The sequence below is a fragment of the Verrucomicrobium sp. BvORR106 genome, assembly GCF_000739655.1.
Taxonomy (GTDB): Bacteria; Verrucomicrobiota; Verrucomicrobiia; order Verrucomicrobiales; family Verrucomicrobiaceae; genus Verrucomicrobium.
Window position 1 is genome coordinate 1 of record NZ_BATR01000055.1, and the last position, 49,860, is coordinate 49,860.

The following is a 49,860-nucleotide window of genomic DNA, read 5'->3' on the forward strand; positions in this document are numbered from 1 at the left end:
TTTTTTGTGACTGAGTTTCGGGAAAGTACTGCGTCGAGGACTACTTCTTCTTCACGGAGGAGAACACGCGGGCCACGGGGTCGAACACGCAGGTGAAGTCCTCTACCTCGAACCGCTTCCCATTGAGCGTGCCTTTGCCGCTCAGCGCCAGGAAGGCCTGGGGGCCGTCCTTGCTCCAGCCCACGCAGCGCAGGTAGCTGCGGTCCAGAATGGTGTCCTTGATCTCCTTGCCGCCCTCGATCTGGGCGGCCAGGCGCTGCACAGCGAAGTCGAAGTCGAACTCCTTCACTTCCTTGTAAGTGAGCCCGGTGGAGCGCTTGAAGAGACGCACGTTTGTCCCCAGGCTGCTGCCGCCATCGGTGACGAAGAGCCAGCGGTCGTCGGAGGAGAAATCCACCTTCAGCGCGCCAAGGCCGACGATGTCAGCCACCTTGGCACCAGTGCCGCCGTGAGCCCAGGAGACGAAGAGTTCGCCACCGTCGCTGGTGGATCGGGCCACCCACACCAGATCTTTGGTGGAGGACTTGCCGTCGACCGTGCCAGCCTGAGCCTGGACGGGCAGGAGGGCGGAAAAAACCGCAGCGGCGGCCATCGCGAGAAGGGAGAGTGTTTTCATGATGCAGTCAGAATGGAGGTGAAGAGGGGGGACAATCTCTGATTGTGCCTTTCAGGGCTTCTGTGACAAAAAACCTGCGCTGGTCTCCTCCTTGGTCACTTGGCCAGTTCCCGCAGGAGATGTTGGTTCAGGCGGATGCCCGCCTCGAAGTTTGCCACCGGGTAGTTTTCGTTCGGTGCATGAGCCTGGCAGTCAGGCAGCGCCAGACCCAGCAGGAGGGTGTCCACACCCAGCACATCACGGAAAGCCTGCACGATCGGGATGCTGCCGCCTTCGCGAATCAGGGCGGGTTTGCCTCCAAAGGTGGCTTCGAGGGCGTTCTGCGCCGCTTGGCCGAAGGGAGAGTAGGGATCCATCAGATAAGGCTGTCCAGTATGGCCCAGTTCGATCTCCACTTTCACTCCGGGTGCAACTTGCTTGCGGAGATGCGCTTCCACTTTGGCGAGGATGTCGTCCGGGTCCTGATCGGGGACGAGGCGGAAGCTGAACTTGGCAAATGCAGAGCGCGGAATCACCGTTTTGGAGCCCTCACCCTGATAGCCGCCGCCGATGCCGTTCACCTCGGCGGTGGGGCGGGCCCAGCGACGTTCCATGTCCGTGTATCCCGCTTCGCCAAAGAGCTGGGGCACTCCTGTGAGCCTTTGCGTCTCTGCCGCGGGATCGCCCAGCTTGGCCCACGCGTCGCGCTCCCAATCGGCTAGGGGGCGCACCGCGTCGTAGAAGCCGTCCACGGTCACTTTCCCCTCGGGATCGTGAAAGGTCGACAGCAGTCTCGCCAATGCCATGTTGGGATTGTTCACTGATCCGCCAAAGAGGCCGGAGTGGAGGTCGATGCCAGGACCGCGCACAGTCACTTCCACGCAGGCGATGCCGCGCAAGCCATAGGTGAAAGTGCCTTTGCCCTCACCCACCATACCGGTGTCGGAAATGGCCACCACGTCGCACTTGAGCAGCTCTTTGTTGGCCAGCAGGAAAGGCTTGAGATTGGGGCTGCCGATCTCTTCTTCACCTTCAATGAGGAACGTGAGGTTCACCGGCAGATCGCCGTGCTCCTTGAGAGCCTGTTCTACACCGCACACGTGGGCCATGAACTGCCCTTTGTTGTCAGCGGATCCGCGGCACATGATGCGGTCGCCTACCAAGGTGGGTTCGAAGGCGGGTGTGAGCCACTCGGCGAGCGGTTCCGCTGGCTGCACATCATAGTGTCCGTAGATGAGCACGGTACGCCGGTCTGGACGATGTTCGTTCTGGGCGATCACCACCGGATGCCCTGGGGTTTCATGGAGGTTGGTGGTCAGTCCGATCCGGCGGAGCTTTTCCACCAACCAGTTGGCGCAGGCGCGGGTGTCGTCACGCCGGGAGGAGTCAGTGGAGACGCTGGGGAACCGCAATACGGTGAAAAGATCTTCGAGGGGAGTGCTCATGGAAAGCTAATGGTGGAAGACGGAAGGGCGGGACGCGATCAGTTGGGGTAGAGCATGCCAGCAGTGCGGTCACCGCGATAGCGCTGGTAGTTTTCGTAGGCCATCATGCCAAGAAAGAGAGTGCTGAAGGTGCTGCCGCGGGAAAGCGCCCAAAGTGCCAACGCAGCGGCTCCGACGATGCCGACGATGTAGGTGACCTTTTCCAGGCGAGGTCCAAGGAAATGGAACAGCACCTTGCCACCGTCCATTGGGTAGATGGGGAAGAGATTGAAGATGCCCCAAATGATGCTGACCCACGCAAACGACCTGAGGAAATCGACGATAAATTGCGCGTCTCCGCTGCTCATTTTGAGGAGCTTCAACGCAAGCACTCCAATGATGATCTGGGGAATCGGGCCCGCCAGGCTGATCTTGATGTGCTGTTGCCTGGTGAATCCGCGATCCGAAATCGCAAGGCCGCCGAAGGCCACCAGCATGATCTGCACCCTGCCGCCGTAGCGGCGTTGCAGGAAGGCGTGCCCCAGTTCGTGAAGGATGATCGAGATCAAAGCCGCCAGCACAAAGGCGAGGAGATACCGGAAATCGCCGGGTGTACTGGCAAAAGGTTTGCCGCTCAAGAACACCGCCGTCACCCAAAACATCCAGTGAATGGCAATCGGGAAGCCAAATAGGGAAAATCGAATCATAGTTGAACCTCAAAAGGATGGCTACGAATGCAACCAGATTGCGGGCACGGGCAACATTCCTTGGGAATATTCCCCGTCTCGTTCGTCTTACAGGGGTAGGGCCGGGGTGCTGAGTGCGGTTTGTTTGAACCGCTGGCTTGCAATCCCGATCAGAACCAGTCCATCCTTTCGTATTCTACTCATGTCCACTGTTCGCCAATACCCCATCGCCGCCGTCCGGGGCAGTGTCCTCGCTCATGCTGCCCGCGCCCTGACCCTGGTTGCCGGCCTTTCCCTCGCCACCATGTCCCAAGCTGAACCTGAGAAAAAGGAAGAACCCAAGTCCGAGGCCGCTGCCAAATCCGACGCTGCCGGCCCCCGGGCCCCTCTTCCCACCAAGGAAGAGCTCAAGCAGAAGCTCACCGCCGTGCAGTACGCCGTCACCCAGCAGAGTGGCACGGAGCGTCCGTTCACGAACGAGTATGACCATCACTTCGAGGAGGGCATCTACGTGGACATCGTCTCCGGAGACCCGCTCTTCTCCTCCAAGGACAAGTTCGACTCCGGCTGCGGCTGGCCTGCATTCACGAAGCCGATCAATGACAAAGAGGTCAAGGAACTCGCAGACAACACCCACGGCATGGTCCGCACCGAGGTCCGTTCCAATCGCGCAGACTCGCACCTGGGCCATGTCTTCAATGACGGTCCCAAGGACAAGGGCGGTCTGCGTTATTGCATCAACTCCGCCTCCCTGCGCTTCATCCCCAAGGCCAAAATGCAGGAGGCCGGCTACGGCGGGCTGCTTCATCTGTTTAACGACGCCAAGCCGAAGACGGAAGCCACGGCGGCAGCTGCCAAGACCGAGGAAGAGAAGAAGAAGTAACGAGTTCTCTCGAGTTTTTTCCCACTGATCAAGGCCCTGTCGTGCTCTCAGCATGATGGGGCTTTTTGTTTATGCCGAAGGCATTTCAGCGCACCGCCAGGGGATGCCTTCGGTATGGTGACTCACCTGTTCGCGGATCCGCCAGGGGATGCCGAAGGCATTGCAGAAGGTAGCCAGGGGTCAGGCGAGTGAAGCGAGCTTGACCCCTGGTTGATCGCAAAATCATTGCATCCTGAAGGGATGCCAGAATGGGTGCAATTGCTGCCACGACAAGCGCATGCCACCACTCTGCCATCCCTTCAGGATGGAGTCCCGTTTTGCCTTTTCCAGGGGCAGGGCTCGTAACACTCGCCCGGCCCCTGGCTACCATCTGGGATGCCTTCGGCATGGAGGTCAGTCAGTGCCGACTTCCGACAATCGAACGGAGAAACTCATTGCCGTGTCACAAACACTGGCATTTTCCGATGCATGTCTTGTCGGGGGAGATCCCCGGCTGCCAACGCCGTGCTTCCATCCCGCTCAATTGACTCCTCTGCGCCGCTGCCTCTGGCAGAGGGCGACCGTATCACCATGCGCCCTGGCTGGCATGCCAGGTTTCACCGGGTGATTTCCTGGCTCTATTTCGATCGCGTCACTGTGACGGGGCGGGAACATCTGCCCGGATCTGAGGAAGGCCCTGTGTTGTTTCTGTGCCTGCACCGGAACGGGGCGGTGGATGCGTTTGTCTATCACGCCCTCCTGGCCCCCACCCGGTTCATGGTATCGGTGCAACTGTGCCGGAGCTGGTTTGGGCGGCTGTTCTTTTCCGGGATCGAAGTGGTGAGGGACAAGGATCGGGCCAAGACGCCGGACGCAGACCGGATCAACCAGCAGGCCATGCAGGAATGCCAGGACCTGCTCGCGCGAGGGGGGCGGCTCACAATTTTCCCAGAAGGCACCAGCACGCTCGGCCCCCGGCACCTTCCCTTCCGGGCGGGGGCTTCACACCTGATCCTGGAGCACCTAAAAGCTGGGCGCAGTGATCTGAAGATCATCCCCCTGGGCATCCACTATGAAGAGCCCAGCCTCTTCCAGCGCCGCGTTGAGGTGGTCATCGGCCCCCCGGTGCCGTTGGATTTCGAGGAGTCAACTTCAGACCGCCGCCGGCTTCTCGCCATCAAGGAACGTACCTCGGCCGCACTGGAGGCCGTTGGCATCAATGTCGCGACGGAGCAGGAACAGGAGGATGTGCAGCGCATTGCCTTCGCCCTCACCCTGGGGACGCAGCATGAGTACTTTGCCATGATGAAGCAGCTGGAGCGCGGCATCCCGACCCCGATGCTGGAAGCCTGGCGTGCCTTTCAGCAGGCAATCCGTGACCGGCAGGCTGCCATGCCCAGCCTTCCGCTGGTGCTGTATCAAGGCATTCCTCTATTCCCCATCAAGCCTGTTCCGGTGTATGTCGCCGCGTTCTTCCTCTTCGGCGCGCTTTGGTTCCCAGGGTTGTGGCTCAATCTTCCGCCATTGCTGGTGGGTTGGCTGGCCGCCCGGAAAATGGCGGACGATCTCAATGTGGTCAGTCTGTGGAAGATCATGGTGGGCGTGCCCGCCTTCCTGCTTTGGGGTGCCCTGGTGGTGCTGATCGCCCTGCTCAGCGGGCATCCTGGCGCAGCCGTGTTCTACCTGCTGGCCACGCTCGTTTCTCAGCAGCTCACGCATCGTTTTCAGAAGGTTGCCACCGCCGTCAACAATGCCCTCCGTCATCCAGAACTCCGACGCAAGGCCCTCGCGTTTCACCAACAATTGATCCAGGAGCTTGACCGCCCATGACCCGGCTGGATACCTGGAAGATTCTTCCGCATGAAATCGCCTTCGCGCTGTTCTGGATTTCTGGAACGGTGCGACTGGTGCTGGGGCACGGGTGGGGCGGTGATGCCGTGCTCTTCTCCAGTCTGTTGCTGGTCAGTGGAGCGCTGATCCTGCTGTCACTCCGGCTGCCGCACCGGCGGTGGACCATGTGCCTGCGGCTCCTTTACTTCCCCCTGGCGATCAATCTGACCTATGCGGCCATCCGCACGGCCGTGCCTGCCATGACAACCCGTCGCTGGGACCTGGCTTTGCAAAAGTGCGATGAAACACTCCTGGGTGGGCACCCCTCCCTCTGGCTCCAGTCCTGGGTGAACCCCTGGACTACGGAGATCCTCAGTTTTTGCTACCTCACTTTCTTCGCGGGACTGTTGCTGAGCTGGATCCATTATTATCGTCGGGATCTCGGTCTCGCCCGACTTTTCACGGCGGGTTTCTTCACCGTCTATGGGCTGGGATTTTTAGGTTATACCCTCGTTCCTGCTGCGGGGCCGCACCTGGATGCCGCTTTTGCCGCCCGCTACACCGTGCCCCTGGATGGCTGGGTATTCACCAAGTGGAACGCCGCCCTCGTGGAGGCGGGGAGCAACCGGGTGGATGTCTTTCCCAGCCTGCACACCGCGGTCACCGCCTTCCTCCTGGGGTTTGACCGCCGCTTTGCCCCCGGTCGATTCCGCCTCTGGCTGCTGCCCACCATCGGCCTGTGGCTCTCCACCATCTACCTGCGCTACCACTATGTGACGGATGTGGTGGCCGGGTTTGCCCTGGCTGGTTTCGCCCTCTGGCTGACCCGATACCTTCATGCCCCCCTCGCCCAACCGCCATCCCTACGCCGCCATGAGCCTGCTGCTTCCCTTTGATGACCCACGCGCCACCCGGGTGGACCTCTGCGGGGGTAAAGGAGCCAACCTTGCCCTGCTCACGCAGAACGGGTTCCCGGTGCCCGCAGGCATGGTGGTCACCACCAGTGCCTACCAGGAGTTCGTCTCCGGACTGGGGGATATCCTCGCTCTTGCCACGGACCTCTCTGCGGAAGATCCGGTGCGCCTCCAGCAGGGCAGCGCTCAGTTGAGAGAGGAGCTGGCCCGCGCGCCGTTGGCAGAGTCCGTCGTGGCGCAGGTGCGCGAGGCCCTGGCCGCCCGCCCGGAGGGTCAGGCTTACTCGGTGCGTTCTTCTTCCAATCTCGAGGATCTGGCCAGCGCCGCCTTCGCCGGCCAGCACGATACCTTCCTCAACGTGATCGGCCCAGACGAAGTGCTGACGAAGGTCAAGGCTTGTTTCCTCTCCCTCTGGCATGATCGAGCCATTGCCTACCGGCGGGAGCATGGCTTTGACCACACCCTCGCCAGCATGGCGGTCGTGATCCAGGAGATGGTGCCCTGCGATGTCGCCGGTGTGGCCTTCAGCATCAACCCCGTGAACGGGGATCTGGGCACCATGGTGGTGGATGCCAACTACGGCCTGGGGGAGTCGGTCGTGAGCGGGGAGGCGGAGGTGGACCATTTTGAACTCGACAAGGCCACGGGCGCAGTGAAATCCCGCACCGTGGCCACCAAGTCTCATATGGTGGTTTCCTCAGACCAGGGCACCGAAGACCGGCCCGTGGACGAGGCGGCGGCGTGCTGTGCCTGCTTGAGTGACGGGCAACTGGCGGAGCTGGCGACACTCCTGGGCCGTGTGGAGCGCCACTACCGTTTTCCGCAAGACATCGAGTGGGGGCTGGTGGGGGACACGTTGCATCTTCTGCAGTCCCGGCCCATCACCACCATCCCGCCCAAGTGGACCCGGGATGAATCGGCTGAACGCTTCCCCAAGGTGATCACGCCGCTGACCTGGGACTTTGTCGAGGCTGGTTTCCATGAATCGCTGCACTATTCCTTCCGGCTCATGGACTACCCAGCCTTTCGCGGGAAGTGGTTCGCCAGCTTTGGCCACTACATTTACGGCAACCAGAACGCCGTGCGCCTCTATGCGGGCCGGGCTCCGTTCCACTTCACCACTTTGGAGGATCTGCTGGGACAGATGCCCCGGCTCCGGGAGGAGTACCGCTGGGTGCAGGAGCTGCCCGTGACTTGGATGCGGGATCTGGATGGCTATCTCATCCGCCTGGGCGTGTTCTCCATGGTGCCGCTCCAAGAGATGAACGAGACTGCTTTGTGGGCGCATGTGAAGGAGGTGGTGGCGCATGGTGCGCAGTATTTCCGGCCTAACATCGCCATCTCCATCACCCAGTCGGTCCTCTGCCGTCTGCTGTTGAAGTTGCTGGCCTTTGTGGTGGGGGAGCAGGATGCTCGCCCCGTGTTCGATGCGCTGATGTCCTGGTGCGAGACCAAAACGGGTCAGATCAACCGGGAGCTTTTCGAGCTGGCGCATCGTGCCCAGCAGAAGCCGGCGCTGGCCATCCTGCTGAAGGAGGTTCCCTCACGTGAGATCGTTGAGGACCATCTGCTGGCACCGTTCGAGGAATTCGCCGCCCAGTTTGAGCGGTTTCTGGAGAACCACGGGCATCGAGAGATCGACTTCGATGCCTACCAGCCACCGTGGCGTGAGGCCCCCTGGGTGGTGTTGGACAACCTCAAGATCATCCTCGCCTCGCCGATGCACGCCGCACCGGTGAAAAAAGAGCGGGAGATCAAGATGGCGGCGCAGCAGGCGGAGTTTCGCCTGTTCAGCAAGCTGCCTGCGGAAGCGCACTACTTCTTTTCCGAGATCCTCCGGCTGGCACGGGCTTACACGAGCCTGGATGATCTGGAGCACTACCAGACCACCCGGCTCAACCAGCCATTGCGCATGGGCTTGAGAGCGCTGGGGGAGCGGCTTGTCGCCCGCGGCGTATTGGAAGAGCCCATGGACATTTTCTATGCCCACGAGGCGCAGATCGACACCGCCGTCAGCGCCAGCTGTGGAACCGCCTGGCGGCTCCTGGGTGAGCAGGTGCGCACCCAGAAGGCCGCCTGTCTGGCGGATGCCGCCCGGGAACCGGAGTGGAATTTGGGAGAATCAACCCCCGAGCCGGTGGAAGAATCTGGTGACATGACGGGATTGGCGGGCAGTCCGGGCGAGTCCGAAGGGGAGGTCTTCCGGGTGTTGTCGGCGGATGACTTTGCCAAGTTCCCCAAGGGGGCCGTGCTCGTGGCCCACACCACCAGCCCGACCTGGACCCCACTTTTTTATCTGGCCAGTGCGGTCATCACGTCCAGCGGCGGCCCGCTGTCTCACGGAGCGGTCACCGCCCGCGAAATGGGCATTCCCGCGGTGATGGCGGTGCGGGAATGTCTCTCGCGGCTTTCCAACGGGCAGCGGGTGCGGGTGGATGGCTCCCGAGGTCGCGTCAGACTGGTGCAGGAAACTTGATCATCAGGCACCCAAGTCTTGCAATCCCGGAAGGGGCGGGTCAGTATCCCTTCCGGCATGAACTGGTATTACTCAGTCGAGGGTCACGCGCTGGGGCCCGTAAACGAGGAGGCGCTTGAAAAGCTCGCCCGTGAAGGGGCGCTGGTGAAGGACACCCTGGTCTGGCAGCCGGAGCTCGAGGAATGGGCTCCACTGCAGAAGGTGCACCCTGACTTGCTTGAGCGGGTGCGCCTGGTGCAGGAAAAGCCGGCTCCGCTGACGAAGGCCACCGCTCCGCTCCCCTTGCCCCCGCCGCCTTCTCATGCGGCCTCCAACGGGGGCGCTCCAGGCGATTCTCACAAAGAAAAGCCGGGGCTCTTTGGGCGGCTTTTCGGTCGTGAGAGGAATTGAGGTTGAGGCAGGTTTTTTGCTTTTCTCCACGGCTTCTCTCAGCGAGGGTGCAGCCGCACGTCACGCTTTTCCCCAACCTAAGACAGACCCTCCCGACACATGAACTGGTTCTACTCTGAAAACGGACAACAAAAGGGCCCAATCTCCGACATGGAGCTGACCACGCTGGTTCGCGGCGGGACCATTCCGGTCAACACGCTGGTCTGGAGGGAAGGTCTGCCAGACTGGCAGCCGCTCTCCCAAGTGCGGCCTGACCTCACCCAGGTAAGCGCGACAACGCCGACTCTCGGTGGCGTGCCGGTGTATGACAAGGGGCTCCTCCTCCAGCAGATGCGTGAAGGGGTGGTCACGGAGGCCACCCATCCGGGTGCGATTCAGTATGTGGGATTCTGGTGGCGCTTCCTGGCCTTCTTCATTGATTACATCGTCCTCAGCGTGGCGGGGTGTCTGATCATCATGCCTTTTGCCTTCGGGTTGGGGCTCATGGCTGGTGCTAGCGGTGGAGACGCAGCTGGCGCTGCCATCGGGGTGCAACTCGTAGGTCAGCTCGTGTTGAATGCCATTCAGCTGGTCATCTGGGGTGGTTACTTTACGTGGATGAACGGCAAATACGGCGCCACGCTGGGCAAGCTGGCTCTGGGGTTCAAGGTAATCAATGCGGATGGCACCAAGACCTCCTATCTCCGTGCACTCGGTCGTTTTGCCGCAGAGTACATCTTGAACGGGATCATTCTGACAGTCGTCGCCCTGGTCCTGGTGGGACTGGTCATGGCCCTGGGCTTTGGCGGCTTCCGCTCGCTCATGGAAAGCAACCGGGACGCCTTCGCCGGAGGCATCGCATTTGGCATGCTGGGCTCCATGGTGGTGGGTTTCCTGCTGGGTTCCTTCCCTTGGTGGATGGCGGCATTTGATCCCGAGAAGCGTGCGCTGCATGACCGCATCAGCGCGACCCGCGTGGTGCGCAAGTAGGACCGCCGAATTCCCCGATCCCTAAAAAACCACCCGGCGAGATCATGGCCACCCTCCGCTGCACCAGTTGCGGCTACGCCATCCCTCAAGAAGCCTTCAAGGGGCGTGAGAGCGCCCCTTGCCCGCTCTGTGGGCGCGTGTCCCAGGCTTGGGTGCTTCCAGCTCTTGCCGTGGGTGCAGGGGATTCTTTGGCCGCCTCCCGGCCACCATCACTCCCGGACGATCCTCCTGGACCGGGCGACAACGTTTGTTTCTACAATCCTGAGCGGCGGGCCACGACGTCCTGCAGTCATTGCGGGGTCTTTATTTCTGATGCCTGGGCGGCTCAGTGGGGAGGGGAGACGGTCTGCTTCAAGTGTCTGGATAATCTCCGGCTCAAGCGGCAGGACTCCCGCTTCCAGTCACGGCGGGTGCTGTGGGACAACATTGCCCTCATGACGGCCCTCTCGCCCTTTCTCCTCTGCATCCCGCTCCTCTTGCTGGGGCCAGTCGGTGTGCCGTTCATTGTTCTGTGCGCCATGGCCAGCCTCATCACAGCCCCCACCGGGCTGGGGCTGTCCATCTTTGCCTGGGGCAAGCCTCGCAGCCTGGTGCCCCGGGGCCGGGGCCGGGTGGTGTGGGCCGCACTGTTGAGCCTCATCCAATGCGCGATCTGGGTCGCGCTATTCATCGGGGTGGTGTCCAAAAACTTTGGTTGAAGCGGCCGATGAAACAGTCATTCGACGATTACAAATATCTGGCTGGTGGCACCGGTGGCAAGGGCAGCCTCTGGCAAGGGCCTGACCATCTGCTCGTGGTCGAGGGACGAGGCTTCCTGCTTCCCTTCAGCGAGGTGTACCGCCGCGTGGACTATGACAAGATCCAGGCGCTCTCTCTGGTCGCTACCAAAACCTACATCTGGGCTTCCGTGGGGATGGGGCTCGCCGCGATCTTCTTCCTGGGGATGGCTTTTCTGGCCCGTGATGAAGAGCCCTTTTTGCCGATTTCACTGCTCATCCCGGGAGTGATGCTGACGGTCCTGCTGTTGATCAACCTGTTTCGGGGTTCTACCTGTCGCTGCTCACTGCAAACGGCCGTGCAGGTCCTGCGGTTGAAGTCCCTGGTCCGTGTGCATAAGGCGGAGCAGGTCATGGCTCTGCTGGATGATCTCTGCCGCCGGCAGCAGGCTGGCTTGGCGCATGCTCCGGCCGCCTCAACCCGTCCGGGAGTGGAAGGGGTGGGGGCGCTGCCTCTGGCACCCGAGCTTCCCGGTGCTGCCATACCCGGTGGCAAGCCGCCCTGGCAGGGTAGCAACTGGACTTTCTTCACCGGGCTCCTGATGCTCTTGTGGGGGGCGGCATTGGCGGCGGAGTTGTTTGTGTCCGGGGTGGCTCTCACCATTTCCAGTGTGGTCCTGGGGACTGCGGTTGTCGTTCTGGGGATCATTGCCCTCGTCCACGCCTCCCGCTACCGGACTCCTGTCACTTTGCTGGTGTGTCTCTGGGGGAATCTGGCGACGGATCTGCTGGCAGGATTGGGCATGTACATCCTGGCGGTGGCAGCGGTCATGCATCAGGGCATGAGCAATCCCGAGAAGTTGTTCGGCAACAAAGCCATGGGCAACGAGCACATCATCAGCTCCCTGGCCAACTACTCAATGGAGCAGTGTGAGCCCTGGGGCTGGGCCCTTGTCGTGTTGGGGGGCTTGATCCTGATTCTCGGCCTGAGTATTGTCGTTTACGGTGGGCGGGGTCGCCGCCTCGCTTCGGAAGAGGTCAAGGCCTCACCTCCTCTTCCTCCGCCACTGGACCCCGTTTCATAAGAGTCTGGCCGGTTTGCCGGGCTTATTTCCCAACCCCTCGTTTCCGTGTCCAACGCCATCTGTCTCAATCACCCTCTCCGGGAAGCAGCGGCCCGTTGCACCTCCTGTGGGAACACCTTCTGCCGTGAATGCATCACGGATCTGGACGGGCGCATGGTGTGTGTGGCCTGTCACCGGCAGAAGACCAGCGTCAAGGACAAGCCCAAGCGGGACTGGTTCCTGGTGACGGCAGGCCTGCAGGCGGTGGTGGGGATCGCGGTTCTCTGGTTCACCACCTGGGCTGTGGGGCGTATCCTGCTGAACATCCCTGCCGAGGTGCATGAGGGCACCATCTGGATGAAATTCTCCGGCATGTAGCCGGATAGCCACCGAACTTTCCCGAGCTTCCCATGGCCCACCGCCAGCCATCCCCCCTGCCCACTCTCATCACCCTGCTGGAGGAGGCCACCCACCTCTTGCGACGATCCACGTCGGGGGCGTGGCTCACCTACTACGCCTCCACCGTTCCCTTCGCGCTCTACCTGTTTTATTTCCTGAATGACATGTCCCGCTCTGCCAATGCGGGCACCCATGTCTTGGCGTCATCCCTGGTGCTGGCCCTGCTCTATGGCGTGATGAAGATCGGCCAGGCGCTGTACTGCGACCAGATGGAAGCGCTGGTCCAGGGCAGGCAACAGGCCGCGGCTCTGCCTTTCCGCGGGTGGTGCCGGCTCGTGGCCTCCCAGATGCTCGTTCACTCCACTGCCCCTTGGGTCCTGGTCATCGCATTGCTGGCCATGCTGCCTTTCCCGTGGACTTACGCCTTCTACCACAACGTCACCATTCTGGCGGTGGATCATTTCCGGCGGGGGGCACCACCCGGGAACTTATCCGGATCGCCGCCCGGCAGTCTCACTTGGAGTGGCTGCAGAACGCCACCACCATCGCCGTCATCAAGCTGGTGGCCTTCCTGATGTATCTCAATGTGTTCATCGGGTTTGCCATGGGTGCCATCCTCCTGAAGTCTTTCACGGGCATCGAAAACCCTTTCAGCATGAACTGGACGCTCTTTTTCAGCACTGGCATCCAGGGACTGTTGGTGCTGATTTGCTACCTGGGTCTCAACCCACTGGTGAAGAGCATTTACATCCTCCGGTGCTTCTACGGTGAGTCCCGGACCACGGGGGCTGATCTCTCGGTCATCCTGCGTCGCATCATCTCTCTGCGTGGGGCTACCGCAGGGGTGGCACTTCTGGTGGCGATCTGTTCCCTCTTCGCGGCGACTCCGGCTGTGGCCCAGTCCGCCGCGCCGGCCCAGGCGTCGGAGCGTGGTGGCGAGCTTTCGCAGAACATCGAGAGCGTGCTGCAAGGCTCCGAATACCAATGGCGCATGCCACGGGAGGGTGGGCCGAAAGTGGAGGAGGAGAGTTCCTGGCTCGCGAGCGGGTTCAAAGATCTGGGAGCCTGGATCAACAGCATGCTGGAGTGGATTGGCAATGCCATTGGTGACCTGATTGACTGGTTGTTTGGCGGGAAGGAGACACCTCTCGTTCCTTCCGAAGCTCCAGCGGATTCGGCCTGGATGGCCATGATGCCCAAGTTCCTGATGGTCCTGGCCGGCGTGCTCATCATCGGGGTGATCTGGCTCTTCATCCGCAACTGGCGTCAGTCCCGGCGCACCCAGCTGGTGGAGGCGGATGCGGCCCCAGCGGAGATTGACCTGGAAAGTGAGCACGTGGTGGCTACCCAGTTGCCGGAGAATGAATGGCTCCGTATGGCCCGCGAGAAGATGGAGGCCGGGGAGTTGAGGCTCGCCCTGCGGGCGCTCTTCCTCGCCACCCTGGCGCACTTGGGTGAGAAGCGCATGCTCCAGATCAACGGCACGAAATCCAACGGGGACTATGTGCGGGAGATCAACCGCAAAGCCCGCGGGCACGAGGATGTGCAGGCCAGCTTCCTGCGTCAGGTTCGCACCTTTGACCGCGTCTGGTATGGCTGGCATGAAGTCACGCACGAACTCATGACCAGCTTCCAGGAGGAACACGAGCGCATCACCCGCCATGCAGCGTAACAACGCAGTCCCTGTCGTCATCCTCGTCTTGCTGGGGTGCTTTGCCGTCTGGTGCCTTTCCAGCATCATCGGTCGGCGATTCTCGGCGGGGAATGCGTACCCGCCCTACTCGTCACTGCGCAGTGATCCCCTGGGGTCCCGGGTTCTGTTTGAATCTCTCGATCGTCTGGATGGCGTGCAAGCGCTGCGCAACTACCGCAGCCTCGACAAGCTCGAGGGTGGCCCTGGCCAGACGCTGATGCTGTTGCGCCTGACGCCGGCAGTCTTTGCTTCCAGGGAACTCAACGGCAAGGATGTCCAGGCCTTTGCCGCCCGGGGCGGCCGGGTGGTGATCACTCTGGACGGCCAGGTGGGCAACTGGCAGGAAATGGAGAATCGCGTGGACAAGCGTCGCGATGACAACGCTGATCGCCGCGAGCGCGAACAGTGGGAGAAGCGCAAGGCGGAGCTGGAGAAGATGCGTAAAGAGAAAGAGAAGGAGGATGAGAAGAAAAAATCGGCTGACGATTCCGCGGGCAAGAAAAGCGCAGACCAGCGCAAATCTGAAGAACGCGAGGAGCATATGGCCTGGCTCATGAAATCGCGGTCTCTGAAAGAGGTGCTCGGGCTCACCGTGAATCAACAGAACTTCGTCATGACCGCCAAGGGGGCGGTGAAACTCGAGAAATCTCCCGAACTGCCCCTGAAGGACGGCGAACTGCCCTCCTGGTACGGCCGGACATCCCTCAAGTTCGAGGAAACACCGGAAAAGAAACCGGTGACGGACGAGAAGAAGGCTGACGCGGCAGGGGACAAGGCGAAAGACGGGGCCAAGGAGGAAGAAGAGGAGGACGCCAAGCCAGTGTCCACGGCGGATCGCTGGACCGCTCTGGCGGCCGCAGACGGCGGGGTGATGCTCGCCGTGCAGCGCATCGGTCAGGGGAGTGTGGTGGTGGCCACGGACAGCTATTTCGCCAGCAATGAAGCGCTGCTGAAGGAGCGGGCTCCGCAGTTTCTCGCATGGCTGGTGGGGCCATCCCGGGAAGTGATCTTTGATGAGTTCCACATGGGCACGGTGGAGACGCCCGGGATCATGACGCTTTCCCGTCGTCTGCATCTCCAGGGGCTTTTCATCGGCGGTCTGGTCCTGTTTGGCCTGTTCATTTGGCAGAGCAGCTCCAGCCTGGTGCCTGCGGAGGATGTCTCGAGCAAGGAGTCAGAATCTGTGGTGTCCGGTCACGGAGCCACCGCGGGCTTGATCAGCCTGCTGCGGCGCGGCATTCCTCGCGGCCAGTTGCTGACCCGCTGCTTTGAGGTGTGGGAGAAGTCTGCGCGCCAGACGGGGGCGGCGGCGTCACGTGTGGCTGCGGCCGCGCAGGTCATGGCCCCGGTGAAGGGGATCAAGCTGCCGGCGCGTCAGGTCGCCAGCGTGTACCGCCAGCTTTGCGAGGTCCTGCACACCGGATCACGACGCAAGCAGGGCGGGGCGTGAGTTTCAGAGGCCTGCACCACCTACCAGCACATATCCTGCCGCCTGAGCGGAGAGGGTACCCATCCGCTCATAGATGGAGAGGATGTTGGTGCGCCCCTTGGTGCCGTGCAGCCGGCTGGAGAGAAAGATGTAGAAGCTGCCTGATGCCGGATCGATCCAGAGACAGGTGCCGGTGAACCCCGTGTGGCCGTAGGAGCCATCAGGAAACAACATGCCACGGGGCCGGCTGTAGCTGGAGTGGAGGTCCCAGCCCAGTCCCCGCTGGTCGGCCATGGCGGGTGGTGATTGCACGGAGGTCATCAGTTGCACCGTCTCCGGGCGCAAGACTCTGGCACCCTCCAGTTCGCCCTGTCGCAGCATCATGCGGGCGTATCGAGCCAGATCCCCGATGGTGCTGAACAGCCCGGCGTGACCGGTCACTCCGCCCATGCGACGGGAGGTGGGATCGTGCACAACGCCGCGGAGGAGTTGGCCGTTCTCATCATTCTCCGTGGGGGCGACGCGTGGCTTCAGCGCCTCGCCCGGCACATATGTCGTGTCCTTCATCCGCAGGGGATCGAAGACATGCTGCTTCGCAAACTGGTCCAGGGGTTGCTTCGCCACGCGGCTCACAAGCTCGCCCAAAAGGAGGAAATTGATATCGCTGTAGCGGAACTCGGCGTCCGGGAGGTGGAAGGGCTCGGTGGTGGTGATCAGCTGAAACCCGGCCGCCCAGCCTGTCCATGGCGGATTGAGCGGGATGCCCGGCCGGAGTCCCGAGGTGTGAGTCATCAGTTGTTTGATCGTGATGAACTCCCGTCCGCTTCCGGTGAACTCGGGTAGATGGCGGCAGACACGGTCGTGGATGTCCAGCTTGCCCTGCTCATACAGCAGCATCACTGAGGGAGTCGTGGCCACCACCTTGGTGAGCGAAGCGAGGTCGAAAATCGTGTCCGCCGTCAGCGGTTCCACCGCTGGCACGCGAGCTCTTGATCCGTGAAAGCCTGAAGCCACAACGCCCTGCTTCTCGATCCACCATTCGGCGCCAGGCAGCTGGCGGTTCTTGACGGCTTCTACCACCATCGCCCGGATCTCATCCAGACGGCTTCGCACCAGCGGCTGCGGGGCAGGGGACGCCGGAAGCGCCCACGTCCCGCTCAAAGGGGCCAGGGCGGCAGTCTGAAGCCAGCGGCGACGGCTGAACGGCATCGGCAAATTCTAACGGGAAATTCCGGGAAGGGAATCCTTGTCTGAAGTTTTCACAGGGCGTCCACCCGGAGGCTGCGGGCAGAACAGATGTTCTATGGTGGCCGACCCTGGCGTGAGCTAGCGTGACGGCCGCAGCTTTGCGGACACTGGTGAAAATAAAGTCGATGCCCCAGCCTTTGGTCTGGCTGGCCCTGGTGGCTGGTCTGTTCTGTCATGCCTTGCCTCTGAAAGCAGAAGACGCTGTGGTGTGGCAATGGTCTGCTCCGATAGAAGAAGGGATCGTTTCTCCAGAAACTCAAGCCGCTCCCCGCGCCTATCTGTGGATCCCGCCCACTTGCCAGAAGCTGCGAGGCGTGGTGCTGGGGCAGCACAACATGGAGGAGGAGCCCATCCTGGAGCATTCCAGATTTCGCAAGGCGCTGGCAGAGTTGAATTTCGCAGCCGTCTGGATCACTCCGCCGTTGGGCATGGACCTCCAGGCGGATACTGCGTTGGGCGGGAGGTTCGAGGGAATTCTCAGCGCCTTGGGCGCCGCGTCCGGGTACACGGAGCTGGGCACGGTGCCCGTGGTCCCCATCGGACACTCGGCTGCGGCCTCCTTCCCCTGGTCCTTCGCTGCGTGGAAGCCGGAGCGGACGTTGGCGGCCATTTCCATCAGTGGGCAGTGGCCTTATGCAAGGGATCCTGGCATTCCCAAACTGTCTGCGGATGCTCTCAACGGAGTGCCGGGTCTGGTGATTCTGGGGGAGTATGAATGGGCCTCAGATCGGGCGGGAGAAGGGCTTAAACAGCGTCGCGAACACCCTCGTCTGCCGCTGACCTTTCTGGCGGAGCCGGGAGGTGGGCACTTCGACGTCTCCGACGCCAAGGTGGACTTCCTGGCGTTCTATCTGCAAAGGGCCGTGCGATACCGCCTGCCGACTCAAGATGGGCAGCCGCTGGTGGCCCTTGATCCCAGTCGCGAAGGATGGCTGGTAGAGCGCTGGCGGCGTGATCAGCCCCGGAAGACTCCTATCGGGTCGGTGGCTCAGTACAGCGGAGATCCCGGTCAGGCGTTTTGGTGCTTCGACCAGGAAACGGCTCAGGGAATCGAGGGATTCGGGCACGAGCACGACAACAAGAAAGCCCAGTTGGTGGGCTACGAGCAGGCGGGCATCACGGTAGGGCAGGACAAGAACACTCATCAGCAGGTCACCTTGCCGTTCTTACCTGAACCGGACGGCATCACCTTCAAGTTGCGCGGCACCTTTCTGGACTCAGTGCCAGAGGGACGTCCCGAGAAATGGGCACAGCTTCCCGCTGGTGCGAAGATCGACCACGCCGCTGGAGAAGGGCCGGTTGTCATCCAAAAGATCTGCGGCCCGGTGACTCAACTCGGCCACGAGACCTTCCAGATCGCCTTTGGGCGACTTGGCTTCGACAACCCCCGGCGTTCCGGGGAGATCTGGCTGATGGCAAGCCATCCGGGAGATGGGGAGTACAAACGCGCCGTGCAGCAGGCGGTCCTGAAGATCCCGGTGCGCAACACTGCCGGCCCTGCCCAACGCATCACCTTTGCGCCCGTCCCCCATCAGAAGCCCGGAACGTCCACGGTGCCTTTAGTGGCCACCTCAAACTCCGGAGAGAAGGTGCGCTTCTATGTGCGTGAAGGCCCCGCCTGGGTGGATGGGGATACTCTTCATCTCACTCCGCTGCCACCTCGCACCCAGTTTCCTGTGAAAGTCACCGTGGTAGCCTGGCAGTGGGGCCGGTCCATCGAGCCGAAGCTGCAAAGCGCCGAGCCGGTGGAGCGAACCTTTGAAGTGGTGCGTTAGTTGCTGTTGGCTGTCAAATGAGGATTCCTCGACGGTCGCAGGTTGCGCGGGGCGGTGGGTGGGATAAAGAAATCTCTCCGCCGTATGAAGCCTGCCGCCCCCTCCAATTCCCCGGCCCCATCCGCCACAGACAAGGTGCGCAGCCTGTTGAACGCCAAGCAGTGGCGCAAAGCTCGTGATGAGGCGAAGCAGGGCTGCAAAGCGGACAAAGCGACATTCCTTCCTTTGTTGATTGAGGCCAACACCGGTTTGGCCTTGGAGATGATCTCCAAGAAGCAGATTTCTGAAGCGGAACAGGTGATTTCCTACCTCGCAACGATCGCCCCCAAGGAGATCGTCGATTTACTGAAGAAGGAAATTGTCGCGCAAAAGGAGAGCCTGGCGGGAGCGACTCCTGCCCCACCGCAGGCTTCCGCATCGGTTCGCCTTCCCACATTGGATGAGGTGACAGCACTGGCCTCAAAGCTCAGTTCAGGAGAGGAGATTGCTTCTTCTGATTGGGACCGTATTGATGCCTGGGTGGCAGAGTTGCTGTCGAGGAGCCTCCCGACCCTGAAGGAGGGTTCTTCCCAGGTTCTTCAGGATTTGATCGCGATTGGCAGCGCAGTGGAGGCCGTGGGCAATGGTGACTTTCCTGCAGCGCAGGACCTGCTGCGCCCCCTGTCGCTGAAATCTGCGTTGCAGCATTGGAAGTCGTTCCTGCGGGCAGTCGTCTTCACGCACCAGGGAGAGAAGGAAAAGGCCATCAAAGGATTCAGCACGCTGACGGCCTCTGCCTTCTTGACTCGGGCCTCCGTACCGTATCTCTCCCTTTTGAGGTTGCCGGCGGAGGCTGCGGCCAAGGCATCTGATGAACAGGTTGCATATGGCCTCCTCGCTCTGGTGGGAGGGGATCCCGGCTGGGCACCTGCCGTGGCAAAGGCCGAATCTCACTGGATCAAAGGCGAAGCCTCCCGGGCGTATCACGCACTGCGCAATGGCGCGAAAGGCAAGTTTCCCACGATTGCCCCGAATGCGGCTGGCTCGCTCACGGATCAAGTGTTTGCCACTGGGGAACTGAGTGATGACCGGCGCGATCAATTGCTGTCGGCAGTATTGGCCGACCTGCCGAAGGCGCTGGAACGCCACAAGGAGTCATTGGCCATGCTGCGGTGTGTCATGTTGAACCTGGACTTCCTGAAGGAAACGGACATCCCTACGGTATTCGAAACCTACCTTCGGGTTTGGAAAGCTGAGGCAGGGCTGTCCCCGGAAACGGAGGCTCTGGCCCGGGTGTGGTTGGCGGAAAAGTGGGCGGATGAGGCCACGGTGCCGTCGCGGATTCCCGGTCAGTTTGAAGTCCTGATGCGCAACCCCAAGGCTGCCCAAGCTGAGTTTGAGAAGGCCATTCGGCTCCGGCCAGATTGGGTGAAGCCCTATCTGGGGTTGTGCCGGGTGTTGGAGAGGATAGAGACAAATTCTTCCAAGCGGCAGCAGCTTCTTGACGGGATGTGCCAGCGGTTCGAGGAAGACAAGAATGTGCTGGTACTGGCCGCTGAGTCAGACCTGGAGTTGAGGAACTTTTCGAAGGCGCTTGCGATCCTGGAGAAAGCGCTGCGATTGGATCCTCTCGACACCCGTCTGCAGGAAGATGTAGTGTTTGCCAAGGCGGGTGAGATCATTGCGAAAGAGGAGAGAGCAGCCCCAGATGAATGGGCCGATGTGGAGCCTCTTTTGGTGAACGAGGCCAAGGTCCAGGCGCGATCTCGGTGGTGCATGCGGTTGATCCAAGGGGCGGGCCATCAACGTGGCAGCTTCGCAGCGGTCCGTGAAGAGGGCATGGCCCTGGCACCCCATCCTCTGGTGGCGGTCTATTTCGAGCGGATGTTCTGCATTTGCTTTATTTTGCCCGTGCCCAAGGACAGCGCGGCGCGCTGGAAGGCGGCGCTTCCCTCAGTAAGTACGGAAACAATCATCCAGTTGCTGGATGTCTTTGAGTATTGGGTTTTGCGACGCAAGTCTGACGGTGAGGACAAGCAGGCTCGAGGTCCTCTGGAGGCAGCCATGGCAGCGGTGAAATTCAAAACCGCTTCAGCAGAAGCCGTGCTGAAGCTGGCCGACGCCCTGGTGTCGCGCGTGACCAAAGGTGCGAAAGATGCTCAGTTCAGGGAGCTGTGCGACTACCTGATTTTTCTCCTGCACAAACGTTTCCTTTCGAAAGAGCACAAGCCAAAGTCAGACCCGCGCTTGAGACTTGCAGTAGCCGTGTTGGACGATTTGCGGTGTTTCCGCGAGACCGTTTATGAGCCGGAGTTCTATCTGAAGAATCTGGCGAAAGATGCCACCGCGGCAGGTCTGCCGGTGGTAGCTGAGAGGGCTCGCAAGCTGCTGCACAAGGTGAAGGAACTTCACTCCAAGAGAAGGGGGCACTTCGACGATCCGATTGTCGAGGTTATCCCAGCTGGGCCGGACGGCTACGCTGATGATGAATCAGGCCTCTCCAATGACGACATCCGTGGGTTTATGGATATCATCCTCCAGATCAAGGATACCCATCCACGCGATGTTGCCGCCTTCCGGAAGCGGGTGATCAAAGAGGGCGTGATACCGGTCGAGATGTTTGACCTGCTGGTTGACTTCGCCATGCATAGCTCAGACGAGGAGCTCGCCGAAATCATGATGGGTGAGGACGAAGATGACGATGAGCCGGATCCTCCGCCCAGCAAGCCGAAGGGGCGTGGAAAGACCGCCCATCCTGACCAGCTCGACTTGTTCTAAATCTTCCACCCCCCTGTTAACTCATGAATCCCTATCTTGAACTGGGTGTCACCGAAAACGCGGGTGACGAGGAAATACGCCTCGCGTATGTGAAAGGCATCCAGACACGCTCTCCAGAAAACGATCCGGCAGGTTTTCAGCTGCTGAACGCGGCTTATGAACGCATCCGCACGTCTGAGCTGAGGGACATGTGGCGGCTTTTCCGGGACGCTGCCCCGGGGGCTTCGCTCTTGGATGCCCTGGCCCGCTACCTTCAACAACCCGGGGTGGCCCGGCCCATGCCCGCCGCCCAGTTCAAGCAGTACCTCCGTCTTTGTGCCAAATGAATCCTTCTTTTCCCCTTCCTCACGGATCCGATGCTGATCCGGAAAGTTCCTCTGCTGGCCTCGAGTGGAAGTCGGCCCTGCGCGCGGAGTTCGAAACCTGGCTTGAGTCTGTCGATCAATTGGCTGAGCCGGAGGCGGATGAAATTGCAGCAGCTGAGGAAGCGCCTAGTCTGAGATCCTTCTACGAGCAACTCACCACTGCAACCACGGAGTGGCGTCGCTCGGGGCGCCGTACGGCTGATGTGCTCGCCCGGCTGGGCGACTCGCTCTCCGCCCTGGGTGAGGAGACTCGCCAGTTGCGTTTGCAACGATCTCAGGAGGAGCAGGGAGATGCTCTCCCCTCAGACTGGTATCTGGCGCTGATCGAGACGGCCGACAAGATCCGGCGCATCCAAACCGCTTTCGATAGCCCTCCTCAAGTGTCTCCCACCTGGTGGCCTTCCGCCCGTGCTGGCCTGCAGACCTGGCGCAATGCGTGGCAGGTTCAGGGCGAAGCCTTCGCGATTCTGTCCGGGCATGTGGACGGACAGTTGAGGAAGGCCGGGCTGGAAAGGATCGTCACTCAAGGCCGGATCCTTGACCCAGCCGTGATGACCGCTGTCAGTGTGACGGTGGACGGATCGGTGCCCGATCAGACGGTGATCGAGGAAATATTACCCGGCTACCAGAGGGGCGGTCAGCTTGTCCGCGCCGCCCAGGTCCGGGTCTCCCGCTCCGCATAGAACCCCTCAGAAATTTACATCATGTACGAAGTTATTGCAGGCATTGACCTTGGAACCACGAACTCCGCCGTTTGTGTGGTGGAAGACGGCGCGCCTCGAATCCTTCCCGTCCACGGCCAGCCCACGATGCCAAGTGCCGTGGGGCTGGATCCCACCGGGAGACTCATCGTGGGACAGGCTGCCAAGAATCAGCAGATCTCTGCACCAGAGCGCACCATCACCTCCATCAAGAGGCTCATGGGGGAGGACACGAAGGTCACGCTGGGTGACCGGGAGCTTTCTCCAGAGGAGGTCAGTGCGCTGATTCTTAAGGAGCTGAAGCTGGCCGCTGAGACAGAGCTGGGGGTACCGGTGAAAAAGGCGGTGATCACGGTGCCGGCGTTCTTTAACGAGCGCCAGCGCAAGGCCACCCAGGTGGCGGGGGAGCTGGCCGGTCTGGAAGTCGTCCGGATCATCAACGAACCCACTGCGGCAGCGCTCGCCTATGGGGCCGGCCGTCAGGAAGGGGAGACCATGCTGGTTTATGACCTGGGCGGCGGCACCTTCGATGTCTCTCTGGTGCGCGTGGAGTCCGGAGTGGTCGAGGTGAAGGCCAGCCATGGAGACACTCATCTGGGCGGCGATGACTTTGATGAGGAGCTTGTCCGGCTTGCCTCGGAGCGTTTTCGCTCGCGGCACCGCACGGAAGGCGAGCTCCCTGATCTGGTGCGGAGGCGTCTGAAAGGCACCATGGAGTCTGCCAAGATCCGCCTGTCTGAAGAAACCTTTGTTCAAGTGCAGGAGGAGTATTTGCAGGCCGGTCAGCACCTCGACACAGAGGTGTCACGCGCTGAGTACGAGGAAATGATCGAGCCCTGGCTGGAGAAGACGTTGACCTGCTTGCACAGCACGTTGCGGGACGCGGGCATGACCAGCGCGGAGGTGGGCAAGATCATGCTTGTGGGCGGAGCCACACGGACGCCGGCGGTGCAGGATTTGCTCAGAGAGCGGCTGGGACTTGAGGCTCATTTTGAGATCAACCCGGATCTCATCGTCGCCATGGGGGCGGCGGTACAGGGGGCCATCATCGCCGGGCAACCGCAGCGGGCCATTCTGGTGGACATTACTCCGCACACTTACAGTGTGGCAGTGGTGGATCAAAACGTGGCGCACAGTCTGGTCTGTGACCCGATCGTGAACCGGAACACGCCTCTTCCGGCCAAGCGGGCTAAGACTTTCTACACGCTATTTGCCGGCCAAAAAGAGGTGAATGTAGAGGTGTATCAGGGGGAGGGTGCATTGCCCGAAGACAATCTCCTCGTGGGCGATTTCGTTGTGTCCGGGCTTTCCATCAATGCTCCGGAAGACAGCCCCATCATCGTTGAATTTCACCTGGATCTCAATGGCATGCTCAAGGTGACTGCCACGGAGAAATGCACGCGGCTTGCCAAGACGGTGGTGCTGGACACGAGAGGGCAGCACCTGCTCGACCTGAAAGCGGCCCGGGCCAATCTGGAGAGCTACTATGACGCAATCGCTGGAGATTCCGCCGAAGAGGAGGGGGCCTTCGACGGTGCAGACGAGGAGGACGGGGATTTGAACCAGGAGTCCTTGCTTGCCACGGCGAAGTCTCTCCAGCAGCGAGCGGAATTGCTTCTGGACAAAGGTGTGTCCGATGATGACGCCGGGGAGATCCGCCGCCTGCTGGATCTCATTGGTACCGCGATCGCAAGCCAAGAGTGGAGCCAACTGTCCAAGCATTCCGATGCCTTGGGCGACGTCTTGTTTTACCTCGAAGATTGATTGCCCCATGCCTGTGCGCTCCATCACCTGCCCAGCCTGTGGGAAGTTCAATGAGATCGAGGATGCCAATCTCGCCTGCCGTCGTTGCAGTACGGACTTGGAGCCTCTCCTGAGCCTTGATGCCGCGGCCGCAGGGTTGCGACTTCTAGGGGCCCGGGCCCTCCGCCAGCAGCAGCCTGAAGAGGCGCTTGCTTTGGCGGGGCAGGCTTGGGGGTTGAGCCCCAGCCGCGCTACTGCCCAGGTGGCAATCCTCGCATCGGTGGGGTGCCGGGACTGGGAGGGGCTGATGTGCTGGAGACAGCGTCTCGCAGCACTGTCAGGTGCTTAGAGGCGGGGATCCTTTTTACAGCCGCACGGGGATGCCCTTGCTGGCCAGATGGCGCTTCACGTCACCCACAGTGAACTCGCCAAAGTGGAAGATGCTCGCGGCGAGCACGGCATCCGCCTTGCCTTCCTGGAGGACGTCCACCATGTGGTCGAGATTGCCCGCCCCGCCACTGGCGATCACGGGAATGGTGACGGCTTCGCTCACGGCGCGGTTCAGGGGCAGGTCATAGCCCGCTTTCGTACCGTCAGCGTCCATGCTGGTGAGGAGAATCTCACCCGCACCGCGGCGACAGGCCTCGGCGGCCCATTCCACGGCATCGATTTCCTTGCCATCCCGCAGGGCAAGTTTCCGTCCGCCGTGTGTGTACACCGACCAGGAACCCCGGTCGTTGCGCTTGGCATCGATGGCGACCACGAGTGCCTGGCAGCCAAAGGCGGCAGCGCCTTCGTCGATCACGCTGGGATTGAAGAGAGCGGCGGTATTCAGGCTGACCTTGTCGGCACCGGCCAGCAGCATCGTGCGCATGTCGGCCACCGTGCGGATGCCTCCGCCCACCGTGACTGGCATGAAGCAGCGCTCGGCGGTGCGTTCCACCACGTCCACGATGGTGCGGCGCTCTTCCACGGCAGCCGTGATGTCCAGGAAGACTAGCTCGTCCGCGCCCTGGTCGTTGTAGGCCACGGCGCATTCCACGGGATCGCCGGCATCACGCAGTTCCAGGAACTTGGTGCCTTTGACGACGCGGCCGTTGTTGACGTCCAGGCAGGGGATGATGCGCTTCGTGAGCATGAGAGACGGTGGGAAAAGGGGAAAGGTTGAATATCTTGGTTAGACCAGATTGGCAAAAAAGCGAATCCTGCGAGAAGATGAGGCCGTCATGGCCGCCGCTGCTCCCAGAAAGTCAGGCAAGAAAGAGGCTCCCTCCCGCCGGGAACCGGAGGGCATGGAGCGGTCGGAACTGGAGATGGACTTTCTGACGTTCATGGAGGTGGAGCGATCGGCTTCGCCCAAGACGCTGGAGAACTACCGGCATGCCATGAGTACGTTCCGGAAGAGCCAGCCGGCGAGCATGACCTGGGAGGCGCTGACGCCGGACGACTTTCGCCTCTATCTCTACGAACAGATGAAGGCGGAGCTGGGCCGTTCCACCATCCGCCTGCACTTCGCCGCCCTCCGGTCGTTCTTCAAGTTCCTGACGCGCCGCCGGGGCCTGGTCAACAACCCTCTCCTGGAGGTGCAGCTTCCCAAACCCGAGAAGAAGCTGCCGGTGGTGCTGACGCTGACTCAGGTGGAAACCCTCCTGAATCTGCCCTTGAACACACCTCGGGAAAAGCAGGCCCCAGCGTGGGCTCCCGAGCGGGATGCAGCCATCTTGGAGCTGTTCTACAGCACAGGTATTCGAATCAGCGAGCTGGCCTCTCTGAACGTGGAAGACGTGGATGTGTACTCGGAGACCTTGCGGGTGATCGGGAAGGGCCGGAAGGAGCGCATCTGCCCGGTGGGCGGTCCCGCCATCCGGGCGATGCAGCGGTATCAGAGCCGCTTGGGCGTGTACAACGGGCCGCTCTTTCGCAGCAAGGTAGGCAAGCGCATGACCACGCAGGCCATCAACAACGTGGTGGAGAAGTACTGGAAACTCTCCGGTGTGCCCGTGCAGGTGACCCCGCACAAGCTGCGGCACAGCTTTGCCACCCACCTGCTCAACAATGGCGCGGACTTGCGCAGCGTGCAGACCCTCCTGGGCCATGCCAGCCTGAGCACCACCCAGATCTACACGCACGTCACCACGGAGCGGATGAAGGAAGTGTACGAAGATGCTCATCCCCGGGCATAATGTGCTGCCCTCACAGCCTGAGGACATTTCCGGGCAAAAACGTCACGGACTTTTCCTGTCCAGCCCGGCCTGAAATGGGTGTTGTTAGGATGCCCATGCAGATTTACCCGGGGTCAGAATGCAAGTGTACACTTGCAACTGTTTGACCCCTTCGGACGTACAGCCAATACCCCGCTTTCGCTGGAGGGCGGGTGGCCCGAGCTGCAAGGCTGGCAAAATACCCCACGAATTTCACATGATCCAACGCGCTCCATTGTTCCTTCTCGCGGTTGCAGGCCTGTCCGGTCTGGCCATCACGTCATGCCAGAAAAAGGCCAGCGATACAGCTGCCGCAGCATCCACCCCCAAGGTCACCGTGGCGGCACCGGTCGTGAAGAAGATCATGGAGTGGGACGAGTTTGTAGGCCGTCTGGAATCACCCAAAATGGTGAACCTGCGGGCCCGCGTTGGCGGTTATCTGGAGAAGATCCATTTCAAGGAAGGTGCGGAGGTGAACGCCGGGGACCTGCTGGTGACGATCGACCCACGTCCCTACGAAGCCGCCGTAGAAGGGGCCAAAGCCGAGCTGGACCGCAATCGGACCCGTTCGGAACTGGCTCGCAATGAGTCCAAGCGGGCGGAAACGCTCATCAAGTCCCGCGCGATCGCCGCAGAGGACTATGATGCCCGCCTCAAGGCCGCCGCCGAAGCGGACGCCGCCGTGCGCGTGGCGGATGCGGCGCTCAAGACGGCCCAGCTGAATCTGGAGTTCACCAGCGTGCGCGCGCCCATCAGTGGCCGTATCAGCAATGCCCCTGTCACCGAGGGGAACCTCGTGACCGGCGGCGAAAAAGATTCCACGCTGCTGACGACGATTGTTTCCTTGGACCCGATCTACTGTTACATCGAGGTGGATGAACAGAGCGCGCTGAAGTACCGCCAGCTCTACCGTGAAGGCAAGCGTCGCAGTGCCATCTTTGAGACTGTGGAAGCCCAGATGGGGCTCTCCAACGAGGCCGGATTCCCTCGCAAGGGCATCATCGACTTCGTGGACAACCAACTCCGACCGGACACCGGCACCATCCGCGCTCGTGGCGTGTTTGCCAATGCCGACAAGCTCATGGCCCCCGGCTTCTTCGCCCGGGTCCGCATCCCTGGTTCAGGTGAATACGAAGGACTCCTGATTCGCGACAACGCCATCGGCAATGACCAGGGCCGCACCTATGTCTTCGTCATCAACGGCGAGAACAAGGCCGAGTACCGCCCTGTCGATGTGGGCCCCATGGAAGACGGCCTCCGCGTCGTCCGCTCCGGCCTGAAGGCGGGTGAGAAAGTCGTGATCAACGGCCTCATGAACATCCGCAATGGGGCCGCGGTCCAGGCGACGGAGGAAGCCATGTCGATACCTGCACCTGATGCGGACAAAGCCGGTGTAACGGCTTCGGCGGCGGCCCCAAAAAATTAGGAATTCTGAATTCTGAATTAGGAATGAGATCCGACACGCGCGGTGCCAACGCAGTGCTGGACAAAAGCTATGCTTTTGCCCTGGAGGTGGTTCAAGTTTACAAGGCCATGACCGAGAAAAAGGAGTATGTGCTCTCGAAGCAGTTGCTGAGAAGTGGCACGAGCATTGGAGCGAATGTTGAAGAAGCCCAGGCTGCGCAAAGCACAAAGGACTTCGTCAACAAGCTCTCGATTGCCTGCAAAGAGGCGAGGGAGACTCGCTACTGGCTGCGGCTTCTGGACCAAAGTCAGCTCTGTGCCCTGAACTTCGTGCCCCTGCTTGAGCGTGCGGAGGAACTCATCGGAATTCTGAATTCCATCATCAAAACCACCACGGAGCGGCAATCGGCCGCCCTGAAGCCCATTCCTAATTCCTAATTCAGAATTCCTAATTTCCCCCTATGAATTTGCCGAGGTTTTTCGTAGATCGCCCTGTCTTTGCTGCAGTGGTGAGCATTGTGATCACATTGCTAGGAGGTCTGGCATATTTCCAATTGCCGGTCTCTCAATATCCGGAAGTGATCCCGCCGACGGTGGTGGTGAGTGCGACGTATCCGGGCGCGAATGCGGAAGTTCTTGCGGATACCGTGGCGACGCCGCTGGAGCAGGAAATCAACGGGGTGGAGAACATGCTCTACCTGTCATCTTCATCGACCAGTGACGGTCGATTGTCGATCACCGTAACCTTCAAGCTGGGCACGGACTTGAACCAGGCGCAGGTGCTGGTGCAGAACCGTGTGAATGCCGCGCTGCCGCGTCTGCCGGAAGAGGTGCGACGACTCGGGGTGACGGCGCTCAAGCGGTCGCCGGACTTGACGATGGCCATTCAGTTCTATTCGCCCGATGACACACGCGATGTGTTGTACCTGGCGAACTATGTGAACCTGCAGGTGCAGAACCGCATTGCTCGTGTGCCCGGCGTTGCGGAGGCCTCCACCTTGGGCGGCTTGGATTTCACGATGCGCATCTGGCTTGATCCAGAGAAGCTGGCGGTTCGCAATCTGACGGCGGGTGATGTGGTCAGCGCCATCCGTGAGCAGAACGTGCAGGTGGCCGCAGGTCAGCTTGGGCAGCCACCCGCCCCGAGCGGACTTCAGTTCCAGTACACGCTTACCACTCAGGGACGTCTGCGCAGTGCAGAGCAGTTTGGCCGGATCGTGCTGCGCACGGGAACCAGTGGGGATGTGATCCGTCTGCAAGACGTGGCTCGCATTGAACTGGGTGGCAAAGACTATGCCGTGAAGAGCTATCGCGACGGCAAGAACTCAGTCTCGCTGCGTGTCTTCCAGCTTCCCGGCACCAATGCGCTCCAGACCTCGGACGCGGTGTATGCTGCCATGGATGACATCAGCAAGCGTTTCCCGCCGGGTGTGGATTACAGCATCAACTACGATCCGACCAAGTTCGTGCGTTCCTCCATGAAGGCGGTGCTTCACACCCTCGTGGAAGCCGTGCTGCTGGTGGTGCTGGTGGTGGTGGTCTTTTTACAGAGCTGGCGCGCCTCCGTTATTCCGCTTCTCGCCGTGCCCGTGTCGTTGGTGGGGACCCTGGCGGTGATGTCGGCTTTCGGGTTCTCGTTAAACAACCTCTCCCTTTTCGGCCTGGTACTGGCCATCGGGATTGTCGTGGATGATGCCATCGTAGTGGTGGAGAACGTGGAACGCTATCTTGCCAAGGGCTTCACACCCCGAGAGGCCACCTTGCGAGCCATGAAGGAAGTGACGGGACCGGTGGTGGCCATCGCCCTGGTGCTGTGCGCAGTGTTCGTGCCCACCGCCTTCCTGGGCGGCATCACAGGTGAGTTCTACCGCCAGTTCGCCCTCACCATCACGGCTTCCACGGTGATCTCCGCGATCAACTCGCTCACACTTTCCCCTGCACTTGCGGCCCTGCTTCTGCGTCACCACGAGGCCAAGCCAGACATCATGACCCGGATCATCGAAGGGCTGCTGGGCTGGTTCTTCCGTATTTTCAACCGGGTCTTCGGTGCCATGTCGGACATGTATGCGAAGAGCGTCGCCAAGATCATCCGCCAGGCCATCCTGTCGTTGCTGATCTATGGGGGGCTGATCGCCTTTGCCGTGCACGCCTTCAAGAAGGTGCCCAGCGGATTCATTCCGGCCCAGGACATGGGTTATTTCATGACGGTGATTCAGTTGCCAGACGGTGCCTCGTTCGAGCGATCGGATGAGATCGTGCGCCGGGTGGATGCCCTCGCTCGCGAAACCCCTGGCGTGGCCCACACGTTTGCCATCTCCGGCTACTCGAACGTGCTCCAGGCCAACCAGAGCAACCTGGGCGCGTGCTTCATCATCCCGGATGAGTTCGAGAATCGCACGGATCCCTCGCTCAGCGCCAATGCGTTGATGGCCACGCTACGCAAGAAGTTCGCGGACATCCAAGAAGCTCGCGTGCTCGTGCTGCCACCACCGCCTCTGCGCGGTCTCGGCAATGCCGGGGGCTTCAAGCTTCAGGTGGAGGACCTCAACAATGCCGGTCTGCCGGCTCTGGAAGCGGCTACGCGCAAGTTCCTGGACGCTCTCGCTGCCGAGCCTGGCTTCTCCTCCATGATCACCGGTTTCCGGGCGAACAATCCCCAGTTTAACCTGGTAATCGATCGCGAACGGGCGAAGACGATGAACGTCTCCATCTCCGCGATCAACGACACCCTCCAGACCTACCTGGGCTCGACGTATGTGAACGACTTCAACCTCTTCGGCCGCACTTGGCAGGTGATGGCCATGGCGGAGCCGGGAAACCGGATGAAGCCGGAGGACATCGGCCGCTTGCGCACCCGCAACATGAATGGCGAGATGGTGCCCCTCGGGGCTCTGGTGAAAGTGGAGCGCATCGGGGGTGCCGACCGCGTCCAGCGGTACAACATGTTTGTCTCCTCTGACATCAGCGGCAGCACCTCGGCCGAGATCAGCTCGGGTGAGATGATTCAACGCGTGGACGAGCTGGCCAAGCAGCACTTGCCGGAGGGCTTCGACTACGAGTGGACCGACCTCACCTACCAGCAGATCCTGGCGGGGAACTCCATCGTGTACATCTTCCCGCTGTGCGTGTTGTTCGTCTTCCTCGTGCTCTCTGCGCAGTATGAGAGCTGGGCCCTGCCGCTGGCGGTGATCCTGATCGTGCCGATGTGTCTCCTCAGCGCCATCGGTGGAGTGTGGATCTCCGGCATGGATAACAACATCTTCACCCAGATCGGTCTGGTGGTGCTGGTGGGCCTGGCGTCGAAGAACGCCATTCTCATCGTAGAGTTCGCCCGACAGCAGCAGGATCTGGGCATGTCCCGGTTCGACGCGGCCGTTGAGGCCTGCCGCCTGCGCCTTCGTCCCATCTTGATGACCAGTTTCGCCTTCATTCTGGGCGTGTTGCCGCTGGTGCTGGCCAAAGGGGCCGGTGCCGAAATGCGCAACGCGCTGGGCACCGCCGTCTTCTACGGCATGCTCGGGGTCACCTTCTTCGGCCTGATTTTCACCCCGGTCTTCTACGTGGTGATCGCCAAGTTCATGAAGGACCGCAAGGAGATCAAAGACACCCCAGATGCCCTGAAACTGCCTCACACGGTCCCTCATGCCACTCCTGAGGGGGCGTAAGGGACTTTCCGGGGATTGAAATTGTGCCGGTTGCTGGCAGCTTAGTTGCTGCCCGCAACCGCTTGGCAGGCCGAAAGAATGGGCTTTGGCGCACGTATCCTATATCCGTGGCCGCCCGTTTCTCACTCTGCTGCGGAATCCCCTCACGATGGCCTCAAAATTCTCCATTCACGCCCTTCTGGGTGGCTTGATCGCCGCCGCTCCTGGACTCTTGGCGGCGGAAGCCCAGCCCACGTTTCCCGGGGATCAGATCGAGTTCTTTGAGAAGAACGTCCGGCCCATACTGGTGGAAAGCTGCCAGGATTGCCATGGCGGACATCGGCACGAGAACGGCCTCCGGCTGGACTCCCGGGCCGCCATCCTGCGCGGCAGTGACTACGGCCAGATCGTGGTGGCTGGCAATCCGGAGGGCAGCAAGCTCCTCAAGGCGGTGAAACATGCTCCCGGTGTGGAGGCCATGCCCAAGAAAGGGGACAAACTGAGCGCCTCCCAAGTGGCCGCCCTGGAGAAGTGGGTCGCCATGGGCCTCCCTTGGCCGCAGGAAAAGGAGCAGGCGGTGGGTCACCACGACAAGCCCTCCTGGCAGGAACATTGGGCCTTTCAGAAAGTCGCCAAACCGGCGGAGCCCGCCCTCACCAAGCTCAAGGGCGAGGTGAAGAATGGCGTGGACAAGTACGTGGCGGCCAAGCTGGAGGAGGCCAAGCTGGCCTTCGCCCCGGCGGCTGACCGGGCGACGCTCGGTCGGCGTCTCTATCTGGACCTGACCGGCCTGCAGCCGACGTTTGAAGATCTGCAGAAGTTTGTGAACGATAAGTCACCCGACGCGGTGGCCAAGCTGGTGGATCAACTCCTGGACTCTCCCCGCTATGGCGAACGCTGGGCGCGGCACTGGCTGGACGTCGCTCGTTACTCGGACGTGGACGGCTATCGTGCCGGCGGCGTGGACAATCGGTTCCCGTATTCCTTCACCTACCGTGACTGGGTGGTGCAGGCCCTGAACAAAGATCTGCCTTACGACCAGTTCATCACGCAGCAGTTGGCGGCGGACAAGCTCCTGCCCCCTGCACAAGGGCAGGCCGACCCGTCTCTGGCGGCCCTCGGCTTCCTCACCATTGGGGATTATTTCCTCGGGGACCGATTGTTGCAGAATGACGACCGTATCGACGTGGTGAGCCGCGGCCTGCTGGGACTCACTGTCGCCTGCGCCCGCTGCCACGACCACAAGTACGACCCCATCCCGAGCAAGGACTACTATGCGCTGTACAGCGTCTTCAACTCCAGCGAGACGCCAGACAAGCTGCCCGTGATTGGGGAAGCTGCCGACAAGGCGGCTGCCGAGGACTTCAAAACCAAAGTCGCAGCGATCGAGAAGGACATGCAGACCTTCCGTCAGGAGGTCTATGGCGACATCCGCAACAGTGCGCGTCTGCGTGAGTATCTGGTGTTCGCCCGTAAGGCTCTGGATCTGCAGAGCGAACAGTTCCGCGGTGAGGCGGGCAAGGCCAAGCTGCGTGATCGCTATGCCGATGGACTGCGTGACATGGTGAAGCGCAATGCCTATGTGGCCAAACCACATCCCGTGATGCTGGCGTGGAAGAAGCTCTCCGATCTGCCGGATGGCGAGTTCGCTGCGAAAGCCCCGGCGCTGGTTCAGGAGCTAACCAAACCCGAGAGCCCGGTCAACGCCGTGGTGAAGAACGAGCTGGCCAAGCGGCCTGCCCCCAAGTCTTTCGACGAGGTGGCGGGGCTCTACAGCGATGTGTTTGTGACCTGCATCACCGGCAAGGAGCCGGACAACGCCGACTGGCAGGCGGTGCGCGCCATGCTGATGGATGGCAAGTCTCCCATGTCGGTGCCGGTGGATCAGATCGACCGTTTCTTCACGCGGAAAGACCGCGAGCACATGACCCAGCTGGAGAACAAGATCACCAAGCTGGAGCTGACCTCCGAAGGGGCGCCGCAACGTGCGATGGTGATGCTCGACAAGGAGAAGCCCGCAGATGTGAAAGTGATGATCCGCGGGAATCCGGGGCGTCAGGGCGAACCGGCCCCGCGTGGTTTCCTCACTGCCCTGGGTGGCCAGAAGTTCAGCGAGGGCAGTGGTCGCCTCGAGCTCGCCAAGCTGATCTCCAGCAAGGACAACCCCCTGACGGCGCGTGTCATCGTGAACCGCGTGTGGATGCATCACTTCGGGAAGCCGCTTGTCAGCCAGCCCAGTGACTTCGGCGTGCAGACGCCCAAGCCAGAACAGGCTGCCCTTCTGGACTACCTCGCCGCGAGCTTCATGGAGCAGGGCTGGTCGCTGAAGAAGCTGCATCGCCTGATCCTGACCTCCCGCACCTATCAGCAGAGCTCTGTCACCACACCGGAGAAAGAGACCAAGGACGCGGAGAACAATCTGCTCTCCCACTTCAACCGCCAGCGCTTGGACTACGAAAACATGCGTGACAGCCTGCTTCAGGTGAGTGGTGCCCTGAATGTTGCCAAGGTGGGCGGGCGCTCCACCCTCCCGGAGACCCCGGATGCCGACAGCCGGCGCAGTGTTTACATCTTCGTGAACCGATACGAGCAGGCCACGGTGCCCGCCACCTTCGACTTCGCGAACCCGGATACGCTGAGCCCGCAGCGCTTCGTCACCACCGTGCCGCAGCAGACGCTGTTCCTCATGAACAGCCCGTTCATGAAGTCCCGGGCGGACCAGGTCGCGCAGAAAGTGCCTGCGAACAACAGCGGCATCGATTCGGAGAGCCTCAAGGTGCTCTATCGCCAGGTGTTGCTCCGCGAACCCTCGCCTGACGAGGTGGAGATGGCGGGCCGTTTCGTCAACGACGCAGGCTCTCTCCAGAGCGGCAGTCCCTTCACTTGGGAGTTCGGGTACGGGAACGTGAAGCGCGACGCGCCGAATGGCCCCGTGAACGTGCAGTTCAACGGCTTCAAGAAGTTCTTCAACGACAAGAAGATGGGCATCGTCTGGCAGGGTGGCGACAAGGTGCCTGATCCGGTTTCCAACTACACCTTTGCCCGCCTGTCGGATGGCAAGATCACGAGTCATACCGGCGATGGCGACATGGCCAATATCATCCGCTGGGTGGCTCCTTCAGATGCGGTCATCCGCATCTCTGGCGTACTCCAGCATGGTAGTCCCAATGGCGACGGTGTGACCGGCTGGATCATCAGCAGCCGCACCGGTCTGGTGAAGGAGGCTCAAGTGGCCCCCAATACGGGCCGCAACATGGCCGTCGATCGCCTGGAAGTGAAAGCGGGCGAAACGCTCGATTTCTGCGCCACTCCCGGCCCGAAGCGAGACAACACCAACGACGGCTATCGCTGGACCCCACGCATTGAACGCCAGGACTCCGCCGCCACCGGTTTCACCATTTGGACCGATGCCGGTCGCGATTTCGTCGGCCCCGGCCACTGGCCGCTCAATCTCGCCCGGCCCCAGAGCCCCCTTTCTCAGCTCGCCCACGTATTGCTTATGAGCAACGAATTCCAGTTTGTCGAATAAGCACGCGAGCCATTCCGCATTCCGAACTCCCCATTCCGCATTCCTATGTCTCACCACGGTTTTAATCCAGAACACTCCTTCCTGACCCGCCGGCAGATGCTGAATCGCATTGGCATGGGCTTTGGGACGATGGCGCTGGGGCAGTTGTTTGGAGGCATGGCGTCTGCGGCGGTGAGCAATCCGCTGGCCCAGCGCAGTTCCCAGTACGCCCCCAAGGCCAAGCGGGTGGTGCATCTGTTCATGAACGGCGGCCCGTCCCATGTGGACACGTTCGACCCCAAGCCCATGCTGACCAAGTATGATGGCAAGGTGCTGCCGAACACGCTGCGCACGGAGCGGCCCACGGGGGCTGGCTTGAAGTCTCCGTTCGAGTTCAGGAAATACGGTCAGAGCGGACTGGAGGTGAGCGATCTGTTCTCCCACACCGCCCAGCATGCGGATGACATGTGCGTGATCCGCTCCATGCACGCCGATGTGCCGAACCATGAGCCTTCCCTTGGTCTCATGAACTGCGGCGAGTCGCGCCTGAACCGTCCGAGCCTCGGATCCTGGATCACCTACGGCCTGGGTTCAGAAAACCAGAATCTTCCTGGCTACATCGCCATGTGCCCCGGCGGCATGCCCATCCGCCGTACGAAGAACTGGCAGTCCGCCTTCCTTCCCAGCGCCTATCAAGGCACCTACATCAACACCAACAATGAAGAGGTGGAGAAGCTGGTGGAGTTCATCAAGAACCCCTCGCTGGATTTCAAGCAGCAGCGCCGCCAGCTCGACCTGTTGACCCAGCTTAACGAGCGGCACCTCGCCGAGCGCCAGAAGGATCAGCAGCTTGAGGCCCGGGTGCAGAGCTATGAACTGGCCTACCGCATGCAGATGGAGGCCAGTGATGCCTTTGACATCAGCAAAGAGCCTCAGTGGGTGATCGACATGTACGGCGCCAAGCCGGGCCGTGAGAACGCCTTTGCCCGCCAGTGCCTCATTGCCCGCCGCCTCCTGGAGCGTGGCGTGCGCTTCCTGCAGCTCTGGACCGGCGACGGTCAGCCATGGGACAACCACGATGAGATTCTCGAGCACAAAAAGCTCGCGGAACGCACGGACAAGCCCATCGGCGCACTCATGACCGATCTGAAGATGCGTGGGTTGTTTGATGAAACTCTCCTCTTCTGGGGTGGTGAGTTCGGTCGTACTCCGTCCGTGGAGCTACCCACTCCGGGATCCAACGCTGGCAAGCAGCGCGGTCGCGACCACAACCACTACGGCTTCAGCATGTGGATGGCGGGCGGCGGCGTGAAAGGCGGCCAAGCCTACGGGGCGACGGACGAATTTGGCTTCCAGGCCGTGGAGAACAAGATGCACGTGCGCGACCTGCACGCCACCATCCTCGCCCTGCTTGGGTTTAACCACGAGAAGTTCACCTACAAGTACGCCGGTCTCGACTTCCGCCTCACGGGTGTGGAGGATGGTCCGAAGGTGGTGCGTGAGCTGATGGCGTAGGGTTGGGGGTTGTCCTGTTGGCGCTTCAAAAGCCGCGGCAGCGTCTTGGAGTGCTGGCGGCTTGACGCCGCTTTCGCTGGCTGGTGGAGGTGGTTGTGCCTTGAACCTTGGTCCGGCTGGTTGATGTGTGCGGTGGTGTTGGGCTTCGCTGGTGCGTTACCGTCCTTCGTGTTTTGTCGTGGTCAGAAAACGGTGTCGAGCCACCGTACTCCAAGAGGCTTCGCGACAGCGGGCGTGATGGGGGCGCGGTTGACGAGGGAGGTTGGATGCTCTGGGTGAGGTCAATTTCAGATTGCCCTCTCAAAGGTCGCGGCAGCGTCTTGGAGTGCTGGCGGCTTGACGCCGCTTTCGCCGGCTGGTGGAGGTGGTTGTGCCTTGAACCTTGAACCTTGGTCCGGCGGGTTGGCGTATGCGGTGCCGTTGGGCTTCGCTGGTGCGTTGTCGCCCTTCGCGTTTGGTCGCGGTCAGAAAACGGTGTCGAGCCACCGTACTCCAAGACGCTTCGCGACGATTGGAGGTGCTGGAGTTAAGACGCGGATGATAGTTTGAATGTATCCGTACTCCAACGAGACCGCTACGACGCAGAACCACCTCCGCCGCCCGGCTGTTCGGGCAGCAACTTCACCACGACCCACAGCAATCCACCCGCGACGGCGGCGAGGGCGACCCACAGAAAGACCGATCCGGCACCGGATTCATCTTCTGCTTTGCGCTTGCCAGGTGCGAGGGCTTCCTCGGAGCCCAGGGTGGCGGTGGATGGGGTGGCCAGATTGAGTTCCCGCTCCACGAGCCGCAAGTCGTAGCGTGGGGCAGGCACAGATGGATGATCGTAGTAGAGGAACACCGGAGCTCCGCTGGGCAGGGCTTGGAACTTCAGGCGTACCACTTGATAGGAACCATGCACCGCGGTGATCTCCATGGGCGTGTTGTCACCGTTGTCCGCCTCAATCCAAATCTCCTTGCCTACAGCGTGGGTGTTTAGCGGCAGGGTCAAGGTTTTCCCCTCCTCACGATTTCTCACGGTCACGCTGCCCAGGATGGCGGAGTAGTGCTGAGACGAGCCGGAGCGATTGGGGCGTGTTTCCAGGACGGTCAACGTTCTTTCATAAACCCGGGTCGGAGTGGCAACCTCCAGCCGTTGCAGCGGCAGGTTCTCAAAGGGCAGATCGAGTTTCCACCGTGACCAGGTGAGGCGCTTGGGATCTTGTGTCAAAGTCACTGGCAGGGAAATGGTGCGGGTAGGGCGCTCCGGCAGCACCAGGTAGGGCAGTTGACGTCCGTCCTGAACGAGGCGCAGATCGCCGAGGTCATGGTGGCAAGACGCCTCAAGATCGAGTTCGAGGAGTTGCACGCCGGGCTGCGTGATCAGCACCGGCTTCCTCCTCCGCCAGCTGTTGGTGTCGATGACGCTGCCTGATTCTGCAAACTGGCCGAGGACGCCGTCCTTGCGGTAGCCAGGGTTGGCCTGGAGCTCCCCGACGGTCGCGGTGCCGCTCTGTGCCGACTTCAATCGCGACGAGAGCGCGGAGAGGTCATAGTACGGCGCGATAGCCAGAGGATTGCCGCTGTACAGTTTCCATTCTCCCAGGGCCTGGGCCGCAAAAAGTAGATGCGCGGGATAGCGGGTGGCTTCGACGCCATCAACCTTGAGCGGCGGGCTGTCCCCGTTCTCGATGTCCAACACCAGTTGACCACCCAAAGCCTGACGATGCACAGGAAGCTCCAAAGAGGAGGCGTTGAGGTCGTCTGCCTGCATGCGGAACACGGTGCCGTCTGCAAGAGGGGAGCCTGTCGCCTCAGGTGAGGTGCTGGCGTTGCTCAGCGCCACCTTCCGGCTGAAAACGGGATCCGTGGTTTGCAGCCGGAGCGTGCCCAGCCAGGCATGTGGGGTTTGTAAAGTCAGATGAAGGCGGGTGCGGCCGGGGAGTTCCTCTGTCTTCGATACGGTGACGCTTTCCTTGATGGTGGCCGAGGCGCTACGGGGCAGCTCCACGGAGGCCCCCGTGAACGCCACGGGAGGAGACTTCCGGTCATCGAGGGTGATGCGAAGTTGTTTCCAAGATCCGGTTGGAAACGCAAGTCGGAGCCGGCTGCTGCCATCCCGCTGGCGAAAGACAATGCCGGACTCGCCGATCGGCTGCCAGGTGGCTCCGTCCTGGGAGCCCTCCAGCGTCACGGCTTTGAGGAAGGTGGCGGTGGCTGCTTCCAGAGTGAGCGCACGGATGGGTTCTCCGGGCGGCACTGCCATCTCCAGATAGGTCTTGTCACCTTCGATCCGAGCTCGGAATTCGGAAACTGTCCGCGTGGCGACTGTCTCCTGCTGGGGCCATTGCAGCAGGAAAGGGGTTTCCTCACCCGCTGGATTGAGGAGGCGCAAGTCCTGCAGATCCTGTTGGGCGGCACCGTGGGTGGTGGAGGGGATCTCGATTCGGACAAAGCCTGCCGCTGCCGGCGTCACATTCTGCATGTGCCGCCAGTCTGCCAACGGAAGGGCGCTGTTTTCCTGCGCCCGCGCGGAGGCCGCCGTCAAAATGACGGCGAGCGAGAGCCACCAAGTCAGAGGGGAAGACGGGGTTTTCATGCTTCGTCAGTAGGGTGGCTGCGGTCCAGGAACTTCTGGTAGAGGAACGAGGCGGCAAGCGCGATGAGGGCCACGACAATGAGGGCACCGATGCGGTAGATGCTGCCGATGTTGGCGAGATCGTGGAAGAAGAGCTTCAATAAGGTGACCGCGAGCAGTCCGATGCCGGCGTAGCGGGTCGCCGCCGTGCGCAGCCAGAAGCCGAGCCCGAGCAGACCCAGGGCGAACAGACCCCAGGAGATGCTGGTGGTCATGTCACGGGCAAAGTTTCCGTCAAAGTTGAAGACGATGAAGCGCTGGCCGGGAGCAGTGAAGAAGTCGGCGATCTCAATGTTGAGCAATAGGAAGAGCAGCACTCCGCCGAGGGCACAGAAGAGACTCCGGAGATTGATGTCCCACAGTTTGTGACGTGGCGGTGCCAGCCACCAGGCGGCGAGGATGAGCGCGGCGGCGGCCAAGCCGTAGGTGTACAGGTGCCAGTTCAGGATGGGCGTCTCGCTGCGCGGGTAATAGGTAAGTACGGCAGGGTTGAGCGCCAGCCGGACAAAGGCGGCGATGAGGAGGCCCGCACCCGTGGCGCGGAGTCCGCCGTGGGGCACACGACGATACAGCCAGCACAGAGCGGCTCCTTCAAAGGCCCAGCCAAGCGTGATCCACTGTCTTTCAAACTGAATGGGGAAGATGAGGGTGATGAAGAAGAGGCCCACAGCGCCGAACCAGGCCAGCTGCGCGACGCGGGCGGGATTGTCGGCAGAGTGCCGTTTCAGCACCATCATCAGGCTCAGGAGAGGCGGCGCCGCGAAGGCGGCGGGCAGCAGTCCCATCACATTGTTCGGCCAGGTGTCTTTCACCAAGGCATGGACCAGCAGGAAAGCGCCTACACCGGAGAGCGCGGCAGCCGCCCAGGGGAGAATGGCCTGCTCAAAGACCTTGCGGAAGATGAAGGGATAAAGGGTGAACAGGAGGTAGAAGCCCAGGTACCAGAAGAGCGGTTGCCAGGGGGAGTGGATGTCAAAGCGGTGCACGTGCCAGGAGATCTGCAGGCCCAGGCTGCACAGCATGGCCACCGGGGGAAGGCTGCCAATGCCGCTGACTCGCGTAAGTCCCAGCATGAAGAGAGTCAGGACCAGGGCTGCGCCAAAGATCGGAGCTGGGTTCGGCATCGGGATGTGCAGCGATGCCATGATGAGCAGGAAGAACGGCAGGGTGGCCGAGCTGATGGGCAACCACTCTGCAAGATTGTTCGGGAGCAGGTTGCGGTCCCCAATCTCGCTGGGCTGGGAGGCCAGGACCCGGCGCGAGAGGAAACAACTGGCGGCGATGAAGACCACGGCAAACCCACAGAGGATGGTGAGAAAGCCGGGCATGCTGTCGGTGGAGGCCGGCAGCCGGAGCAGCCAGCCCAGCGTGGTGAAGAGGGTGAGGACGATCGCGGTCAACACCGGCAACAGGGCGCGGGTCACCACCGCCAGGCCGATGATGAGCAGGTTCACCAGCAGGATGGCAGGCCAGACGAGCAGGGGCACTGAGGTGAGCCGGAAAATCGGCAGCATCATCAGCAGGAGCGCCACCACGGGAACGAAGCCCGCAATGGTCTGCGGTGTGCCAGGATGGCGGCGTGCCCACACCACGCTGAAGGCGGTGTGCATGAAGCCGAACACCAGATAGATCACCAGCGCGGCGGGCAGCATCTCAGCCGTCAGCTGATGTGTGCTCCAGATCGAGAGGTGGGTAAAGGTGAGCAGGCCGACGATGGCTTGAGCGGCGCGCACGCGGGGCTCGATCCAGACCGTGGCCAAAGCGGCAACATTCACCAGCAAGACCAAGGTGTAGAGTAGTCCGGGGCGCTGGGTGATTTCGGTATGATCAAAGAAGGAAAAGGCGATGATGAGCGCGCTGCCGCAGAGCGCGAGGGCCGAGCCCACGGGATAGAGGTCCTCGTCCTCGCGACGCTTCGACCACCAGGCCCCGGCGGTGAAGAGGAAGGCAAACCAGAGGAAGACGCCCACCACGATCCAGGTTTTGGGCCCGTACATATAGCCTTCGCTAGAGAAGAACTTCTCCATCCAGCCCAGCTGCATGATAATGGTGCCCGCAGCCCCCAGCGCGGTGAGGTGAAGCCAGCGCATCTTCTTGGCTACCGCGATCAATCCAACGTCGAGCAGCGTGATGTAGCCGAACAGTCCCCAAGGGTTGTCGTGACCGGTGGAGCAGAGGATGGGAGTAAGGAAACCACCCACCATGCCCAAAACCGCCACCACCATGGCATTCATCCGCACTGCCAAGAGGAAGGCAACGGCGGTGATCAACGTCATGAACCCGAAGGTGGTGATGGCGTTGAAAAACGGGAAGCGGTAAAGCGCGTGGGCCGCAAAGGTCACCCCGTACAGCACCAGTACACCCGTGGCGCACAAGGTGTGAGCCAGCACGGTGTAGGTTTTTTGGGCGCTCAACTTCAATCCACCCACGGTGAGGCCAATGCCGAACACAAATCCGATGGCAACGCGGACCGACGGCGGAATCAGGTTCTGCTCAAAGGCATACTTCACAAAGAAGACGATGCCGAGGAAGAGAGCCAGACCACCCAGCCAGGCGAAGAGCTTCACACCCATGAATTGCTCCAGGGTGAAGGCGGGTTTTTCCTGAACCGGCTTCCGGGCCGCTGCCGGCAACGGCATGGGTGGAGGCATGACGGGCGGGGCGGATTCGCGGGTGGACACCGGTGCCAGTGTCGAGGCCGGAGGCAGAGGGGGAGGAGCGAGCGGTTCGGGGCTGGTTTCTTCCACCGCGGCGGAAGCCGGTACGGGCTCCAGCGTTTCCGTCAGCACGGGTGTAGGTGCAGGCGCTACCTGTTCCAGCGGCGGAGGTGGTGGCGCTGTAGAAGGTTGGGAGACCGTCTGGGGTTCTGGCGAGACCGGAGGCGTCGCTGCCTGGGCGGCAGTAGCAGATGGGGCCACCCCATCCCGCAGCTGACTTTCCAGTTCGCCGATGCGACGGTTCATCTGGTATTGCTGATCGGTCAGGCGGGAGAGCGCCTGGCGGAGCTGTTCCTCGAGCGCTGCGGTTTTGTCCCGCGCAGAGCGTGAGACGATGGCCGCCCGGATGGGCAGGACGAAGACCAGCACCACAAAGGCGAGGAGGAAAAGAAGGCCAATGACTTCCATGCGACGTGCCGGGCGGTTGGTCCCGGTATAGAACCCTAGTCTGGGACGGGGTGACGACGAATGGAAATTGATAAAGTTTGACCGTGTATTGATGGACTGAATACAGTGGGCCATCCCCAGCCCGACCCTGAATGAACGTCCACCATCTTGAACTGTTTTTCTACGTGGCCCGGCATGGCGGGGTGAGCGCGGCCGCCCGGCACATCCCCTACGGCATCCAGCAACCGGCCATCAGCGCACAGATTCTGCAACTGGAGGACAATCTCGGCGTCACCTTGTTCCGCCGTCGCCCCTTTCAGCTCACGAGGGAGGGGCAGGTCCTCTTTGCTTATATAGAGCCATTCTTCGGAGGTTTGGATGACATGGCCCGACGCTTGCGGGGTGGGGTGGACAATCGGCTCCGCATTGCAGCTCCAGAAATTGTCCAGCGGGAGTACTTGCCGGAACTCCTGGCGCGCATGAAGCAGCGCGTGCCAGGGTTTCATTTCACCCTCACTCAGGGGCGCCAACAGGAAATCGAGGCCCTGCTGGAGTCTCAGGAGATTGACTTGGGCCTCTCCGTGCTAACCGACAAGGCGGGGCCCAACATCCAGATTCGCGAGGTGGCCACCCTTTCCATGGTGCTGCTGGTCTCTGAATCCAGCGGCATTCAGCACGCTCAGGAGGTGCTGGAGCAGGATCGCATCGAGCTGCCCCTGATCACTCTCAGCTCCTTCGAAGGTGTGAGCCGCACCTTCCAGGCCTACCTCCGCACCCGCGGGGTGGACTGGCTTCCCAGCCTGGAACTGGGGGGGCTGGATCTGGTTAATCGGTACGTGGAGGGGGGGTTTGGCGTGGGACTCAGTTTGCAGCTGCCCAAGATGAAGGCGGCATCCGGGGTGAGGGAGTTGCCTTTGCCGGGGGCTCCCCCGGTCACCTTCGGGGCACTTTGGGCGGGGAAGCTCACGGCTCCAGCCGAAGTCTTCGTGCGGGAGGCCGAGTTGCTGGCTGGAGAGTTATTTTCAAGATGAATTCAAGGCTGGACGCCTGGAGCGTTTTGCCCTTAAACTTCAATTCTGCCATGCGTTTTTTCGCCCGAATTCTCTGGATCGTCGCGTTCTTGGTGGCCACCTACTCTTGGATGGTGGCCTTCGAGCACGGCTTCGGATGGGCGGGTTTTCGCGATGGGTTCAAGGGGGAATGGCGCAATCTTGCGGCATTCGTCACTGGTAAGCCCGTTGGGCCGCAACCTGTTACCCCTGCCATGCCGGCTGCTCCGGCGGCAAAATAGCTCCCCCCGCCCGCTTCCTAATTTTACTTACAACGTCAAAACTTCACGAGACCTCCATCAATTCCATGACAGAAGCCGATCTTGCCCCTCAGCAGAAAAACTTGTGGCTCAAAGGTGTCAGTGCCTATCAGCTAAAGAACTTTGACTACGCCATCAGTCTTGTGCTTACCGTGGTCAAGCAGGCACCGGAGTTCCTTGATGGACGCAAACTGCTCCGCCGTGCCGAAGGAGAAAAGTTCCGCAGCCAGAAGAAAGGCCTCTTTGGCGGTGGATTGAGCATGGGCGGCATCAAGCTGGGGCCCGCCTCCAAAAAGGATCCATGGGAGCAGATTGCCGATCTGGAAGAGAATGTCTTCCAAAAGGATCCCTACAACTCGGGTGCCAACCAGAGCCTGTATGATCTGGCCATGCGCCTCGGGCAGAACCATCTGGCTGCCTTTGCGCTGGAAACCATCAGAGAGGGACAGCCGACCAACACCCGGAACATGCATCAACTGGCCCTCCATTACATGGCCATTGATGAGCCAGAGAAGGCCAGCGAAACCTATCGCCTGGTACTGAAGCATGATCCGACGGACATGGACGCCATCAAGGGCGAGAAGGATGCGGCGGCCAAGACTTCCATGATGCGCCAGGGCTGGCAGCAGGAAGGTGGCTTCGACAAGGCCAAGCGTGACAAGGACCAGTCGAACCGTGATGAGGCCATGAGTCGCCAGGGGATGACCCCGGAGCAGATGCAGGGACTCCTGCTACAGCTCGCGGCCGACTACGAGAAGGATCCCAACAACGTCAACGTGGTGAAGAAGATCGCCGACCTCTACGAGCGTCTGGACGACTTGGACAGCGCCATGAGCTACTACGACTGGGCCGCCCAGCTCGCCCCGGGCGACGTGGCGCTGCAGGCCCGCATCGAGCAGGTGCGCAACAAGGCGGGTGAAAAGCTCATCCAACAGATGGAAGCTGAAATTGAGGCGGATCCAGATGCTCCGGACATCGAAGAAAAGCGGGAAGCAATCCGCGCTAGCAAGCGTGAGCGGCTCTCCACCCTCCTGACAGAGGCCAAATCCAAGGTGGACCGCAACCCGACGGACAAGCAGTACCGCTTCGACTACGCCACGATCCTCTTCCAGGCGGAACAGTACCGCGAGGCCATCCCCGAGCTTCAGCAGGCCAAGAGCAACCCGCACATCCGCAACAAGGCACTGCTCATGCTGGGCAAGTGCTTTGAGAGGTTGAACATGAACGACTTGGCCATCAACGCGATGAACGAGGCCGTGAAGGAAATCCCTGCCTTTAACAACGAGAAGAAGGAAATCCTCTACGAACTGGGCAAAACCTACCAGAAGGTGGGCAAGGCCGATGACTACCTCAACTGCATGAAGGAGATCTACAACAACGACTACGGCTACAAAGACGTGGCGGCCCGCGTGGAATCGTCCTACGCATAAGTCACAGATTCGCCTTCAAGTTGAACGCTTTAGGCCGGTCTCCGCAAGGGGGCCGGCTTTTTGTTTATGTGGGGTTCCTTGACAAACTCCAGACCTTTGTGAAATTTCACAAGTGACAAGAATCGAAATCCCCCGGAAAACCGTCTACCGCCTCTCGATCTACCAGCGATGCCTCCAGAGACTGAAGGACAACATGATGGAGACTGTCTCCTCTGAGGCGCTTGCCAAGGCGGCAGGGGTGAAGTCCACGCAGTTGCGCAAGGATTTGACCTACTTCGGCCAGTTCGGCACGCGTGGTCTCGGGTACAATGTGGCCGGGCTGAGCGGTGCCATTGGCGAGGTTCTGGGGCGTTCCCGCCTGCAGCCCGTGATCCTGGTTGGGGTGGGGAACCTGGGTGCAGCCTTGCTCCGCTATGGTGGATTCCAGAAGGAGGGGTTCGAGATCGTGTCCGCGTTTGACGTGCGCCCTGATCCGAAGCGCATGAAGGGCCTCAAGATCCCCCTGATGGATGCCAAGGAACTGTCGTCGTTCATCCGGGAGAACCACATCAAGATGGCCATCCTCACGGTGCCTGCCACGCACGGCCAGGAGGTGGTGAACGAGATGGTGGAGGCCGGGATTCAGGCCATCCTCAACTTCTCACCCGTCGTGCTTGATGTGCCCAAGAACGTTGTCGTCAACAACGTGGACCTCGCCGTGGAACTTGAGAACCTGAGCTATTTCATCCGGTAGAAGGCGCGAGGGCATCCGCGGGCTGGTTTTGATATTTGACGGGGGCCGCCGCCCGTCGGATGTAGGCGGCATGGACCGCCCAGCCGCTATTGCTCAGATCAGGGAAGCTTGCAAAAACATCGCCCTTCAGTTCATGAAGCTTCATCCGGCCCTACCCGGCTTGAACGATGCGGAGACGATGAGCGATTGCATCAAAGCGGTGCATGAGATGACGGTGCAGCTTGAGACCATCAAGAAGAAGGTGGGGAAGCTGGAGCGTGCTGATGACAGCACCTTGCTGTAGAGGAAGTGAGGACGAGAGGTTGATGGGAAGGTTGGATGTCTCGATGAGAGCAATCTTGGCTGGCACCTTCAAAGGTCGCGGCAGCGTCTTGGAGTGCTGGCGCCTTGACGCCGCTTTCGCCGGCGGGTGAAGGGGCGTTGTGCCTTGAACCGCTGTCCTGCTGATTGGAGGAGGCGGTGGTGATGGGCTTCGCTGTGGCTGTGCGGTGCCTCGCGCTTGGTCGCGGTTAGAAAACGGTGTCAAGCCACCGTACTCCAAGACGCTTCGCGACGTTGGGGCGGTGGGCTCGCTGGGTATCCCGACTGGTCTCGCTGGCAATCCTCCAAAACAAAAAAGGCCGCCGCAGTGTTTCACCGCGGCGGCCTGTGAATCGATCAACCGATCACGCTACTCTGCCACCCAGAGAATGCCGACAGCACTTGGGGTGATGTTCTTCTTGAGCGGATTGAGCTGGATCGTCTCGAAGACCAGTGTGGTGGGGTCGTACTGATCACGGATCTTCTGGATCTCATCCGTGAGCTGTTTGTCCAGTTCCCGGAGTTCCTGGTCATAACGCTCCACTTCATCCTCGGCAGCGGAGGCTTCTTTGGATTCTCGCCAGGCGGAGCCTACTTTGCTCACTGTGGTGCTGCTGAAGGCGCTGCTTTTGCGGCCAAAGAGGGCACCCAGCAATCCGCCGCCAATTTGCATGACCGTAGAGAGCTTCGCGCTGCTGGCCTGGGCCTTCTGGGTCTCCAGCTTCTGCTGGGCCCGGGCCATCTTTTCATCGATGGCCTTCGCCTGCTTGGTCATCTTGGCACGGAGTTCCTCCACCGCCTGATCGCGCAGTTCCCGGGCGGTCTGGTCCACGCGGACCCGGAAGTCTGCGGCCGCTTCGCCAAACTTGGAGTACGCATCCAGCAGAGGGCTGTAGAGCAGCTCGAACACCTGGTTGGAATACACCCAGTTGATGAAGTCCTTCGAGATCGTCTTATAGGTGGCGGCCTTCTGGGCCACGCTGGGAAGTTCACCGAAGGCCAGGCTTTCGTCCGGCTCGGTCTGGAGAGTGGTTAGGTCCAGGTCCTTGGGAATCTCCAGGAACTTGTCCCACAGCACCTTGGCTTTGGCGGCATCGATCTCGTTGGCCACGGTCACGGTGAGGCGACCGTTGATCTTCTTCTTGGGATCGTTGAAGAGCACCGTGGCGGAACGAAGCAGCGCTGGCGCATAGCTGGTGGCCCCGCCTTCTGTCTTGAAGTACTCCGCCACACCATCGGGGAGTTTGGGGCGGATCGAGGAACCAACTGATGCGCCCTCCTCGCTGTCATCACCACTGCTCGGTGGCAGGAAGCCGTCGTCCTCCGTGGGAGCCGCGGCCTTGGCGGTGGTCCGGGACTTGCGCGATGAGGCGGTGGAGGAGATGCGGGTGGTGGTGGCGAACTCTGACCGCTTCGGGTCCATGAGCTGCTTGATCTGGTTGCGGCTTAGCGGACCCCTCAGGTAGGTCATGACCCAGCGTACGTTGAACACCACCGGGTGCTCCTCGTGCACGTTGTTCATCAGGAAGATGCGGTTGCCCAGGCCGGACAGGAGCTTTTCCATGTCGGCACGGTCAAACTTGGCATTCTGCGAGGAGGCCGCGCCTTCCAAGCCATCAAGCACGCGGGCCTTGTCGCGTTCCGTCTGCAGACGGCCGAGCCACCAGGTGCCGATGTTGGAGAGCGCCTTATAGTCGAGGTCCACCGGGTTCTGGGTGGCCAGCAGGATGCCCAGGCCGAAGGCCCGCGCCTGCTTGAGCAGGATCATCATCGGCTTCTTGGAGGGCGGGTTGGCCGTGGGCGGCAGGTACCCGAAGATCTCATCCATGTAGAGCATGGCCCGCAGACTGGTGGTGCCGGACTGGGCCCGCATCCATCCCAGAGTCTGGTTGAGCAGCAGGCTCACGAAGAACATGCGCTGTGCATCGCTGAGATGGGCGATGCTGAAGATGCTGACCCGGGGCTTGCCCTCGGGCGTGTAGAGCATGCTCTGGATGTTGAGCGGCACCCCTTCCAGCCAGCTCGCAAAGCTCGGCGAGGCGAGGAGGTTGTTCAGCTTCATCGCCAGATCCGTGCGCTTCTTCTCGGAGAGAAACTCGTCCACGGTCATCACGCCCACCTTCTGAAAGGGCGGCTGTTGGGCGAGTTGCACGAGATTCTCCAGCGTCAGGTTCTGCCCCTTGGCCCAGCAATGGGAGAAGATGTTCGCCAGGAGGATGTGCTCCGGCGACTGCATAGGATCGCCTTCCACACCGGCCAGGCTGAGCAGGCTGGTGGCGCAACTCTCCACCCGCTCGTGGAATATTTCCTCGTCCTCCAGCACCTCTGCGGGAGGGGCCTCCAGGGAGGCGACGATGGAGACGGGGATGCCAGCGTTGCTGCCGGGCGTGAAGACGGTGATGTCCACGTTGTCCCGTAGTTTCCTGATCCGCTCCGCGCTCTGGCCCCACTCGCCCAGACCCTTCTTCCAGAGGGCGGACTGGCTCTCCGCGTACTCGGTGGTGCTCTGGCCCTTCTTGCGGGCATCCTCCTCATTCACCCAGGGCTCGAAGTCGGAGCCCGCCAGGTCCGGGAAGGTCAGCAGGAAGTTGGCGATGTCGCCTTTGGGATCAATGGCGATGATGGGGATGCCGTCCATGGCGGCTTCTTCCAGCACGGCGAGACAGAGGCCCGTCTTGCCGGAGCCGGTCATGCCCAGCACGACGCCGTGGGTCACGAGGTCCTTGGAATCATAAAGCACCAACTCGTCTTCCAGCTTGGTAGCGACGGGATCATAGGTGCGGCCGAGGTAGAAGGTGCCGGGCTGTTCGTAGATTTCGGGTTTGATTTCCATGGGAGAGGGAAGGGGTGGAGCCCAATGCGGTTAAACCATGAAGCAGGTGAAAAGACAATGGGCAAAGAACGGGGATGAGGCCGTGACAAAAGAAAAGGCGCGGCAGTGATGCCGCGCCAGTAAATGCTTGTCAGATGGACCGGTGCTGTGACCGGGCGATGAGGGCTAAATCGATCAGAGGGCTTCCAGCTTGCGGCTGAGAGCATCCTTCGACTGAACGCCTACGACGACGTCCTTGGCCTGGCCGTCCTTGAAGAAGACCAGCATGGGGATGGAACGCACGTTGAACTGTGCGGCGAGGTTCTGGTTGTCGTCCACGTTCACCTTGCCGATTTTCACAGCGCCTGCCTTGTCCTTGGCCAAGTCTTCGAGGATCGGGGTGAGCATGCGGCAAGGTCCGCACCATTCGGCCCAGAAGTCCACGATCACGGGCACCGTGGAGTTTTGCACTTCGGCGGTGAAGTTTTCTTCGGTCAAGGTGACCAGGGTTTCGCTAGCCATAGTATTAGGGTGTGGAAAGATTTACGCCCCCATCGTGGCGAGGGGATGCGGCGAATCAACCGGAATCGCAGAGCAACGCGGCGGTGGCCGCTGGGGAGGGAAACAAAAAAGGCGCGACCGGAGTCGCGCCTTTTCAGTAGAAGGGAGGTCTGCGGGGCAGTCTAGCTACCGATCTGACTCTTCGTCAGAATGTTGATGGCAAGGACTGCGATCGAGAGCAGGAAAAGAATCCAGGCGAGAGGCATGGGAACAGGAGGAACGAGTTAAATTACTGGTTGTAGAGGTCCGTGATCTTCTTGAGCGTGCTGTTGAACTCGTTCTTGAAGGTGCCAGTGTTCGGATCGCGAACTTCCCAAGCCGGGTTGTCGGCCGCAGGAACCATGAAGGAACTGGTTTCTCCCGGGGCAGCGGCGAAGGCCTTGTCGGAACCGAGAAGGTTCAGAAGCATCACGGCCACGGCGAGCACCGTGCAGAGAATGGCGAGAGGGGCGAGACCGGCTTCCGGATCGGTTTCCTCATAGAGAGGCGCGTTGTCTGCAGCCTGGGTGCGCTTCACTGGGGCGCTCGGAGGCGTCACCGTGCTGGCAGCCTTGGCACCACCAGCGGCGGCGCCACCAGCCATCGGGCCGGTGCCTTTGGCGAGCTGTACCGTTGCTTTGGGAAGTTGCTGAGTGGGACCTGCTCCGGACTTGGCCATGGGCGAAGTGCCCGTGCCGCCTGCT

38 protein-coding genes and 1 pseudogene are annotated in these 49,860 nt (G+C 61.2%); 29 read left to right on the forward strand and 10 right to left on the reverse strand.

Going from position 1 to position 49,860, the window contains the following annotated elements:
• Positions 1 to 40: 40 nt before the first annotated feature.
• From BV106_RS08830 to BV106_RS08840, 3 genes are all read right to left on the reverse strand, one after another.
• Positions 41 to 616, reverse strand: a complete 576-nt coding sequence (locus BV106_RS08830; protein WP_038163551.1) for a hypothetical protein — start codon at positions 614 to 616, stop codon at positions 41 to 43.
• A gap of 95 nt (positions 617 to 711) precedes the next feature.
• Entirely contained in the window at positions 712 to 2,040 is a 1,329-nt protein-coding gene (locus BV106_RS08835; RefSeq protein WP_038163553.1) for a dipeptidase, read from the reverse strand.
• Between the two features lie 38 nt (positions 2,041 to 2,078).
• Positions 2,079 to 2,726 carry a site-2 protease family protein gene (locus BV106_RS08840; protein WP_081891616.1) on the reverse strand — a complete coding sequence of 216 codons (648 nt, stop codon included), beginning with the start codon at positions 2,724 to 2,726 and terminating at the stop codon, positions 2,079 to 2,081.
• Positions 2,727 to 3,096: 370 nt separating this feature from the next.
• Here BV106_RS08840 and msrB point away from each other — a divergent pair.
• From msrB to BV106_RS08900, 12 genes and pseudogenes are all read left to right on the forward strand, one after another.
• A pseudogene (gene msrB / locus BV106_RS08845) lies at positions 3,097 to 3,588 on the forward strand (peptide-methionine (R)-S-oxide reductase MsrB); the annotation flags it as partial.
• A 504-nt stretch (positions 3,589 to 4,092) separates the two neighbouring features.
• Positions 4,093 to 5,397 carry a lysophospholipid acyltransferase family protein gene (locus BV106_RS08850; RefSeq protein ID WP_265595467.1) on the forward strand — a complete coding sequence of 435 codons (1,305 nt, stop codon included), beginning with the start codon at positions 4,093 to 4,095 and terminating at the stop codon, positions 5,395 to 5,397.
• A complete protein-coding gene (locus BV106_RS08855) occupies positions 5,394 to 6,293 on the forward strand; it encodes a phosphatase PAP2 family protein (RefSeq protein WP_051945457.1) in 900 nt (299 codons plus the stop codon). The genes BV106_RS08850 and BV106_RS08855 overlap by 4 nt, the downstream gene beginning before the upstream one ends.
• Positions 6,235 to 8,787, forward strand: coding sequence for a PEP/pyruvate-binding domain-containing protein (locus BV106_RS08860; protein WP_265595468.1), 2,553 nt, complete (start codon positions 6,235 to 6,237; stop codon positions 8,785 to 8,787). Before BV106_RS08855 ends, BV106_RS08860 begins: the two co-directional genes overlap by 59 nt.
• Before the next feature lie 57 nt (positions 8,788 to 8,844).
• Positions 8,845 to 9,177, forward strand: a complete 333-nt coding sequence (locus BV106_RS08865; protein WP_038163563.1) for a DUF4339 domain-containing protein — start codon at positions 8,845 to 8,847, stop codon at positions 9,175 to 9,177.
• Between the two features lie 99 nt (positions 9,178 to 9,276).
• Positions 9,277 to 10,146 (forward strand): RDD family protein, encoded by an 870-nt coding sequence (locus tag BV106_RS08870; protein WP_038163565.1) that lies wholly within the window; start codon positions 9,277 to 9,279, stop codon positions 10,144 to 10,146.
• A gap of 44 nt (positions 10,147 to 10,190) precedes the next feature.
• On the forward strand, positions 10,191 to 10,844 hold the full coding sequence (locus BV106_RS08875) for a hypothetical protein (protein WP_038163567.1): 654 nt from the start codon (positions 10,191 to 10,193) through the stop codon (positions 10,842 to 10,844).
• An 8-nt stretch (positions 10,845 to 10,852) separates the two neighbouring features.
• Positions 10,853 to 11,947 carry a hypothetical protein gene (locus BV106_RS08880; protein ID WP_265595469.1) on the forward strand — a complete coding sequence of 365 codons (1,095 nt, stop codon included), beginning with the start codon at positions 10,853 to 10,855 and terminating at the stop codon, positions 11,945 to 11,947.
• 45 nt (positions 11,948 to 11,992) lie between these two features.
• On the forward strand, positions 11,993 to 12,304 hold the full coding sequence (locus tag BV106_RS08885; protein ID WP_038163569.1) for a hypothetical protein: 312 nt from the start codon (positions 11,993 to 11,995) through the stop codon (positions 12,302 to 12,304).
• 32 nt (positions 12,305 to 12,336) lie between these two features.
• Positions 12,337 to 12,900 (forward strand): hypothetical protein, encoded by a 564-nt coding sequence (locus tag BV106_RS08890; RefSeq protein WP_038163570.1) that lies wholly within the window; start codon positions 12,337 to 12,339, stop codon positions 12,898 to 12,900.
• Positions 12,843 to 13,997, forward strand: a complete 1,155-nt coding sequence (locus BV106_RS08895) for a DUF4129 domain-containing protein (RefSeq protein WP_038163571.1) — start codon at positions 12,843 to 12,845, stop codon at positions 13,995 to 13,997. The genes BV106_RS08890 and BV106_RS08895 overlap by 58 nt, the downstream gene beginning before the upstream one ends.
• On the forward strand, positions 13,987 to 15,468 hold the full coding sequence (locus tag BV106_RS08900; protein ID WP_038163573.1) for a DUF4350 domain-containing protein: 1,482 nt from the start codon (positions 13,987 to 13,989) through the stop codon (positions 15,466 to 15,468). The genes BV106_RS08895 and BV106_RS08900 overlap by 11 nt, the downstream gene beginning before the upstream one ends.
• Before the next feature lie 3 nt (positions 15,469 to 15,471).
• Here the strand turns inward: BV106_RS08900 and BV106_RS08905 are convergent, their stop codons facing one another.
• Positions 15,472 to 16,656, reverse strand: coding sequence for a serine hydrolase domain-containing protein (locus tag BV106_RS08905; RefSeq protein ID WP_038163575.1), 1,185 nt, complete (start codon positions 16,654 to 16,656; stop codon positions 15,472 to 15,474).
• 164 nt (positions 16,657 to 16,820) lie between these two features.
• On the opposite strand from BV106_RS08905, the gene BV106_RS08910 reads away from it, so the two are divergent.
• The 6 genes from BV106_RS08910 (at position 16,821) to BV106_RS08935 (ending at position 24,385) form a co-directional block, all read left to right on the forward strand.
• Positions 16,821 to 18,470, forward strand: a complete 1,650-nt coding sequence (locus BV106_RS08910) for a hypothetical protein (RefSeq protein ID WP_038163577.1) — start codon at positions 16,821 to 16,823, stop codon at positions 18,468 to 18,470.
• Between the two features lie 84 nt (positions 18,471 to 18,554).
• The gene (locus BV106_RS08915) at positions 18,555 to 21,227 is read left to right on the forward strand and encodes a hypothetical protein (protein WP_038163578.1); all 2,673 of its coding nucleotides are present in this window, start codon (positions 18,555 to 18,557) and stop codon (positions 21,225 to 21,227) included.
• Between the two features lie 23 nt (positions 21,228 to 21,250).
• Positions 21,251 to 21,553, forward strand: a complete 303-nt coding sequence (locus BV106_RS08920; RefSeq protein WP_051945459.1) for a J domain-containing protein — start codon at positions 21,251 to 21,253, stop codon at positions 21,551 to 21,553.
• Positions 21,550 to 22,275, forward strand: coding sequence for a nucleotide exchange factor GrpE (gene grpE, locus BV106_RS08925; protein ID WP_038163580.1), 726 nt, complete (start codon positions 21,550 to 21,552; stop codon positions 22,273 to 22,275). The genes BV106_RS08920 and grpE overlap by 4 nt, the downstream gene beginning before the upstream one ends.
• Before the next feature lie 21 nt (positions 22,276 to 22,296).
• Complete coding sequence (locus BV106_RS08930) at positions 22,297 to 24,057, forward strand: Hsp70 family protein (RefSeq protein WP_038163582.1); 1,761 nt, start codon at positions 22,297 to 22,299, stop codon at positions 24,055 to 24,057.
• 7 nt (positions 24,058 to 24,064) lie between these two features.
• Positions 24,065 to 24,385, forward strand: a complete 321-nt coding sequence (locus tag BV106_RS08935; RefSeq protein WP_038163584.1) for a hypothetical protein — start codon at positions 24,065 to 24,067, stop codon at positions 24,383 to 24,385.
• 15 nt (positions 24,386 to 24,400) lie between these two features.
• Here the strand turns inward: BV106_RS08935 and hisF are convergent, their stop codons facing one another.
• The gene (hisF, locus tag BV106_RS08940; RefSeq protein WP_038163586.1) at positions 24,401 to 25,174 is read right to left on the reverse strand and encodes an imidazole glycerol phosphate synthase subunit HisF; all 774 of its coding nucleotides are present in this window, start codon (positions 25,172 to 25,174) and stop codon (positions 24,401 to 24,403) included.
• 88 nt (positions 25,175 to 25,262) lie between these two features.
• Here hisF and xerA point away from each other — a divergent pair, with 88 nt between their 5' ends.
• From xerA to BV106_RS08970, 6 genes are all read left to right on the forward strand, one after another.
• Entirely contained in the window at positions 25,263 to 26,219 is a 957-nt protein-coding gene (gene xerA / locus BV106_RS08945; RefSeq protein WP_081891618.1) for a site-specific tyrosine recombinase/integron integrase, read from the forward strand.
• A gap of 235 nt (positions 26,220 to 26,454) precedes the next feature.
• On the forward strand, positions 26,455 to 27,663 hold the full coding sequence (locus BV106_RS08950) for an efflux RND transporter periplasmic adaptor subunit (RefSeq protein ID WP_051945460.1): 1,209 nt from the start codon (positions 26,455 to 26,457) through the stop codon (positions 27,661 to 27,663).
• Positions 27,664 to 27,686: 23 nt separating this feature from the next.
• Positions 27,687 to 28,079, forward strand: a complete 393-nt coding sequence (locus tag BV106_RS08955) for a four helix bundle protein (RefSeq protein ID WP_038163589.1) — start codon at positions 27,687 to 27,689, stop codon at positions 28,077 to 28,079.
• Between the two features lie 23 nt (positions 28,080 to 28,102).
• Positions 28,103 to 31,306 carry a multidrug efflux RND transporter permease subunit gene (locus BV106_RS08960; protein ID WP_038163591.1) on the forward strand — a complete coding sequence of 1,068 codons (3,204 nt, stop codon included), beginning with the start codon at positions 28,103 to 28,105 and terminating at the stop codon, positions 31,304 to 31,306.
• A gap of 148 nt (positions 31,307 to 31,454) precedes the next feature.
• The gene (locus tag BV106_RS08965; protein ID WP_038163594.1) at positions 31,455 to 34,814 is read left to right on the forward strand and encodes a PSD1 and planctomycete cytochrome C domain-containing protein; all 3,360 of its coding nucleotides are present in this window, start codon (positions 31,455 to 31,457) and stop codon (positions 34,812 to 34,814) included.
• 45 nt (positions 34,815 to 34,859) lie between these two features.
• Entirely contained in the window at positions 34,860 to 36,308 is a 1,449-nt protein-coding gene (locus BV106_RS08970) for a DUF1501 domain-containing protein (RefSeq protein WP_038163597.1), read from the forward strand.
• A gap of 574 nt (positions 36,309 to 36,882) precedes the next feature.
• On the opposite strand, the gene BV106_RS08975 is transcribed toward BV106_RS08970, so the two are convergent.
• Both BV106_RS08975 and BV106_RS08980 read right to left on the reverse strand, forming a co-directional pair.
• Positions 36,883 to 38,889 (reverse strand): DUF3999 family protein, encoded by a 2,007-nt coding sequence (locus BV106_RS08975; protein ID WP_038163599.1) that lies wholly within the window; start codon positions 38,887 to 38,889, stop codon positions 36,883 to 36,885.
• The gene (locus BV106_RS08980) at positions 38,886 to 42,053 is read right to left on the reverse strand and encodes a DUF2339 domain-containing protein (protein WP_038163602.1); all 3,168 of its coding nucleotides are present in this window, start codon (positions 42,051 to 42,053) and stop codon (positions 38,886 to 38,888) included. The genes BV106_RS08975 and BV106_RS08980 overlap by 4 nt, the downstream gene beginning before the upstream one ends.
• Before the next feature lie 131 nt (positions 42,054 to 42,184).
• Between BV106_RS08980 and BV106_RS08985 the strand changes: the two genes are divergently transcribed.
• The 5 genes from BV106_RS08985 (at position 42,185) to BV106_RS09005 (ending at position 45,787) form a co-directional block, all read left to right on the forward strand.
• Positions 42,185 to 43,063, forward strand: a complete 879-nt coding sequence (locus tag BV106_RS08985; protein WP_051945462.1) for a LysR family transcriptional regulator — start codon at positions 42,185 to 42,187, stop codon at positions 43,061 to 43,063.
• Between the two features lie 50 nt (positions 43,064 to 43,113).
• Entirely contained in the window at positions 43,114 to 43,323 is a 210-nt protein-coding gene (locus tag BV106_RS08990; RefSeq protein WP_265595470.1) for a hypothetical protein, read from the forward strand.
• Between the two features lie 65 nt (positions 43,324 to 43,388).
• Positions 43,389 to 44,771 carry a tetratricopeptide repeat protein gene (locus BV106_RS08995; RefSeq protein WP_038163605.1) on the forward strand — a complete coding sequence of 461 codons (1,383 nt, stop codon included), beginning with the start codon at positions 43,389 to 43,391 and terminating at the stop codon, positions 44,769 to 44,771.
• 112 nt (positions 44,772 to 44,883) lie between these two features.
• Positions 44,884 to 45,504, forward strand: a complete 621-nt coding sequence (locus BV106_RS09000) for a redox-sensing transcriptional repressor Rex (protein WP_038163607.1) — start codon at positions 44,884 to 44,886, stop codon at positions 45,502 to 45,504.
• Between the two features lie 133 nt (positions 45,505 to 45,637).
• Positions 45,638 to 45,787 (forward strand): hypothetical protein, encoded by a 150-nt coding sequence (locus tag BV106_RS09005; RefSeq protein WP_265595471.1) that lies wholly within the window; start codon positions 45,638 to 45,640, stop codon positions 45,785 to 45,787.
• Between the two features lie 387 nt (positions 45,788 to 46,174).
• Here BV106_RS09005 and BV106_RS09010 read toward each other — a convergent pair whose 3' ends face one another.
• The 3 genes from BV106_RS09010 to BV106_RS09020 all read right to left on the reverse strand — a co-directional run.
• Complete coding sequence (locus BV106_RS09010) at positions 46,175 to 48,637, reverse strand: DUF87 domain-containing protein (RefSeq protein ID WP_051945464.1); 2,463 nt, start codon at positions 48,635 to 48,637, stop codon at positions 46,175 to 46,177.
• Between the two features lie 174 nt (positions 48,638 to 48,811).
• A complete protein-coding gene (trxA, locus tag BV106_RS09015) occupies positions 48,812 to 49,138 on the reverse strand; it encodes a thioredoxin (RefSeq protein ID WP_038163612.1) in 327 nt (108 codons plus the stop codon).
• Between the two features lie 268 nt (positions 49,139 to 49,406).
• Positions 49,407 to 49,860: hypothetical protein (locus BV106_RS09020; RefSeq protein ID WP_265595472.1), on the reverse strand; the 454-nt coding region annotated here is incomplete at its 5' end.

Excerpts from the sequence above, each read along its gene's own strand:
- BV106_RS08930 (WP_038163582.1), top strand. The coding sequence starts at position 22,297 with ATGTACGAAGTTATTGCAGGCATTGACCTTGGAACCACGAACTCCGCC.
- BV106_RS08860 (WP_265595468.1), top strand. The coding sequence starts at position 6,235 with ATGCCCCCCTCGCCCAACCGCCATCCCTACGCCGCCATGAGCCTGCTG.
- BV106_RS08975 (WP_038163599.1), bottom strand. The coding sequence starts at position 38,889 with ATGAAAACCCCGTCTTCCCCTCTGACTTGGTGGCTCTCGCTCGCCGTC.
- BV106_RS09005 (WP_265595471.1), top strand. The coding sequence starts at position 45,638 with ATGAAGCTTCATCCGGCCCTACCCGGCTTGAACGATGCGGAGACGATG.
- BV106_RS08970 (WP_038163597.1), top strand. The coding sequence starts at position 34,860 with ATGTCTCACCACGGTTTTAATCCAGAACACTCCTTCCTGACCCGCCGG.
- BV106_RS08910 (WP_038163577.1), top strand. The coding sequence starts at position 16,821 with ATGCCCCAGCCTTTGGTCTGGCTGGCCCTGGTGGCTGGTCTGTTCTGT.
- BV106_RS08830 (WP_038163551.1), bottom strand. The coding sequence starts at position 616 with ATGAAAACACTCTCCCTTCTCGCGATGGCCGCCGCTGCGGTTTTTTCC.
- BV106_RS08835 (WP_038163553.1), bottom strand. The coding sequence starts at position 2,040 with ATGAGCACTCCCCTCGAAGATCTTTTCACCGTATTGCGGTTCCCCAGC.
- BV106_RS08935 (WP_038163584.1), top strand. The coding sequence starts at position 24,065 with ATGCCTGTGCGCTCCATCACCTGCCCAGCCTGTGGGAAGTTCAATGAG.
- BV106_RS08990 (WP_265595470.1), top strand. The coding sequence starts at position 43,114 with ATGCGTTTTTTCGCCCGAATTCTCTGGATCGTCGCGTTCTTGGTGGCC.
- BV106_RS08865 (WP_038163563.1), top strand. The coding sequence starts at position 8,845 with ATGAACTGGTATTACTCAGTCGAGGGTCACGCGCTGGGGCCCGTAAAC.
- grpE (WP_038163580.1), top strand. The coding sequence starts at position 21,550 with ATGAATCCTTCTTTTCCCCTTCCTCACGGATCCGATGCTGATCCGGAA.
- BV106_RS09010 (WP_051945464.1), bottom strand. The coding sequence starts at position 48,637 with ATGGAAATCAAACCCGAAATCTACGAACAGCCCGGCACCTTCTACCTC.
- xerA (WP_081891618.1), top strand. The coding sequence starts at position 25,263 with ATGGCCGCCGCTGCTCCCAGAAAGTCAGGCAAGAAAGAGGCTCCCTCC.
- BV106_RS08840 (WP_081891616.1), bottom strand. The coding sequence starts at position 2,726 with ATGATTCGATTTTCCCTATTTGGCTTCCCGATTGCCATTCACTGGATG.
- BV106_RS08875 (WP_038163567.1), top strand. The coding sequence starts at position 10,191 with ATGGCCACCCTCCGCTGCACCAGTTGCGGCTACGCCATCCCTCAAGAA.
- BV106_RS08880 (WP_265595469.1), top strand. The coding sequence starts at position 10,853 with ATGAAACAGTCATTCGACGATTACAAATATCTGGCTGGTGGCACCGGT.
- BV106_RS08960 (WP_038163591.1), top strand. The coding sequence starts at position 28,103 with ATGAATTTGCCGAGGTTTTTCGTAGATCGCCCTGTCTTTGCTGCAGTG.
- BV106_RS08980 (WP_038163602.1), bottom strand. The coding sequence starts at position 42,053 with ATGGAAGTCATTGGCCTTCTTTTCCTCCTCGCCTTTGTGGTGCTGGTC.
- BV106_RS08890 (WP_038163570.1), top strand. The coding sequence starts at position 12,337 with ATGGCCCACCGCCAGCCATCCCCCCTGCCCACTCTCATCACCCTGCTG.
- BV106_RS08905 (WP_038163575.1), bottom strand. The coding sequence starts at position 16,656 with ATGCCGTTCAGCCGTCGCCGCTGGCTTCAGACTGCCGCCCTGGCCCCT.
- BV106_RS08995 (WP_038163605.1), top strand. The coding sequence starts at position 43,389 with ATGACAGAAGCCGATCTTGCCCCTCAGCAGAAAAACTTGTGGCTCAAA.
- trxA (WP_038163612.1), bottom strand. The coding sequence starts at position 49,138 with ATGGCTAGCGAAACCCTGGTCACCTTGACCGAAGAAAACTTCACCGCC.
- BV106_RS08900 (WP_038163573.1), top strand. The coding sequence starts at position 13,987 with ATGCAGCGTAACAACGCAGTCCCTGTCGTCATCCTCGTCTTGCTGGGG.
- BV106_RS08965 (WP_038163594.1), top strand. The coding sequence starts at position 31,455 with ATGGCCTCAAAATTCTCCATTCACGCCCTTCTGGGTGGCTTGATCGCC.
- BV106_RS08915 (WP_038163578.1), top strand. The coding sequence starts at position 18,555 with ATGAAGCCTGCCGCCCCCTCCAATTCCCCGGCCCCATCCGCCACAGAC.
- BV106_RS08855 (WP_051945457.1), top strand. The coding sequence starts at position 5,394 with ATGACCCGGCTGGATACCTGGAAGATTCTTCCGCATGAAATCGCCTTC.
- BV106_RS08950 (WP_051945460.1), top strand. The coding sequence starts at position 26,455 with ATGATCCAACGCGCTCCATTGTTCCTTCTCGCGGTTGCAGGCCTGTCC.
- BV106_RS08985 (WP_051945462.1), top strand. The coding sequence starts at position 42,185 with ATGAACGTCCACCATCTTGAACTGTTTTTCTACGTGGCCCGGCATGGC.
- BV106_RS08870 (WP_038163565.1), top strand. The coding sequence starts at position 9,277 with ATGAACTGGTTCTACTCTGAAAACGGACAACAAAAGGGCCCAATCTCC.
- BV106_RS08920 (WP_051945459.1), top strand. The coding sequence starts at position 21,251 with ATGAATCCCTATCTTGAACTGGGTGTCACCGAAAACGCGGGTGACGAG.
- BV106_RS08955 (WP_038163589.1), top strand. The coding sequence starts at position 27,687 with ATGAGATCCGACACGCGCGGTGCCAACGCAGTGCTGGACAAAAGCTAT.
- hisF (WP_038163586.1), bottom strand. The coding sequence starts at position 25,174 with ATGCTCACGAAGCGCATCATCCCCTGCCTGGACGTCAACAACGGCCGC.